We start from the raw sequence: 56,887 nt of genomic DNA on the forward strand, positions 1-56,887 counted from the left end.
TCGCCCACCTCGTCGACCCGTCACTGACCCGGCCGGTGCCGCCGGTGCCGGGATCGACCGTGATCCAGCCCGCACCGCCGACACCCGCCCCGACACCCGTCGCCCCGCAACCCTGGCCCGGACCACTGCATACCCCGCTGCCCGACCTCATCACCCTCGACGGAACACCCCTCCCCGCCCCGACCGACGGCAAAGTCCACAAGAACCCACCCAAACCCCCCAGAACGGCCTAAACCGGCGTCCGATCAACGGCGGATCCGGCCCGGTCCTGATTCGTCGAGTCGGGCTCAGCGCATTCTTCGGAACGTCGGCACGTCGCCGCTGAGGCTAGTGGGCGGGGGTGAATCTGGTAGCGCCGCGATCAGGGGGCGGCTCGTGGGTGGGGGGAGTCGTCGTCGCGTGACCTGCCTCAGACCGATCCGCGCTCACACCGGAGGCCGGTGTCATCGATGGTCGCCGATTTCGAACCAGAAGGTTGCGTTGTCGGAGTGGCCCCCGTCGAGACGCAGCTGCCAGCACCCGACCTCATCGAACGAGAAGCCGATTCCCCACTCGGCTCCGGGACGGCGGTACGTGCTGTCCCCGTGCAGCTCCGGCCCCCAGTCCAGCGGGCGCTCCCGCCCGTCAGGTGAGACGAGGTGACCCGCGATGAAGCCGACGCCCGTCATGCGGACCACCATCTTGATGGTCGTGCCGTCGCCGGGAAGAGACGTGGGGGATGCCGTGAAGAGCAGCCCGTATGCCGTGATGCCCGGCGACGTGGTTGCTTGGACCTCGCTTCCGACAATCGGAGACGGCGGTGAGCATCCGTCCGCGCCCAAGAGCCCGAACTCGGAAGAGGAGGTTTGCGGTGTAGGCTGCTCCGCTGCGGTGCACGCCGTCAGCGAGATCGCCGCGGCGGTGATCGCAGTCAATCGGATGCCGATGCCAGGGTTCATACCCACAGTGTGATCCTGCATCCCCACAGGTCACGGCCAGACGGCTTATCCGGCCCGTACCGCGCTCGCACCCACCGGAGAAACGGCTCCGCCGCGTCGACATCGGGGGTTGCGGGGATGGCCGGCCCGTCTCACCACATGGTGCGGGATCGACCGCGTCGTGGATGGCGTGACGATGCGTCTCAGTAGCCGTTGGAGACGCTCGTCGCGAACAGGGAGAAGAACACGATGCTGAAGATGATGCCGCACGCGATCGCCACCCAGCCGATGATCACCGCGGCGAGCGCGAGTCCGTGGCCGCCCTCGCCGGAGCGTTTGATCTGCGATAGCGCGATATAGCCGAAGACGAGACCGAGGATCGCTCCGAACCACACCGTGACGATCGCGACGATCGCGAACGTGTTCGTCCGTGGCGCTGCGGGAGAGCCGGGCTGAGGAACAGGCGCGGGAGGGTTCGTCATGCCCGCACCCTATCGCGCGCCTCCCACAGCATCCACTAGGCCCTCCAGACCAGGACGAACACCCGTCCGCATCCAGGCGGCATCCCGCCGCGGATGCCGACCGCGACCGTCGCGTGCGGGGTTGACGAGTCCCGCGCGTTCGGCGAAGTGGTGGCTTCGGTGCCACGCGAGCCAGCTCGACCTGACCGCGGCTTCACAAGTGAGGAGGATCCAGAGAGAGCGCACCGTGCATGCCACGCGTCGAGCCCGCGGAAACCCGACCGCCCTCACGCCCGCACTCGTTCACCGCGTCACATGCTCACCGCGACGTTGTCGACGAGCTCGAGGAGAGCCCCCACTCCGCAGGCCTTCGCCACGCTCAGGGCGACGACGCCCGCGAGGGTTCCTCCCATCGCTGCCCACCCAAGATCCGCCTACTCCGGCGCGTACTTGAAGGAGAGCTGGATCCGGGCCCGGAACACCAGCGTCCCGTCGTCGCTGACCACGACGTCCTGCTTCGTGACCTCAGCGACCCGGAGGTCGTGCAGCGATCCCGCAGCGGTGCCGATGGCTTCTCGGGCCGCGTCCTCCCAGGACGATGCGCTCGTTCCAATGACGTCGATCACTCGGTAGACGCTCATTCTTACCCCTCTTCTCGATGCCGTTCCATCCATAGTGACTGCGCTCGCGCTGGCAGGGAAGGGCTGCTCATTCGACCTGGGCGTACAGAAGGAATGGGAACGGAAGCCCGAGCGTGTTGTCCTCCGAAGTGGGGACAGACAGCAAGGCGCGGCTTCCGTACTCTTAAACGGACCGCTTCCGGGGGGACGCGGTCCCGCAGGGTTCCCCAGGCCCTGCCGATTGTCGGAGTGTTCCTCCGAAACGGGCCTCGCTCGAGTGTTCCCCAGACGCTCCGGCGGGGCCCGACACCTTCCCAGCTGAGAGGCGAGTCGACCAACTTACGCCCGGGCCACGGCGTTCGGGGCTGAGGAACGGCCCCTCGGCGAACGGTGCCTTGCTGCGGGCGGACCTCACGGGCTTGGCATGGACGCTACGGTTGCGGTGTGTCCACAAACTATCCACTGCCCGCCCACCCTGTTCCCGACAACCCGTCGGGGAAGCTGATTCTCGTGCGTCATGGGGAGACGGAGTGGTCGAAGAGTGGCCGGCACACTGGACTCACGGACGTTCCGCTCACGGCCCGAGGGGAGGATCTTGCCCGCGGCGCCGGCAGGTTGGTCGCCGGCTACGATTTCACGCTCGTCCTCACCTCGCCTCTGGAGCGTGCGCGCCGGACTGCCGAACTCGCGGGCCTTCATGCCGACGTCGACCCTCTCCTCGTCGAATGGGACTACGGCGGGTATGAGGGGCGCACGACGCGCGACATCCGCAGCGAGCTCGGCTACAACTGGAGCGCATTCACCCACGGCGTGATTGGTGGGCTGACGCCTGGTGAGACGGTGGAGGAGGTCGCCGGGCGCGCGTCCCGCGTGCTCACACGGGTGCTCCCTGCGATGGCCGGGGGAGATGTCGCCCTGGTCGCGCACGGCCACTTCCTGCGCATCCTGACCGCCGTGTACCTGCGAATGGCCCCTCGATTCGGGGCGCAGATCACCCTGGATGCCGGATCGGTCTCGGTGCTGAGCTTCTATCGCGAGCAGCCGGCCATCCTGTCTTGGAACTATGGACTCGAGCTGCCCTTGGTGCCCTCGGAGTCCTGAGAACTCCATCAGAGATGGCCCACCAGGCCCCCGACCGCGCCGATGACCGTGAGCGGCATGTACGAGTTCTGAGCTCCGGGATTTCACGGCGAGTTGGCGCCTGCCGCCCGCTTGAAGCGGGCCGCGAGATCGTGCAGCGCTGCCACGAGTTCGGGCGCATCGATCACCTCGAACTCGGCATCCAGCATCCCGAGGTGAAGTGCGAGCATCCGCGGATCGTCGGACCCGACGACGATCTCGCAGCGCTCAGGACCATGCCGGGTGATCGTAAGCGGCACCGGAATGCGCGTGCGTACGTGGTCGGCAGGGGCGTGCACGATCACCCGCGCCCGGAAGCGCCAGGTCGCCCGCCTGATGCCGGCGGAGACGTGTCCGGCGATGACCTCGTCCGGCGGCAGGGGCTTGGCCGCGAATCGGGGTCCGACCGGGACGCGCAGGCTCATGCGGTCGACGCGGAACGTGCGCCACGCATCGCGCTCAACGTCCCATGCGAAGAGGTACCAGCGACTCTCGCCGGCGACCAGCCGGTACGGCTCGACATCGCGGTGGGTGATCGATCCGCCGTGGGCCTCGTAGTCGAAGCGGATTCTCTCGGTGTTGCGCACGGCGGCGGCGATCGTCACGAGCATGTCGGGATCGACATCCGAATCCCGTCCCGGCAGGGCGATGGCCGCCACGCGGAACGACTCGAGACGCTCGCGCAGCCGTGAGGGGAGGATTCGCTGGATCTTGAGGAGTGCGCGCACGGATGCCTCGCCGAGCCCTTGCGCGGATGCCGACGCCGCCGACCGCAGCGCGATGGCGACCGCCACCGCCTCATCGTCGTCGAGCAGCATCGGGGGCATCGTGACGGATTCGCCGAGGCGATAGCCCCCAGTGACGCCAGGTGCCGCTTCCACGGGGTAGCCCAGGCGCCGGAGCCGATCGACGTCGTTGCGGATGGTGCGCGTCGTCACGTCGAGACGGGACGCGAGTTCGCCGCCCGTCCAGTCGCGACGCACTTGGAGAAGCGCCAGGAGGCGGAGGAGCCTCGCCGAGGTCTCGAGCACCAGTCCAGGATCTCACGAATTGCGGAAAGAACCGTTCCGCATGCCGCGTTACCGTGACGGAAGAGGTCGACGCAGCGGGCGCCGGCCGGCAGCGCCAGGAGCGACCATGAACGACATCCAGCCCTTCAGAATTGCGATCGAGGACTCCGAACTCGACGACCTGCGCTCCCGCATCGAGCGGACGCGCTGGGCGAACGAATCTCCCGCACCCGGCCGAGAACGCGGCATCCGGTCATCCGAGCTCCGCGCTCTCGCCGACCAGTGGACCGGCTCCTACGACTGGCGAGCCCACGAAGACCGGCTCAACGCCATACCGCAGTTCACGACGGAGATCGACGGGCAGCGCATTCACTTCTTCCACGCGCGATCGTCGCATCCGGATGCCACGGCGCTGCTCGTCACCCACGGGTACCCGAGCTCGAACATCGAGTTCACACGGCTCATCGAACTGCTCACCGAGCCGGAGTCGGGTCGTGCTTTCCACGTCGTCGCGCCGTCGCTGCCTGGATACGGATTCTCGACGCCGCTGAGCGGATCGGGTTGGGCGATGGGACGAACTGCCCGTTGCTGGATCGAGCTCATGCGCCGGCTCGGCTACGACCGTTACGGCGTGCACGGCGGGGATGTCGGAGCCGGCGTGTCAGGGATGGTGGCGGGCTTCGATGCCGACCACGTCGCCGGATGCCACGTCGTCACGGACCCGAGGACCGCAGCGAACACGGCCACGTTCCTTCCCGGTCTCGCCGACAACCTCGACCCCGACGACCCGGTGGACAAGCTCATCGTCGACCGCATGAAGGAGTTCCGCACCAGTGGCTCGGGGTACCTCGCGATCCAGAACACGCGACCGCAGACGATCGGCTATGGGCTCACCGACTCGCCGACCTTCCTCCTCGCGTGGATCGCCGAGAAGCTGCAGGACTGGACCGACATCCCGCCCGAGACGGAGCAGCTGCTGACGATGGTCTCGGTCGCGTGGTTCGGCGAGGCGGGCGCGTCAGCGGCCCACACGCTCTACGACCAGGCGCATTCGCAGGAGTGGGGAGCACCGTCGAGCGTTCCGCAAGGGATGTCGGTGTTCGGTGCCGACCCGACCGTGCGGCGGATCGTGCCGTTCCCCGAAGACGGGTGGTGGGCCGAGCACGAGCGCGGCCTGCACTTCCCCGCGATGGAATTGCCGGAGGTCTTGGCCGACGACCTGCGTGCCTTCTTCGGGTCGCTGTCCTGACCGTGGGGCGTTGTTCTTCGGATCCGGGGTTGATGTCGACGTCGGCAGGCGTGGGTTCTGTCCGTCGGTTCGACCCGCGAGTTCGTCGTGATTTTGGACGTCTCAGACCGAGCGGTTCTCGAGCGGGCGACCGCAACATGCCCGAAAACCTTGCGGGCCGATGTCGAGATCGCCCGTCCGGTTCCGTCCCCTATCTGAAGCGGTCAGAATGGGCCGCACGGAACCGGAGGCTGAGATGGCCAAGTATCTGATGCTCAAGCACTACCGCGGCGGACGTCCCGCGGTGAATTCTGTCGCGATGGATCAGCTCACGCCCGTTGAGTGGACCGCGCACGTCCAGTACATGGTGGACATGGAGAAGCGGCTCATCGCGTCGGGGGAGATGGTTTCATCAGAGGGGCTCTCGATGGACGGCGCGTGGGTCCGCTTCGATGGCGAGGGGCGCCCGCCCGTCGTCGACGGTCCCTTTGCAGAGACGAAGGACCTCATCGCCGGCTGGATGCTGGTCGAGGTCGACTCGTACGGACGCGCGTTGGAGATCGCCTCGGAGCTGTCGGCTGCGCCGTGGGCTGGCGGCACGCCCCTCGGGGAGTGGCTGGAGTTGCGTGAGGTGATGAGCACGCCGCCGGCCGACCTGGGTTGACGCAGGTGGATGCCACGGCCCTGCGCCGTGCGATCCCGGAGGTGGTCGGCATCCTCGTCCGGCGCGGCGCAGACTTCGCGTCGGCCGAGGATGCCGTTCAAGCCGCCCTGGTGCGCGCGCTCGAGCGATCGGACCTCGAGCTCGTGCGTGACATTCGTGCGTGGCTCGTCACCGTCGCGTGGCGCGTGTTCCTCGACCAGGTGCGCAGCGACGCGGCGCGAACCGCCCGCCAGGAGCGACACGCAGCAGAGCCCGAATCTGGTCCTGTGCCGCAGCGTGACGACACGCTCGCGCTCTACTTCCTGTGCACGCATCCGGTCCTCACATCGGCGTCGGCGATCGCACTCACGCTGCGTGCGGTCGCTGGTCTGACGACGCGCCAGATCGCGGATGCCTTCCTCGTGCCGGAGGCGACGATGGCGCAGCGCATCAGTCGTGCCAAGCAGCGGCTTGTCGGCATTCCGCTGGATCAGCCGGGGGACCTGTCGCGTGTCCTGCGCGTGCTCTACGTGGTGTTCAATGAGGGCTACTCGGGCGAGATCGACCTTGCCGCGGAGGCGATCCGCGTGACGCGGCAGCTCGCCGCGCTCACCGACGAGCCGGAGGCTCGCGGGCTCCTCGCCCTCATGCTGCTGAGCCACGCTCGGCGGCCCGCCCGCGTGATCGACGGACGACTCGTGCCGCTCGCCGAGCAGGACCGCACCCTGTGGGACGTGGATGCGATCACTGAAGGAGTCGAAATCCTGCAGGTGACGCTGGCGCGGGACCGACTGGGGCAGTATCAGGCGCAGGCCGCGATCGCGGCGCTGCACGCGGACCCGCCGACTGCCGCTGAGACCGACTGGGTGCAGATCGTGGAATGGTACGACGAGCTTCTCGCCCTCGGGGACTCGCCCATCATCCGACTCGGTCGCGCGGTCGCGATCGCGGAGGCCGACGGGCCGCGAGCAGGGCTCGCCGCCCTCCACTCCGTGAACGAAGACGTGCCCCGCTACTACGCCGCACTCGCATACCTGCATGAACGGGTGGGGGAGGTGGATGCGGCCGCAGTCGAGTATGCGGAGGCCGCACGCCGCGCGACCAGCACCCTCGAACAGCACTACCTGCTGCGCCAGGCCGAGCGCCTCCGCGCGAGTCAGGACCTCAGGTGAGCCCGAGAACCTGTCCCACTGGTCGCGCCACCGGGAACACTCGGCTCCGGGCCACCACTGGCGACTGTGCCAGCAGATTCGGCACCCTGCTAGCCTCCGAGAATCACCCTGCGTTGCAACGACTGCTGGAACCAGGCCTTGACCCTTCCATCACTTGTCGCAACCACGTCTGGCAAACTCAAACCGAAGGGAACCACGATGTTCAACGACAATGGATCGTTCCTGCTCGCACTGTTCGAGTTCTTCCTGTTCTTCGCCTGGTTCATGTGCCTGTTCTGGGTGTTCGGCGACATCTTCCGAAGCAGCGACCTGGGAGGGGGTGCGAAGACGATCTGGGTCATCTTCGTCATCCTCGTTCCGTGGCTGGGGATCCTGGTCTATCTGCTCGCCCGCGGGGGCGGAATGCAGAAGCGCCAGCTGGAACAGGCGAGGGCGATGCAAGCGGCACAGGCTGACTACATCCAGTCCGTCGCCCAGTCCTCTCCGGCGTCAGCGACCGATCAGATCGCCTCGGCCAAGTCGCTGTTGGACTCGGGTGCCATCACCCAGGCCGAGTTCGATGCTCTGAAGTCGAAGGCGCTCGCGTAACGCTCGTTTCGCAGTTGGAGCAGAGCACGCCGGTCACGCACCCTCATGCCGGCACGCCCGGCTGTCACAGGTGACACCCGGGACGTGCTCGCGTCTAGCACCTCATCCCCACCGGTGCCCCTGAGTCGCTGCGATGCGGGGGTTCCGCCGGGACGAGGTCGAGGGGCCCGAACGGGACCAGGGGCGGAAGTGGCGGGGCCGCTCATCGGGCCAACGATCGGTATGCCTGTGCTCACCACGCGAGTTGGTCGCGACGGCGAGCGAGATACGCCCGCTCCGCGGGGTTGCCGGCGAGTTGGATGGCTCTGTCGTACGCCGTCCGCGATTCGTCGCTTCGCCCGACCCGCCGCAGGAGGTCGGCCCGCGCCGCGTGGTAAGCGTGGTAACCATCGAGCGTCTCGTGGAGTCGCTCGATCTCGGCGAGCGACATGTCGGGGCCGTCCAGTTCGGCAACCGCGATCGCGCGGTTGAGTCGCACGATCGGGGAGGGATCGACCCCGATCAGGCGGTCGTAGAGAGCGACGATCTGGGACCAGTCGATGTCGCGTGCGGAAGGGGCATCGGTGTGCACCGCGTTGATCGCGGCCAGGAGCTGATATCGCCCTGGTGGCTCCCCGCCGGCGGCGACCGCGGCGATCCGTTCGCGGACCAGGGCGTGACCCTCGCTGATCAGGGTCTGGTCCCACGCGCCGCGGTCCTGCTCGTCCAGCGTCACCAGTTCACCGGCGTGGGAGACGCGCGCAGTGCGTCGTGCGTCGGAGAGGAGCATCAGGGCGAGGAGGCCGGTCACCTCGCCCTCATCGGGCAGGAGCGTGCGCAGGAGGCGGCCCAGGCGGATCGCCTCGTCGGTCAGGTCCGCGCGCAGCGGGTCGTCCCCGGCGGTGGCCAGATAGCCCTCGTTGAAGATGAGGTAGATCACAGCGAGCACACCGGCGAGCCGTTCCGGGATGTCGGTCGCCGACGGCATCCGGTAGGGAACGTGCGCTGCCTTGATCTTCGCCTTCGCGCGGGTGATCCGCCGCGCCATCGTGGTCTCCGGCACCAGGAAGGCATGCGCGATCTCTGCGACGGTGAGGCCGCCGAGCAGCCGCAATGTCAGCGCGACCCGAGCCTCGATGGCGAGGGCCGGATGGCAGCAGATGAAGACCAGCCGGAGCCGCTCGTCTTCGACCGGTCCGGTCGGCTCGACAGGAGTGTCGTCGGACAGCATCTGGGCCGCCTGGTGTTTGCCGTCACGATGGGATTCACGACGCAGCCGGTCGATCGCCTTGCGCGTCGCGGTCGTGGTGAGCCAGGCGCCGGGGTTGGGTGGTACGCCGTCGCGCGGCCACCGCTCCACCGCGGCGACGTATGCCTCGGCTGCTGCGTCCTCGGCGAGGTCGAGATCGCCGAAGCGCCGGGCGAGACCGGCCACCAGCCGTGCCCACTCCTCGTGGTGGGCGCGAGCGATCGCCTGCTCGGCGGTGGGTCCGGTCACGGCTACCGCAGAGCGTGGGTGGATGCCGCCGGCTGGACGGGACGCACCACGACCGTACCGAACTCGACGCCCTTCCCCGGCCCCAACAGGAACACCACGTATCGAGCCACGTCACTCGCTATCGGGCGACTGCCGTTCGATGATCTCCGCGAGACCTGAGGGGAACCGGTGCACCTCCTGGGGCCAGTCCAATGAGACGGCCAGTCGTCCCGCCCAGTACCGAGCGGCCTCATCGTCCGCCACGTCCACGACGGTGAACCCGCCGAGATGCTCCTTGGTCTCGACGAACGGCCCATCGGTGAAGACCGGCTTCCCGTCCTTGCTCACGACGCTGCACACCGCGGTCGAGGCATCGATCCCGCCTTCCGCGAAGAGGAAGACACCCGCCGCCTTCATGTCCTCGAGCAGGGCTTGCGAGGCCTCGCTCTTGCTGCGCAGTTCGTCGGGGGTGTGCGCAGGCACCCACTCATCGTTGAATGCGATCAGATATTTCGGCACTGTCGTCTCCTCTTGTCGGGACGAGGGCCATGTCGTGGCTCCTCGGTCACGGCGACCCGGACGGGGTCGCACACCTAATCCACGAACGGCGACGCTCGGATAAGACACTATCCCCGAGACATTCATGATGGCCGCGCCGACTCGGCGGAGGGTGAGAGGACTCCTCGAGGTGCGGCAGCAGGGGGAACTCGCCTCATCCGGAGGCTGCCGTGAGCTGAAAACTGAGCGGGCTGCCTTGCGCCTCTATGCAACCCCCGCAGACTGCAGAGCTCGATGTGCAGCGGTGAAAGCCTGACGACCGGCGGGTGTGCCGCAATAGACCGCCACATGGGTCAACAGGTCCTTGAGCTCATCGACGGTCACGCCGGTGGCAAGCGCCCCCTTCGTGTAAATCTCGACCTCTTCAAAACGGCCAAGGGCAGCCAGAATCCCGATGCTCAGTATCGACTTCGTCTTCTTATCAAGGGCTGCGCCATCCCAGGCGAGGCCCCACGCTAGTTCCGTCACGATGTGTTGGAACGTCATCATGAATTCGTCTGACCCAGCCAGATTGCTGTCGACGTATTCGTTTCCCAACACCTCGCGACGAATTTCAAGGCCCCTCGCGAACCGCTGGCTTTCCTGCATGTTGACCCCCTTGATAGCTCCGCTGTCGCCTCAGGGATGAGGCATCGAAAGCCGCCAGCTCAGTGAGGTCGATCAGTGTCCGATCCACCATGCCGCGAACTTGCGGGCGTGCACTAGTATCTTGCGGCTCCGGGCTGTCGCGCGGAATAGTGATCGAGGCGCCGGTCCATCGGCAATTGTTGATTGAGTCGCACAAGGAGCACCGCGATGCGCCTGACATCCTCCGACTTCGATGACCATGGAGTCATCGCAGCGCGACACGGTAAGAAGTTCGAGAATCTGAAGCCCCGGCTCTCGTGCAGCGGGGTTCCCGCCGCGGCCGGATCGCTCGCACTCTCCATGGTCGACACGCACCCCGTCGCACGGGGATACGTCCATTGGCTGATGGACGGCATCCCGCCGATGGACGGCGAGTTCGTAACGACGAGCGGGATCGCGGTCGGGCGCGAGTTGAAAACGTATGCGGGACCGTTTCCACCATCCGGCACGCACCTATATGAGTTCACGCTGTTCGCGCTTGACAGATCCGCACCTGAGGCGCCCCTCAACACGCCGTTGGCTGCGTTCGTGCAGATGATGACAGGCCACGTGCTGGCAACGGCGACCCTCACCGGCAGCTTTACGAAACCGAAGGCGTAACCGGGTTTCCGGCATCCTCGATCGCGCCGACGATCGTATGGGTCCGGCCGACAAGCCGATGATGAGGTGGAAGGGCGTGCGGACGGTGACAGAGTCGTTCGACCGCGCGTGACCGGCGAGCTGCGACCGGGGGATGCGGCGTACGTCGCCGAACTGTCGCCGACGGATGCCCTGGCGCGGATCTCCGAACTGGCCGCGAGCGGTCGCCGGGTCATCCTGGGACTTGCGGGGCCGCCGGGAGCCGGAAAGTCGACGATGGCCCGGTGGCTCGCCGAACACTCGTCGATCGCGATCCGGATCGTCCCGATGGACGGATTCCACCTCGCGAACGCAGAGCTCGAACGCCTCGGGACGCATTCGCGCAAGGGCGCGCCTGAGACGTTCGACGCCGCGGGCTACGCGGCTCTGCTGAGCCGCATCCGCGCTGAGGACGGGACCACGATCTACGCACCGACGTTCGACCGGTCCGTCGACGAGGCTGTGGCAGGCGCCATCCCCATCACGCCGGATGACCGCTTCATCGTCACGGAAGGCAACTACCTGCTGCGCCAGTCCGAGGGGTGGCGGCTGGTCCGGCCGGTTCTGGATGAGGCATGGTGGATCGACTGCTCCGGCGAAGAGCGTCGCAGTCGCCTTGTCGAGCGCCATGTTCGATTCGGTCGCGAACCGGCCGACGCTCGCCGGTTCGTTGCGGAGTCGGACGAGCTCAACGCCGCCCTGATCGCCGATGATCGAGCGCGCGCCGACCGCATGATCGCTCAGCCGCCCACCCCCGACACCTGACCGCACATTCGCCGGTTTTCCCGCCGAGATGGGTTGTCAGGTTCCGACGCACCACGAGAGATCCGATAGGCTTGGGTTCGGCAGAAGAGACTCATCAGGCAATAAATCCCTGATCAGGTCGAGGTTTCCGAGAACCGCATTTCTTGGAGGGCCACCAAGGACAAGGGTTCGATTCCCTCAGGTGGCTCCACGGTACGAGGCCCGCTTCCGGCGGGCCTCCATCGTCCGAGCCCGAGGTGATGATCGACATGGACGGAGCGCTCGACGCGGTCCTCGAGATCTTCTCGTGGGTCGGATTCGGGCTCGGCGTGCTCCTGGTCCTTCTCGCCCTCGTCCTGAGACTCGCGGACGGGACGTGGATGCCCGCCCGCGCTGTGATCGAGGTCGTCGAGGGCGGCCGTCTGGTGCGGTGGTTCGACGAGGACGGCGAGGTCAACGAAGCGCATCTCACGCACGAGCAGGATCAGGCGCTGGCGGGCAAGGGGATGGCGGACATCTTCTCGCGTCGCGGTCACCGCAATCGGATGCGTCTGACGCGCGGGTCGCCGTCGGTCCGGGCCGTGGGTCTGCTCGGTCTCGGTCTGATCGGCCTCGGAGTCGTCACGCTCGTCATATCGTGGGTGCTGCTGTTCGTCCGCGGCTGACGTCGCCTTCCTGCGCACCGCCCCCGTCACGCGAGAGCCAGCATGCCGCCGGCGATGAGCGCGAGAGTCAGGCCGATCCACTGCACAGCGGCGACCCGCTCCCGCAGCACCACCGCGGCGAGCAGGATCGTTCCCGCCGGATAGAGCGCGGTGAGCGCGGACACGATCGAGAGGTCGCCGCTGCGCAGCGCCACCAGCATGACCGCGTTGGCCCCGGCATCCACCACCCCGCAGGTGATCGCGAGCCACAGCGCGTTCAGCCGCGTCGACTGCGTCCAGGCGGCGTCATCAGGCAGGGCGGTGTGCTCGAGATCTGCGTGACCCGTGGGCGTGACTCCGAGGCCCGACCCGGCGGCGTCGAGCACGGATGCTGCGCGTCGACCGCGCCGCACCGCGGCGATCATGAGGACGGCGACGACGACCAGAGTGACGACGACGCTCGTCGAACGACTCATGACCAGTGGGACGACCCCGCTCTCGTCGGTCGTCTGGTCCATCACGATGAGGAACGCGCCGATCGCGACGCCCGCTCCGACGGCCATCGCCACACCCCGGATGCTGGGGCGGACGACCTTCTCACCGGGGATGAACCCGACGAGGATGACCGCGACCAAGGCCACGCCCAGCCCGACGTAGCCGACCGGCGCGAGCGTCTCGCCATTGAGCAGCAGCCCCCACAGCATCGGGGCGATGGCCGAGACCACGGCCGTGAGCGGCGAGAGGATGCTCATCGGTCCGATTGCGAGGCACGCGTACAGCAGGGCGATCGCGATCACGCCGAACGCACCGGCGAGGATCCCCCAGACGACATCCGGTGCGCTCCAGGTGCCGCCGAGGAAGGGAAGCGCCAGGCACAGCGCGACGAGGCCCGAAGCCGCAGACACCGCCGTTACGACGATCGAGCGCAGGCGTTTCGCCGCGAGACCCCCGAGGAAGTCCGCCGAGCCGTACACGAGTGCGCCCAGCAGGGCGAGGGATGCCGAGATCATCCGTTTCAGCTTAGGTGTCAACCTAGATCGCTAGATAAGCTAGCGATGTGAAGAGCGCTCACCACTCCCACCGCCAGCCGACCCGATGGCTGAGGATCGGGATTCCCGTCCTCCTGGTCCTCGTGTGGCTCGCCATCGGCTCCATCGGAGGCCCGTACTTCGGCAAGGTGGACGAGGTCTCGACGAACGACCGGTCGTCGTATCTGCCGGCGAGCGCCGACGCCACGCAGGTGACGAAACGGCTGCCCGACTTCTTCGGCGACGAGAGCATCCCGGCTGTCGTCGTCGTGACCGGAGATGGAGCGCTCACCGAAGGCGAGCTCGCCGACATCCAGGGGCTGTCCCACGACATCGCAGGCGTCGACGGTGTGCTGGATGGCGTCTCGCCCCCGATCGTGTCCGAAGACGGCGAGGCCGCGCAGATCTTCGTGCCGATCGGTTCATCCGGCGAGGTGAGCACGATCGTCGAGGACATCCGGACGCTCGTCGACGGGCTGCCGTCGAGTCTCGACGGCTGGGTGACCGGGCCAGCCGGTTTCACGGCGGACCTGGTCCAGGGCTTCCTCGGGATCGACGGCCTGCTGCTCGCTGTCGCGATGCTCGCCGTGTTCATCATCCTCGTGATCGTGTATCGGTCCCCGCTGCTGCCGGTTCTGGTGCTGATGACGTCCATGTTCGCGTTGTGCGGTGCGCTGCTGACCGTGTGGTGGCTGGCATACGCGGGCATCGTCGTCCTGAACGGCCAGGTACAGGGGATCCTCTTCATCCTCGTGATCGGGGCGGCCACCGACTACGCCCTGCTCTACGTGGCTCGCTTCCGAGAGGCGATCGCGCGAGGAGCCGGGCGCTGGGAGGCGACGACTCAGGCGTGGCGCGGCGCGTTCGAGCCCATCATCGCCTCGGGCGGCACGGTCATCGCAGGACTCCTGTGCCTCCTGCTCTCGGACCTCGCGACCAACCGCGCGCTCGGACCCATCGCCTCGATCGGCATCGCGTTCTCGGTGCTGTCGGCGCTCACGTTCCTGCCCGCGCTGCTCGCGCTGGTGGGCAGGGCCGCCTTCTGGCCGTTCATCCCGAAGGCGCCGCTCGCGACGATCCCCGACGACCCGGGCGCACCCGTGGCGGGGGTGTGGCCGCGGCAGGCGCGCTTCATCGCTCGGAATGCGCGCACGGTGTGGATCGTCTGCACCGTCGTGCTGCTGGTGGGCGCGGCCGGGATGCTGCAGCTCAAGGCCGACGGTGTGCCGTCGAGCGATCTCGTGCTCGGCGCATCCGAGGCGCGCGACGGCCAGGACGTGCTCGCCGAGCACTTCCCCCCGGGATCGGGGAGCCCGGTCTATGTGATCGTCCCCGAGTCGGACGTGGCCGACGCCATCGGGGTCATGACGGCGAGCGACGGCATCGAGTCGGTGGCTGCGGCATCCGGCGACTCACCGACGGGGCAGGCGACGGTGGACCTGCAGAACGGGGTCCCCGTCTACACGGCGGTCGGCCCTCCGGGCACGCCCGCCCCGTCGCCGACCGTCTCCGGGGGCGACGTCCTCCTGATCGGAACGCTGACGGATGCCGCGGACTCGGCTGCCGCGGAGCACACCGTGCGGCAGCTCCGCGCCGACCTGGATGACGCCCTGGGCGCCGGCACCGCCCTCGTCGGCGGCGAGACGGCGACGGACATCGACTCCAACGACACGTCGATCCGCGATCGCTCGGTGATCATCCCGGTGGTGCTCGCCGTCATCCTCGTGATCCTCATGCTGCTGCTGCGGTCGATCCTCGCGCCGGTGCTGTTGATCCTCACCGTCATCCTGTCGTTCGCGACCGCGCTCGGCGTGAGCGCCATCGTGTTCGACAGCGTCTTCGGGTTCCCGGGCGCCGATCCCGCCGTGCCGTTGTACGGTTTCGTGTTCCTGGTGGCACTCGGGGTCGACTACAACATCTTCCTGATGTCGCGGGTGCGCGAGGAGACTCTCGGGCACGGCACGCGGCGCGGCATCCTCCGTGGACTCGTCGCAACCGGCGGAGTGATCACGTCGGCGGGCCTCGTGCTGGCGGCCACGTTCGCAGCGCTCGGCGTCATCCCGATCCTGTTCCTGGCGCAGATCGCGTTCATCGTCGCCTTCGGCGTGCTGCTCGACACGTTCGTGGTGAGATCGCTGCTGGTGCCCGCGCTGACTTACGACATCGGCCCGCCGATCTGGTGGCCCTCGCGACTGTGGCGAAGGGATGCCGCTGAGCTGCGCACCCCCACCTCCGAGCCGGTCGAAGCCCCTGCCCGGGACATGACCCGCGCAGAGTACCGGCGTACGCTCGAATCATGAGCAAGGCACTGTTCATCGTCGACGTCCAGAACGATTTCACCGAGGGCGGGGCGCTCGCAGTCGACGGCGGCGACGCCGTCGCAGAGCGCATCACGCGCTACCTCGAAGGTCACGCCGGCGACTACGCGATCATCATCGCCTCGAGGGACTGGCACGACGGCGACAACGACAACGGCGGTCATTTCAGCTCAGAACCCGACTACGTCCACTCCTGGCCGCCGCACTGCGTGGCGGGCACCGAAGGCGCCGAATACGATCCCGGCCTCGATACCAGCGCGGTGACCCATCACGTCAAGAAGGGCCAGGGGAAGCCGGCCTACTCGGCGTTCGAAGGAACGACCGACGACGGGATGACGGTCGCCCAGCTGCTCGAAGAGCACGGAGTGATCGAAGCCGACGTCACGGGACTGACCACCGACTACTGTGTGCGCACCACGGCACTCGACGCCATCGATCACGGGCGGCACGTCCGGCTGTTCACCGATCTGGTCGCCGGTGTCGCAGAGGAGTCCAGCGAGGCCGCGCTCGCAGAGCTCGCCCACGCGGGCGCGGAGCTCACCGAGTCCGGAGCCCGAGAGACCGTCGACGAGTGACCCGGATCCTTCCCCTCGCCGCCCGTGACTTCGAGGACTGGCTGCCTCTCTGGCACGGCTATCTCGAGTTCTACGAGCACGAGCTCACCGCCGAGCAGACCATGCTCACCTTCGACCGGCTGACGGATCCGGGCTTTCCCGCCTGGGGGGCGCTCGCACGGGATGCCGAAGGCCGAGCCATCGGCTTCGTGAACTGGCTGACGCATCCGAGCACCTGGGCGGCGCAGCCCTATTGCTATCTCGAAGACCTGTTCGTCGCGCCGGACGTTCGCGGATCCGGTGCCGGGCGTGCTCTCATCGAGACGGTCACGACATGGGCGCGCGAGCGCGGATGCGCGGAGGTGTACTGGCTGACCGCCGAGAAGAACGCCACCGCCCGCGCACTCTACGACCGGGTCGCGGAGCGGACCGGCTTCATCCACTATGGGATCCCACTCGACGGCGACTGAGTCGTTGTGGGGAATCGTGGGGCGCCTCTAGGCTCCGACCATGGCGATTGACACCGTCGCGATGCCGCCGGCGCTGGAGGCGTATTACCGCGACGTCCTGACCATCGCCGAGGCGATGCTCGACGACTCCGACAGCTACGACGCGCTCGCCGATGCGCTCGAGGCGCCGACGCTCGACATCGAGGCGGTCGACTTTCAGATCACGGTTCCCAGCGGATCGATCGACGGCGTGAACGCGGCGCTCGGGATCGTCCGGCTCGCCGCCGACGCCGCCTACGTGGCGCTGGTCGCGCACGAGAATCGCGACCTGCTCAGCGTCGACGCGATCGAGCAGCTCTTCCTGAAGCAGCCGAACGGATTGAGCTTCTTCGACGCCGGCCAGGGGTCGTTCTGGGGCAAGATCCGCAGGCCCATCGAGGACGAGGAGCTGCGCGACCGGGCGGGTCCGTACATCGTCCTGGTGGGAGTGGCATTGGGGGTGATCGCCTCCCTCACCGGCGTGCCTGTGGTGCTCGCCGTTATCGTCGCAGCGATCCCCGGCATCGACGCCGTTTGGCAGCTGGGTGTGCGCGCCGGCGGGGAGCGTCGAGCTCGCCTCGCGTCCGTGGATCCATCGAAGGCCGAAGAGACGACGGTCGCCATCGTGGGCGACCGACCGATCACGGCACGGGCGCCGATCACGGGAGCCACACGTGACGTCGTCGGCTTTCTCGCCCGGCTGCGGTCGGCGACGGTCCTGGTACGCACGGCGGATGTCGAGCCTGCGGAAGGCGAAGAGGATGCCACGCTCGTGCTCGTGGCGAGCGACCGGCTGTCCTGGGCGGACGTCCGCGCGATCGCCGAGGAGTTCCTGGTCGAACTCGGCGACCCGATGATCGCGGTTGAGAGCGGGTAGAGCAGCTCGCGGGACGGCACGCGGCCGACAAGCGAGTGTGGCCGCCGCAGGTCGTCGCAGTGGTTCGGGCTGGGCCCGTGGTGCTCGAAGCTCTGCCTATAGGTGAGGGCTCGAGACGACACGCGGCCGACAAACCGAGTGTGGCCGCCGCAGGTCGTCGCAGGGTTCGGGCTGGGCCCCGTGGGGCTCGAAGCTCTGCTTATAGGGGAGTGCTCGAGACGACACGCGGCCGATAAAGCGAGTGGGACGCCCCTCTGGGGCGTCCCACTCGCTTTGTGGGCCCCGTGGGGCTCGAACCCACGACCCGCGGATTAAAAGTCCGATGCTCTACCGACTGAGCTAGAGGCCCTCGGCATCCAGCCTACTTGGCGCTCGCGTGACAGCCGACCCCGTCGAGCTGCCGTCAGCCTTTGCCGCTCTTGCCCTTGCCCTTGTCTTTATCCTTGCCGTTGCCGTTGCCGTTGCCGCCCCCGTTGTTGTCTCCGGGTCCGCTGTTCGGGTTGTTCCCCGCGTTGGAGGGCGCGACGCCGTCGCCTGCGGGGGTGGTGCTCCCGCCGGCGGGTGCGACGCTGGGCGTCGGAGCCACGCCGGGCGTCGGCGCGACGGATGGCTCGACCACCTGTTCCGGCAGGGACTGGGACGGCACCGGCTGAGGAGTCGTCCCAGCGGATGTCGAAGCCGACCAGATCCCCGCACCCACGACGGCGGCGACGAGCAGCGCTCCCAACACGATCGCCGCGAGCCACGCACGCCGCCGCCGTCGAGGGTCAGGCGGACCGTCGCCGACTCGAGACGGCGCGACAGCCTCGTCGCCGGTGGTGCCGACCAGAACATCAGCCGTTGCAACCGCCGGAAGGGGCGGCAGGACCGCGGTCCTCTCCGTGCCGTCGTGGCGTGGCTGAACGGCCGTGACCTCGGGGAGGCTGGCAGGCTGCGGAGCACGGGCGTCATCGACTGCGGCCAGCTGCGAAGCGGCCATGGCGACCTCGATGGCAGTCGGACGATCATCCGGTTGCATCGCCGTCATCCCGCAGAGGAGCTGCCGCCATCGTTCATCGAGCGAATCGGAGATGGGCGGAGGGCCCTGCAGTCGTGCGACGACCGCCCCGATCCCCTGCGCGTCGGCGAAGGGCCGCACTCCCGTCAGAGCTTCGATGAGCACGATGCCGAGCGAGTAGATGTCCGCGGGCGGCGCCGGCGCCGATCCGCGCGCCTGCTCGGGGGCGATATAAGCGACGGTGCCGACCATGAGCCCCGGTGTCGTGACGCGGGCCGAATCCAGAAGGTATGCGATGCCGAAGTCGGCGATCTTCGCTCGCCATCCCTGCCCGGGCACCGGAGACTCCCAGAGCAGAATGTTCGAGGGCTTGATGTCGCGGTGCACGATTCCCGCCAGGTGGGCGACGTGCAAGCCTTCGGCGATGTCGACGGCGAGGGATGCCGCGGCGGCGGGGTCGATCGGACCACGAGCGATCCGGTCCCGCAGGGTGATCCCCTCCACGTACTCCATGACGAGGTAGCTGCCTTCGTCGTGGGAGACACGTGCGTCGAACAGGGTCACGAGGCCGTGATGGTTGAGGGATGCGAGCAGCGCCGTCTCGGACTGCGCGCGTTCCGGGGTGGCGAGTCCGTCGAGCTGAGCGCGCAGGACTTTGATGGCGACGGTGCGACCGAGCAGCGTGTCCTCGGCGCGATAGACCCGCGCCGCGCCGCCCTCGCCGATGCGCTGCTCGAGTCGATAGCGACCATCGAGAAGCTCGCCGGTCGAGATCTCACCGACCTCGCCAAGCTGAGACATGATCCTCCCTGCCACTCGCCGATCAGGGCGAGACGATGCGCGTCGGGTGCGCATGGCCTGAGGATAGCCGCGCGCCTCAGAAGACACGGAGCCCTTGACGCGGCGGGGCCTTTCGTGGCAAACGAAACGGCCCCCGACGCCGCTTGCAAGGCATCGGCGGCCGCTCCGCCCCATGGCCCGACCTCTCCCCAGGCGATCGGGCCGACCCATCACTGAGCCGGGGGCATCAGCACCGTGTCGATGAGGTACACGGTCGCGTTCGCGGTCTGCACGCCGCCGCAGATCACCGCTGCGCCGTTGACCTTCAGGTCGTCCCCGCTGCCGGTCACCTCGAGGTCGGCGCCTTGCACGGTGGTGTGCATGCCGGGAAGACCGGCGGGTTCGATCTGTCCGGGAACCACGTGGTACGTGAGGATCGACGACAGGGTCGCACTGTCGGTCTTGAGAGAGTCGATCGTCGCGGCATCGATCTTCGCGAACGCGTCATCGACCGGGGCGAAGACGGTGAACTCGCTGCCGTTGAGAGTGTCGACGAGGTTCACATCGGGGTTGAGCTGTCCGCTGACGGCAGCCGTCAGAGTCGTGAGCATCGGGTTGTTGGATGCCGCGACCGCCACCGGATCCTGCGACATGCCCTCGATCGAACCCGCTCCATCGGGAACCGCCGCTGCGTAGCCGGCGCAGCCGGGTCCGACGAGGTTCGCCGCCGGATCCGCGGTCATCGCGGTGTCTGCAGTCGTTGCCGTCGGCATCGGCTCGCCGGAAGGAGAAGCGCTCCCGCCGCTCATCGAACAGGCCGAGAGTGCGAACGCTGCGGCGACCGCGAGCGAGAGCCCTGCGGTGATGTGCATCTTCTTGCTGAGCATGACTTCCTCCAGGTGCAAGCCCGGAGGACTCGCGTGGTCTTCGTCCACCGCCGGTCGACGGCTTACCGATGTTCTTCGCGCTTGTCCGCGGATCGGATTGGAGGGGATGCGCGCATCCGCGCAGCTGCCGACATCCGGTGTTCTCACAGGCGGCCGCGCAATCCGATGCGGACGCAGGAGCGAACAACCGCCGAACACTGGGGGAAGCATGTCGCTGATCATCATCGGACTGCTCGGCGGTCTCATCACCGGGATCTCGCCGTGCATCCTGCCGGTGCTGCCGGTCATCTTCCTCACCGGTGGGGCGCAGTCCGCCCGCTTCGACGGCGATCCGCTGCCGGCGTCGCGCTGGCGGCCGTACCTCGTGATCGCCGGGCTCATCACGAGCTTCACCCTGGTGACGCTCATCGGGTCGCTCGTGCTCGGCCTGCTCCACCTGCCGCAGGACATCATCCGCTGGGTCGGCATCGCCGTGCTCGTCGCCATCGGCATCGGCCTGCTGGTGCCGCGATTCGAGCAGCTGCTCGAGAAGCCGTTCCAGAAGCTCGCGCGGCGCAGCGAGGTGACGAACAAAGGAAGCGGATACGGTGTCGGGCTGGCGCTCGGCGCAGTCTTCGTGCCGTGCGCGGGCCCGGTGCTCGCGGCGATCATCGTCGCGGGATCGACAGGGCGCATCGGCCTTGACACCGTGCTGCTGACGCTGTCGTTCGCGGTCGGCGTCGCCATCCCGCTGCTGTTCTTCGCACTCGCCGGGCGGGGGCTCATCGAGCGCATCAAGGCGTTCCGCACCCACGAACGCGGTCTGCGGATCGCTGCGGGCGTCGCGATGCTCGTCCTCGCTGCGGGCCTGGTGTTCAACGTGCCGCAGATGCTGCAGCGACTCGTGCCCGACTACACCGCCGAGCTGCAGCGCAATCTCACAGACAACTCGGACGCGCAGCGCGCCCTGGATCTCGGCGGTCTCGTCAACGCTGAGAACAAGGATCTCGACCAGTGCACGAACGATGCGACGGACCTTCAGTCGTGCGGTACGGCGCCGAGCATCCGCGGCATCCAGCAGTGGCTCAACACGCCCGGAGGGCGGGCCGTCGACCTCGCCCGGCTCCGCGGCCACGTCGTGCTCATCGACTTCTGGGCGTACTCGTGCATCAACTGCCAGCGCAGCATCCCTCACGTGGTGGCGTGGGATGCCGCCTACCGCGCCGCCGGACTCGAGGTGGTCGGCATCCACTCACCGGAGTACGCGTTCGAGAAGGATGCCGCGAACGTCGCAGCCGGCGCCAAGGCCTTCGGCATCACTTACCCGGTGGCGCTAGACAACAGCCTCTCGACCTGGACGAACTACCGCAATCGCTACTGGCCGGCGCACTACCTGATCGACGCGGAGGGGACGGTGCGTCACATCGCGTTCGGCGAGGGGAACTATGCCGCGACCGAGAAGCTGATCCGCGAGCTGCTGGCCGACGCGGATCCCGCCGTCGCGCTGCCCGCCGAGACCGAGGTGCAGGACGCGACCCCCGCGTCGGGGTCGCGCACGCATGAGACCTTCCTCGGATCTTCGAAGGACGTGAACTTCGCGGGGCCGGATGCCTATCGCGCCGGAGAAGGCGACTTCTCCGTTCCCGCGGACCAGCCCGCCGACTCGTTCGCGCTCGCCGGGAAGTGGCGCGTCGAGACGCAGTACGCCGCGCCTGCGACTGCGGCGGGCGGCGGCATCCGGCTCGATTTCCACGCCGCTGAAGTGCGCATGGTGCTCGCCGGCAGCGGCACGGTGACGGTGCGACTCGACGACGGCGCGGCGAAGAAGATCTCGGTCGACGGGGTGCCACGCGCCTACTCGGTCGTCGAGGGCGCCGACGGATCGTCCGGGGTGCTCGACGTCTCGGTCTCGCCCGGGGTCGAGGTCTACTCCTTCACCTTCGGGTGAGGCTTGATGACCTGGGGAGCGGGGGTAGGGCATGCTGAAGTCATGGTCATCGACGGAGCAGACGTGCCGGAAGGCGCTCTCGAGCCGGTCGATCAGGTCGGTGTGCTGCTGCTGCTGGCCGCACAGGGCGACCAGCAGGCGTTCGCACGGCTCTACGACATGCTGGCGCCGCGCGTGTTCGGCCTCATCCTGCGCGTGCTCGTCGACCGGTCGCAGAGCGAGGAGGTTCTGCAGGAGGTGTTCCTCGAGGTCTGGCAATCCGCGGGCCGTTTCGCTCCGAACAGGGGGCAGGGCAGGTCGTGGATCCTCACGATCGCGCATCGTCGGGCCGTCGACCGCGTGCGATCGGCGCAGGCGAGCGCGGATCGCGACATCCGCGTGGGGCTGCGCGACCTCGACGTCGCGCATGACGGAGTGGCCGAACAGGTGGAACTGAAGATCGCGGGCGAGCGCGTCGCCGGGGCGCTGGCGACGCTTCCGGAGGCCCAGCGCGAAGCCCTGACCCTCGCCTACTACGGGGGTTACTCTCAGAGCGAGATCGCAGCCCTCGTCGGCGCCCCGCTCGGCACGATCAAGACGAGGATGCGGGACGGACTGTCCCGCCTGAGAGCGCAGATGGGGGTGACAGCATGAACGAGGACGAGTTCGCCGAGCTCGCGGCGGGGTATGCGCTCGATGCGCTGTCACCCGCGGACCTCGTGGCCTTCCAGAACGCGCGGGCGCAGCATCCCGAATGGGAGCGGCTGGTGGTGACGGATGCCGAGACCGCCGCGCTCCTCGCGGAGAGCATCACACCCGTCGCGCCACCCGCCGGCATTCGCGACGCACTGCTCGCGCGGATCGCCTCGGCCCCGCGGGGCGAGGCGGATGCAGAATCCGCGGACACCCGGCCGTCGGCCACGAAGGTCGTCGGAGCGTACGCCGCACCCCGCCTCGATGCGCCTCTGAGCGCCGAGCCTGCCGAGATTGCGGCCGCCGACCTGCCGGGGGCTGAGCTCGCCGGCGCTCCGCTCATGGAGCCCGCCGAGGCTCCGGCCGTGGAGCCTGCCGACACACCGGCCGTCGAGCCTGACGAATCCACCGTGGAGCCGGCCCGCGCGTCGCCGGCCGCGGGGGAGCCCGCGCCGGATACAGCGACGATTCAGGCGATCTCGCGGCGCAACTGGACGCGGGGGATGCTCGGGCTCGCGGCATCCCTCATCCTGCTCGTGGCGCTGGGCTTCGGCGCCGTCGCACTCGGGCAGATCATCAACCGTCCCGCGGCGGTGACCGCTCTCGAGCAGATCGAAGCCGCGCCCGATGCGCAGTCGGCGACAGCGCAGGTCAGCGACGGCGGCACAGCGACCGCGCACTGGTCGGAGTCGGTCGGCAAGGTCGTCCTCGTATCTCACGGGCTTCCATCGATCGATCGCAACCAGAGCTTCGAGATGTGGTTCGTGCGCGGCGGCAAGCCGGTGTCGGCGGGAACGTTCGACGACTCGACGAAGGCGACCGTTCTGCTCGACGGCAGCGTGCAGCCCGGGGATGTCATCGCCGTGACCGTCGAGCAGCAGGGCGGATCTCCGAGCGGCCAGCCGACAACCGATCCGATCGTGACCATCCCGACAGCATGACGCGCGGTCCGGGATCGCAGCGATGCGAGGCGGGTAGCCTGGAATCGTGAGCGACGAATCGAGGGAGTTCCACAAGCCGGTGCGGCGCCCCGCCGAGGTCTTCGATCGGCGGTTCTCGGCCGAAGACCCCGCAGAGGTGTCGCGCGTCGCCCACTCGACGGCCCATGCGCTGCTGGCGCGGGTGCGGGCGGATCCGAGCGGTGAGGTCGTCGAGCGGCTGGTCACCTTCACCGACGAGCACGGCATCGACGACATCGCCGAGCTGTGGTCGCGGTCGCCGTCTCGTTCGCTGCCTGGCGCGCTCTGGCGCCTGTATCTGCTGCAGCTGATGATCCACGACGATCCGCAGACGGCCGCGCTGCTGTACGAGCGGGGTCGTGCCGAACTGAGGTCGGCCGACGAAGTCGTGGCGGGTGCCCCGAGCCCCGCCGGCCCTGACGAACTCGTCGCCCTCGTCGACACGATCCTGCGAGGACTGTTCGAGGGGGACTTCGCCGTCGCGCTCGACCGTGCGGCGGCGTTCTGCCGAGTGCAGACCGCCGGCGCGAGTCACCTCGCCGACGACTACGAGCCCACCGAACCCGAGCGGGCATCGGCACTCACGACACGCGCGCTGCGCCTCGCGGACTACGCGAGCGACCTCTCCGCCTGCGCGGTGCTGTGGCGGCGCGAGGCCCTGAGCTGAGGCGTGCTGCGGGGCAGGCCGGGAGCGGCCTGCTGCGCCTCGGCATGAAAGTGCCGGGCCGCAGAACGCCCGCTGCTGGTGCCGGCTTCGCCGGGAGAGGCGCTCTGCACGGCGGCACAGAAGTGCCGGGCCGCAGAACGCCCGCTGCTGGTGCCGGCTTCGCCGGGAGAGGCGCTCTGCACGGCGGCACAGAAGTGCCGGGCCGCAGAACGCCCGCTGCTGGTGCCGGCTTCGCCGGGAGAGGCGCTCTGCACCTCGGCACAGAAGTGCCGGGCCGCAGAACGCCTCTCGGCGCAAGGCCGCTCGCGGCGGCAGAAGATGGAGCCCGGGGTTACTGCGGCCCGGCTGAACCAGTGTAACCGAGCGACACGGCCGATGATTCCCGACACCTTAGGCTCGATGCATGGCTTCGCGTTTCGCGCTCATGATCGACCCCGCGGCATCCGACGATCTCCGCACGGACTTCGCCGACAGCTTCACGGTCGTCGACCCGACGGCACCCGCGCTCAACGTCAGCGAACTCAGCACGCAGCGTGGCGACGGCATCTTCGAGTCGATCGGCGTCGTGGAGGGGCACGTGCAGGAGACCCGGGCCCACCTCGCCCGCCTCGCGCACTCCGCGCAGCTGTGCGACCTGCCGGCGCCGAACCTCGCGCAGTGGCGGCAGGCGATCGCGCTCGCGACGGCGCACACCGGCTCGGGCGAAGGGGTCATCAAGCTGATCCTCAGTCGCGGCGTGGAGCACGGTCCGGCCCCGACCGCGTGGCTGACCTCGGCTCCGGCGCCGGATTTCTCGGCGCCGCGGACTCGCGGCATCCGCGTCGTCACTCTGGATCGCGGCATCGACAGCGGCGCGCCGTCGCGCGCGCCGTGGCTGCTGCTGGGTGCGAAGACGCTGTCGTACGCCGTGAACATGGCGGCGATCCGCGAGGCCAAGCGACGAGGAGCGGATGACGCGATCTTCGTCTCGTCGGACGACGTCGTGCTCGAGGCTCCGACCGCATCGGTGATCCTGCGGTTCGGGGACCGGTTCGTCACACCGGCGCCGGCGTCCGGCATCCTGCACGGGACCACCCAGCTCAGCCTCTTCGAGCACCTCGCCGAACGCGGGTTCGCGACGGACTATGAGACGGTGTCCGCGAGCAGCTTGAGGCAAGCGGATGGCGCGTGGCTGGTGTCGAGCGTCCGACTCGCGGCGCCGATCACCGCGATCGACGGCGACGAGATGTCGCACGACGCCGAGTTCTCGGCATCCCTCAATCAGTACCTGCTGAGTCCGCGCGACTGAGCTCGACCCGGTCGCGACCCTATCCGAAACGGCCGGAGACGTAGTCCTCGGTGGCCTGCACGCTGGGCGTGGTGAAGATGTTGCGGGTGTCGTCGTACTCGATGAGCTTTCCGGGCTTGCCGGTGCCCGCGATGTTGAAGAACGCGGTGCGGTCCGACACGCGTGACGCCTGCTGCATGTTGTGGGTCACGATGACGATCGTGTAGTCCTGCTTGAGCTCTTCGATGAGCTCCTCGATCGCGTAGGTCGAGATCGGGTCCAGAGCCGAACACGGCTCGTCCATCAGCAGCACCTCGGGTGAGACAGCGATCGCGCGGGCGATGCACAGACGCTGCTGCTGGCCGCCGGAGAGTCCCGAGCCTGGCTTGTCGAGGCGATCCTTGACCTCGTTCCAGAGGTTGGCGCCCTTCAGCGACTTCTCGACCAGCGCATCCGCGTCGGAGCGCGAGATGCGGCTGTTGTTGAGCTTCACGCCGGCGAGCACGTTCTCCTTGATCGACATGGTCGGGAACGGGTTCGGCCGCTGGAACACCATGCCGACCTGGCGACGGACGAGGACGGGGTCGACGCCGGGGCCGTACAGGTTGTCGCCGTCGAGCAGCACTTCACCCTCGACGCGCGCGTTCGGGATGACCTCGTGCATGCGGTTGAGCGTGCGGAGGAAGGTGGACTTGCCGCACCCCGACGGGCCGATGAATGCCGTGACGCTGCGAGGCTCGATGGAGAGGGAGACTCCCTCGACGGCGAGGAAGTCGCCGTAGTACACGTGAAGGTCGTTGACTTCGATGCTCTTGGACAAAGGTCTGATTCTTTCGGGTGGGAGTGTCAGCGGCCGGTCTTCGGCGAGAAGATCCTCGCCACCAGTCGCGCGACAAGGTTGAGGATCATGACGATCAGGATGAGGGTCAGCGCGCCCGCCCACGCCCGGTCGAGATAGGCCTCCGCCGGGATTCCCTGGTTCGCATATTCGGTGTAGGTGAAGACGGGGAGTGTCTGCATGCGGCCGCTGAAGAGGTCGTAGTTCATGCTGTTCGTGAAGCCCGCGGTGATGAGCAGCGGCGCAGTCTCGCCGATCACGCGCGAGATCGAGAGCATGATGCCCGTCGTGATCCCGGCGAGCGAGGTCGGCAGCACGACCTTCACGATCGTGCGCCACTTCGGAACCCCGAGCGCGTACGACGCTTCGCGCAGTTCGTTCGGCACGAGTCGCAGCATCTCCTCGGTCGATCGGACGACGACCGGGATCATCAGCACCGCCAGCGCGATGGATCCCATGAACCCCATCCGGATGCCGGGACCGAAGAAGAGGGCGAAGAGCGCGTACGCGAAGAGACCGGCGACGATCGACGGGATGCCGGTCATGACGTCGACGAGGAACGTGATGCCCCGCGCCAGGCGCTTGCCCTCGCCGTACTCGACGAGGTACACGGCCGCCATCAGCCCGATCGGGATCGAGATGATCGCCGCAGCCCCGGTGATGAGCAGCGTGCCGATGATCGCGTGGAGCGCGCCGCCCCCTTCACCGACGACGTTGCGCATGGATGACGTGAAGAAGAGCGCGTCGAAGCGGTTGATGCCGTTGACGATCACGGTCCACGTGACCGAGACCAGCGGCACCATCGCGATCAGGAACGCCGCGGCGACCACGCCCGTCACGAGGCGGTCGACCGCCTTGCGGCGACTCTCGACGATGGCCGAGACGGTGAAGATCAGGACGAGATAGAGCAGACCGGAGGTGACGAGCCAGCCCGCGAAGTTGAGCCCGCCACCGGAGCCGAGCGCCATGATCACGAAGACGATGAGCATCACGGCGAGCGAGCCGCCGAGGATCCCCCATACCGCGGCAGTGGGCAGGTTTCCTGTGGTGAGCTTGGAGGGCGGCGGCGGCGGAGCGCTGCGCTGCTGCGGAGGGGTGACGGTGACGGTCATCAGTTGGCCCCCGAGAATTCCTTGCGACGATTGACGATCCACCGAGCGAGGAAGTTGACGCCGAAGGTCACGATGAACAGGATCAGGCCCGTCGCGATGAGGACGTTGATGTTCGTCCCGAACGCCTCGGGGAAGGTCAGGGCGATGTTCGCAGCGATGGTCGACGGGTTGGTCGAGGTGAACAGCTGGAAGGTGACGGTCCCCGTCGCCGAGAGCACCATGGCGACGGCCATCGTCTCGCCGAGGGCACGACCGAGACCCAGCATGGATGCCGAGACGATGCCGCTGCGCCCGAACGGGAGGACCGCCATCCGGATCATCTCCCAGCGTGTCGCCCCGAGCGCGAGCGCTGCCTCTTCATGAAGTGTCGGAGTCTGGAGGAAGATCTCTCGGCTGATCGCCGTGATGATGGGCACCACCATGACGGCGAGCACCATGGCGGCGGTGAAGATCGTGCGCCCGGTCGCCGACACCTCGCCTCCGAAGAGCGGGAACCATCCGAAGTTGGCATTGAGCCACGCGTAGACGGGCTGGACCGCGGGTGCCAGAACCAGGATCCCCCACAGCCCGAAGACGACCGAGGGGACGGCGGCCAGCAGGTCCACGATGTAGCCGAGGGTCTGCGCCAGTCGGCGCGGCGCGTAGTGGGAGATGAAGAGCGCGACCCCGAGCGAGAGCGGGACGGCCATCAGGAGCGCGAGGAGGGCCGCCCAGATCGTTCCGAACAGCAGCGGCCAGACGTAGTCCCAGAAGTTCGTGGTGAGAAGCGACGCGTCGGCCGAGGAGGCGCCCACGGCCGGAATCGACTGGATGATGAGGAAGATCGCGACGGCCGCGAGCGTCACGAGGATCATCGATCCCGCGGCCAGGGCGGTGCCCGAGAACCAGAGATCTCCGGGGCGCTGCTTCGCCGGGATCTTCGCCTCAGCTGTGGCGGCTGTCATTTCTGCCGTTCGTGTCCAGTGGATCGTTGATTCGGTGTATCGGCCCCGGACGCACCGCTGCGGTCGCGTCCGGGGCCGATCACATTGTCCTACTTGATCTGGTCGATCGCCGCCTGCGACTTGGACGCGAGGTCCGACGAGATCGGCGCGCTGCCCGCGGCGGTCGCCGCTGCCTTCTGCCCGGCCTCGCTGACCGCCGTTGTGAAGAAGCCCTTGACGAGAGCGGCCGCGGCAGCGTCCTTGTACTCCACGCAGCCGATGAGGTAGCTGACGAGCATGACGGGGTACGCGCCGGACTGCTCGGTGGTGCGGTTGATAGCGAATGCGAGGTCGGTCGGTGCACGGCCGGTCTCAACCGATGATGCGTCGAGCGCGATCGATGCACCGTCTGCGGACGGATCCACCCACTGGGTGCCCACCTGGACCGTCACGGCGCTCAGGTCGGCGGTCTGCGAGTGGTCTGCGTAGCCGATCGTGCCATTGCCGCCCTTGATCGCGTTGACGACACCCGAGGTGCCCTGCGCGGCCTCACCGCTCTTGAGCGGCCACTCTTCGACGGATCCGTATGTCCAAACCGAAGGTGCTGCCTGCGAGAGGTAGTCGGTGAAGTTCGCCGTCGTCCCCGACTTGTCGGAGCGGTGGACCGGAGTGATGGCGAGATCCGGGAGGGTGACTCCCGAGTTGGTCGCGGCGATTGCGGGATTGTTCCAGTTGGTGATCGTGCCGGCGAAGATCCCGGCGATCGTGGCGGCGTCGAGCTGGAGTTTGTCAACACCCTTCAGGTTGAACGCGATGGCGATCGGCGAGACGTAGGCCGGGATCTCGACAAGGTCGGAACCGGAGGCACACGCGTCGAACGGGCCCGCCGCGATCTCGTCGACCTTGAACGCGCGGTCGGAACCCGCGAATGACACGGCGCCCGACTGGAAGGACTGGCGGCCGGTGCCGGAGCCCTGTGGGTCGTAGTTGACGGTCACGTCCGGGTTGGCTGTCTGAAACTCTGCGGTCCAGGCCTGGATGGCGACCTGCTGCGAGGTGGCGCCGGAACCATCGAGCGTGCCCGACAGGGCAGGTCCGGCACTCTGGGAGGGGGTGCTGCCGCCGCCGCTCTCATTCGAGGCACAACCAGCAAGAGCAAGGGCAGCGATCGCGCCGATGGCGGCGACCTGTGCGATTCGGGTGAGCTTCACTGTGAATCCTTCATGGTTTTCAGGGGATCGAGCCCGGTGCAGGGCTCGCTCCGAAGGTAGGAGCCGACTCTTACCAGAGTGGGTTCCAGCGGTAAACGGAAGGTGAACTCCTCACGCGGGAGTAAGGCCCGTTCCTTGTGATTTCAATAGAGTGAGGCCATGGCAAAGGCGACGAAGGCCGAGCGCGCGGCGCTCGAGGCGATCGAAGAAGCTGCGCGTGCCGCGAAGCAGGCCAAGCGCGTCGCAAAGGAGCTTCCGAAGAAGTCGGGCGGCAAGATCCGCGATCTGGTGGATGACGCTCTCGACGCCTCGGAGGCGTCCAAGAAGGACATTCGCAACAAGCCGAAGAAGGTGGCCAAGCGTGCGCGGACGGCGACGGAGCGACTCTTCATCGCGACCGACAAGGCGCTCGAGCAGGCCGCGCGGAAGGCCGCGCTGCGCGCCGACGCGGAGCGCATGAAGACGGATGCCAAGCGCTCCGCGGCCGAGGCAGCCCGCTACGCGACCACAGCGAAAGAGCTGAAGAAAGCCGCGGCGAAGGCCGGGAAGGCCGCCGCGGGGGCCGAACGCGAGGCCGAGGAATCCCGAGCCGCTGTCACGGCGCGGCTCGCCGAAGGGGAGTCCCATCCGGAGATGCCGACGGATGCCGCCTCTCCGGCCGACGAAGCCGAGGCGCCTGCGACGCCCGCGGACACGTTGCCGGCGGACGAGCCCCCGCCCGTTGAGGAGCCCGCGCCCAAGCCTGCCCCCGAGCCCGAGCCCGAGCCCGCCCCCGCCGCCGCCGCCGCGGATACCGCGCCCGAGGCTGCACCGAGAACTCCCCGCCGACGCCCGAGCCGGACGGCTGCGCAAGTCGCGGCATCCGATCTCTCCGCGCTCACCGTGGTGCAGCTGCGCGAACGGGCGCGCGCGGCGGGCAAGACGGGCTATTCGCGCCTGTCGAAGGCCCAGCTCGTCGAACTCCTCGCCTGAGGTGTCCGCCGCGACCGTCCAGGGCGTCCTCGATCGCGAGGCGGCTGCGCCGCCGTCCCGCACGCTCGTCGACATCCTGCGCGAGTCTGCGGCCCGGCACCCTCAGGCGTCGGCGATCGACGACGGATCGGGCGCGCTGAGCTATCGCGAGCTGATGTCCCTCGTGGATCGCACGGCCGCGCGCCTGCACGACGCCGGCGTGCGACGCGGCGACCGGGTCGGCGTGCGCGTCGCATCGGGGTCGAAGGAGCTGTACGTGTCGATCCTCGGCATCCTCGCTGCGGGGGCGGCCTATGTGCCCGTCGACGCGGACGACCCCGACGAGCGTGCCCGGCTCGTGTTCGGCGAGGCCGCCGTGCGGGGGATCATCGGCGGACCGGGGGAGTATTCGCCGATCCGCCCGCCCGGCGACTCCGTCGCGCCGAGCGACGGCGTGCCCGCGCTGCTGTTCGACGGCGCTCCGTCGCATCCCAGCACGAGGGCGGTCATCGCCGCGCCGCCGCCGACCCCGGCCGACGACGCGTGGATCATCTTCACGTCCGGCTCGACCGGCGTGCCCAAGGGTGTCGCGGTGAGCCATCGGTCCGCCGCCGCCTTCGTGGATGCCGAAGCCCGGCTGTTCCTGCACGATGCGCCGCTCGGGCCGGGTGACCGGGTCCTCGCCGGGCTGTCGGTGGCGTTCGACGCTTCGTGCGAGGAGATGTGGCTCGCATGGCGGCACGGCGCGTGCCTCGTGCCAGCGCCGCGCTCGCTCGTCCGCTCCGGCGAGGATCTCGCGCGGTGGCTCGTGCGCCAGGCGATCTCGGCCGTCTCGACCGTGCCCACGCTGGCTGCGATGTGGCCGACCGATGCGATCGAGAACGTGCGGCTGCTGATCTTCGGCGGCGAGGCCTGTCCGCCGGAGCTGGCGGTTCGGCTCGCTGCCGACGGGCGCGAAGTCTGGAACACGTACGGGCCGACCGAGGCGACCGTGGTCGCCTGTGCCGCATTGCTGGGCGATGACGGCCCGGTGCGGATCGGCCTGCCGCTGGACGGCTGGTCGCTCGCCGTGGTCGACGCCGAGGGGCAGCCCGTCGCCGAGGGGGAGTCGGGCGAGCTCATCATCGGCGGCGTCGGCCTCGCGCGCTACCTTGATCCCGCCAAGGATGCCGAGAAGTACGCGCCCATGCCCACGCTCGGCTGGGACCGCGCGTACCGATCGGGCGACCTCGTCCGCTTCGACATCGAGGGACTCGTCTTCCAGGGCCGGGCCGACGACCAGGTCAAGGTCGGCGGGCGGCGCATCGAGCTCGGCGAGGTGGAGTCCGCCCTGCAGGATCTGCCAGGGGTCACGGCCGCGGCCGCGGCGGTGCGGACGACGGATGCCGGAGTGCCCGTGCTCGTCGGATACCTCGTCGCCTCGGAATCCGACGAGTTCGACCGCGGCGCGGCGCGGATGGAGCTCGCCCAGCGACTGCCGTCGGCGATCGTGCCGCTGCTCGCGCTGGTGGACGACCTGCCCGTGCGCACCTCCGGAAAGGTCGACCGCGACGCGCTGCCCTGGCCGCTTCCCGGAGTCGAAGCCCCCGCCGTGGACTTCACCGGCACCGAGGCGTGGCTCGCCGAGCAGTGGCAGTCGGTGCTCGGGATGCCGGTGCCCTCGCGTTCCGCGGACTTCTTCGACCTGGGCGGCGGATCGCTGGCCGCGGCACAGCTCGTCTCGCGGATCCGGACCCGCGTCCCCGAGTTCTCGGTGGCGGACATCTACGACGTGCCCAGGCTCGGGGCGATGGCGAAGGCCCTGGGTGTGATCGCGGACGACGATGACGCGGCCGGGTTCCGTCAACCCGAGCCGACACCTCGTTCCACGCAATGGGTGCAGACGCTCGTCGGCTTCCCCCTGTTCATCCTCACCGGCATCCGGTGGCTCCTCTATCTGCTCACCGCGAGTGCGCTGCTTCAGCTCGTTCCGGGCTTCGACGCGCTTCCGACAGCGCCCTGGTGGGTGATCATCGTTGGGCTGCTGGTATTCGCGACGCCATTCGGGCGCATGACCGTCTCCGTCGTCTTCGCGCGTGCGCTGCTGGCCGGCGTGAAGCCCGGCGACCATCCTCGCGGCGGCTCGACGCACGTGAGGCTCTGGCTCGCGGAGCAGATCGCCGATCAGGTCGACGCCGTAGGCCTGGCGGGCGCTCCCTGGGTGATCTACTACGCGCGGGCGCTGGGGGCGAAAGTGGGCAACGACGTCGATCTGCACGCCCTTCCGCCCATCACCGGGATGCTGGAGGTCGGCGACCGCGCCGCGATCGAGCCCGAAGTAGACCTGCGCGGCTACTGGATCGACGGCGACCTGCTGCGGCTCGGCGCGGTGCGCATCGGCGCCGACGCGACGATCGGCGCGCGCAGCACCCTCGCCCCGGGAGCCCGCATCGGACAGCGCGCCGAGATCGCTCCGGGATCGGCCGTGTTCGGGCGCGTACGCGCGGATCAGTCCTGGGCCGGCTCTCCTGCCGCGCGTGTCGGCGGAGTCGCCGAGGGCTGGCCAGCCGAGCCCGCACCTCACGCGCGGCGATGGCTCTGGGCCTACGCCGCCTCGTCGGCGCTGCTCGGTCTGCTGCCGATCGCGGCCTTCGCGGTCGGCGGCCTCGTGATCGGTCAGGGGATCCGCGGCGCCGACACTCTGCTCGCGGCGTTCGGCCTCTCGTTCGTGTGGCTCGTCCCGGCCACCCTGACGGTCGGCGTGGTGTTCGCGGCATCCGTCGTCCTGCTCGTGCGAGTGCTCTCCATCGGTCTCACGGAGGGCACGCATCCCGTCCGCAGCCGTGTGGGCTGGCAGGCCTGGACGATCGAGCGCCTGCTCGACTCGTCGCGTACGATGCTCTTCCCGCTGTACTCGAGCCTGTTCACGCCGGTCTGGCTGCGGATGCTGGGCGCCGAGGTGGGCCGGGATGTCGAGGCCTCGACCGTCCTGCTGATTCCGTCGCTGACCCGTATCGGAGACGGTGCATTCCTCGCCGACGACACGATGGTGGCGTCGTACGAGCTCCGGCGAGGCTGGCTGCGGATCGGTTCCGTGCGGATCGGCGAGCGGGCGTTCCTCGGCAACTCCGGCATGGCCGCAGCCGGTCACCGCGTGCCGCGCGGGAGTCTCGTGGCCGTGCTGTCGTCGGCGCCGGTGAAGGCGAAGCCCGGGTCGTCCTGGCTCGGCTCTCCCGCCGTGCGCCTGAGGCGGGTCTCGGCCGAAGGCGATGAGACGCGCACCTACCGGCCGTCGGCCGGGCTGCGGCTCGCACGGGCGCTGTGGGAGATTGGCCGCATCGTCCCGGTCTTCGTCACGTGCGGGATCGGCCTCATCGTGCTGTTCGGACTGGCCGGACTGCTCGACGCGATCGGTGCGGTGTGGACGGTGCTGCTGTCCGGTGCTGTCATGCTCGCGGCCGGCGCGCTCGCCGCCGCCGTGTCGACACTCGCGAAGTGGCTGATCGTCGGCCCGATCCACGCCGGAGAGCAGCCGCTGTGGTCGAGCTTCGTCTGGCGGACTGAAGTGTCGGACACGTTCACCGAGATGGTCGCCGCGCCCTGGTTCGCGCGCGCCGCCTCCGGCACGCCCGCCCTGGCCGTGTGGCTGCGCTCGCTCGGCGCGAAGATCGGGCGGGGGGTGTGGTGCGACAGCTACTGGCTGCCCGAACCTGACCTGGTGACCCTCGGCGACGGCGCCACCGTGAACCGCGGCTGCGTTGTGCAGACGCACCTCTTCCATGATCGAATCATGAGTATGGACACCGTCGAACTCGAGGCAGGAGCCACGCTGGGCCCGCACAGCGTCATCCTTCCCGCAGCGACCATCGCCGCCCACGCCACCGTCGGCCCGGCATCCCTCGTGATGCGCGGCGAGACGGTCCCCGTCGGCTCGCGCTGGAGCGGCAACCCGATCGGTCCCTGGCGGGCGGTCAAGATCCGCAGCTACCAGTCGACATCGTGATCGGCATCCACCACGACGAGTACGTCCCGCAGAGCGGCGACCCGAGGTTCGACGTCGAGGCGTACGAGCTGAACGTCGGCTATCGCGTCCGCACCAACCGGCTCGAAGGTCGTGCGGTCATCAACGCGATCGCCGTGGTCCGCACGTCCTCGATCGCGCTGGATCTGATCGGGCTGCGCGCGACGCGGGTCCGCGTGGACGGCGACCGCAGAACGTTGTTCCAGCAGGGTCCGCGAAAGCTCCGGCTGACCACCGCCCGCGCGCTCGAACCCGGCGAGCCGTTCTCCATCGAGGTCCTGTACTCCGGCGTACCGCGTCCGCGTCGATCGCGCTGGGGCACCATCGGGTGGGAGGAGCTCGAGGACGGCGCGTTGGTCGCCTCGCAGCCGATCGGCGCCCCGACGTGGTTCCCGTGCAACGACCGGCCTGACGACCGCGCGCGGTATCGAATCGCGGTGACCACCGAATCCGCCTACACGGTCGCCGCGACGGGCCGCCCGATCGACGTCTCACGCGGGGGTGCGAACTCCACGTGGCGTTTCGAGAGCAGCGTGCCGATGGCGACCCACCTTGCGGCGGTGCACGTCGGCCCGTACCGCGAGCTCGTGCTCGACGCGCCGCGGGGACCGAACGGCTCGATCGGGCGGGTGCTGCATCCGGTCGCATCGGCCGGGATCGCGCGCCGCGCATTCGGGGATGTGCCGAGGATGATCGCGGTGTTCGAGGAGGCGTTCGGGCCGTATCCGCAGGAGGACTGCACGATCGTGCTCACGCCCGACGACCTCGAGATCCCGCTCGAGGCGCAGGGGATGGCGGTGTTCGGTGCGAACCACACGGACGACGCGTCGAAGCGCCTGATCCCGCACGAGCTCGCCCATCAGTGGTTCGGGAACAGCGTCGGTGTCGCGCGGTGGCGGGACATCTGGCTGAACGAGGGCTTCGCGTGCTTCGCGGAGTGGCTGTGGTCCGAGCGATCGGGAGGTCCGACGATCGCGGCGCACGCAGAGGCCCATCACGCGCGTCTGAGGATGCTGCCACAGGATCTGGTGCTCTCGGACCCCGGACCCGCCCGCATGTTCGACGACCGCGTCTACAAGCGCGGCGCGCTGGTCCTCGAGGCGCTGCGGCGGACGGCGGGGGATGCCGCGTTCGCGGCGCTGCTGCGGGAGTGGGCCGCCACGCATCGGCACGGCGTCGTGACCACCGCCGACTTCCGCTCCTGCGTGGCCGTCACCACCGGCTCGACCCACGACGCGCTGCTCACGGCGTGGCTGGACCAGCCGCAGCTGCCAGCCCTTCCCCGGCGCTGACCGGTTCCATAGCGACGCTCACGATCGTCCCTGGAGGGCCGGGCACATCCCAGCCGTTGAAGACCCGCGGGGAGTCCTCGACAGTGGCGTTCCACGCCCCTTCGCCCTCTCGCAGCGAGACGGTCGCCGGCGCCACGCGCAGACCTCGACCATCCGCCTTGAGCACGGCCTCGACGCGCGTCCACTCGCGCAGCGACGACGACCGGCCCGGATGGATGATGCCGCGCATGGCCGCAGCGCTCCGGCGCGGATCGCTCACCGACTCGGCGTCGATGCCGACGGCTGCCGCGACCGCCTTGCCGGCGGTGCATACGATCGCGAATCCGCCCGCGTACGTGACGGAGGCGACGACGTCCGCTCCGACGATCCGCACCGGGCCGTGCGGCGCGCCGCACTGCGGGCACACGTTCGTGATCGAGGCGGCCGGAGCCCCGACCATGGCCCGCAGCAGCTGCCAGGCGATTCCGCGCCGCGCGGTGCCTGGCGGTATCGGCATCCACTGCACCGCGACCGCACTGGGCAGCACGACGTCACACTTTCGGCTCGTGCGTCTCGATCGCGACGATGCCCGACCCGGGATTGTCGACCGACATGTGCACGACCGAGAACGCGCCGGGCTCGAGGGCGGATGCGCTGCCGAGGTACGAGCCCCGAAGCGTTCCCGTCGCGAGGGCGAGTTCGCTCATGATCTCGGGAAGGACGGGTCCGTGACTGCACAGCACGGCCGGCTTGCGCGAGCGGACCCGTTCGCCGATGACCGTCCGTGCATCCGACTTGCCGTCCTCCCACAGGTCCTGACTGATGAGCGGCGAGGTGACGATCTTGCGGCCCAGTGAGGTCGCAAGGGGGGTCACGGTCTTGATGCAGCGGGTCGCCGGACTCGACACGACCTTGCGTGCGCCGAATGCGATCAGCGGACCGACGATGGCGTAGGCCTGTCTGCGACCTCGCTGCGAGAGCGGTCGCGCCGTGTCCTTGCCCTTCCACTCCTCACGTCCGAGCGCCTTCGCATGACGAAGCGCGATGATCGGGAAGGTGCGCAGCACGCCCTCGTCCACGAGGCGCACGAAGTTCTCGAGGATCTCGACATCGACGGGGTAGCTGAGTCGACCCTCCGCCTTCTTGACGGGCAGCCATTCCAGCGCTGCGATCTCGCGATTGGGCACGAACGCGGACGCGCGGATGGCGGAATCGGTCGCCTCGGCCGCCCAGTAGTGGACGATCTTCTGACCCTTGCTGGGCAGGTTGTAGCGCGACACGCCCACAGGCACGCCGAGCGCAACGCGGATGCCGGTCTCTTCGAAGATTTCGCGCACCGCGGTCTCGGCGAGCATCTCGCCGGGGTCGACCTTGCCCTTGGGCAGGGTCACGTCCCGGTATCGCGTGCGGTGGATCAGCAGCACCATGAGCTTCTCATCGACGACACGCCAGATGACGCCTCCGGCCGCATAGACAGCGGTCTCGGTCATCGCACCGCCCGTGCCCGGCGCCGACGCTGGACGTTGGCCATGGTGCGGTCCTGCAGGTCGATCAGCGGCTTGCCGTTCTCGCCGATGCTGTGTCGCGTCCACTCGCCCTCGGGCCCCAGCCACCACGAACTCGTGCCGTCGCTCATCGCCTGATCGAAGAAGTCCGCGAACTCCTTCAGGTGCCCGGGCGCCACCACGCGTTCGAGGGCCTCGACGCGCCGATCGAGGTTGCGGTGCATCATGTCGGCACTGCCGATGAAGACCTGCGGATCCCCGTCGTTCTCGAACATGAAGATGCGGGAGTGCTCGAGGTAGCGTCCCAGGATGCTGCGCACCCGGATGTTCTCGCTCACGCCCTCGACGCCGGGCTGCAGCGCACAGATCCCGCGGACCCACACTTCGACCGGCACGCCGGCCTGGCTGGCGCGGTAGAGCGCATCGATCATCTGCTCGTCCACCATCGAGTTGACCTTGATGCGGATGCGCGCCGGCCTGCCCGCGAGGGCATTGCGTCGCTCCTTGTCGATCAGGCGAAGCAGCCCCTTGCGAAGATGCAGCGGCGCCACCAGCATGCGCTTGAACTTCTTCTCGATCGCGTAGCCCGACAGCTCGTTGAAGAGCCGTGTCAGGTCGCGCCCGACCTGGTCGTCGACGGTGAAGAGGCCATAGTCCTCGTACATCCGGCTGGTCTTCGGGTTGTAGTTGCCGGTGCCGACGTGGCTGTAGTGCCGCAGGACGCCGTCCTCCTCGCGGATGACGAGTGCGAGCTTGCAGTGGGTCTTCAGTCCGACGAGTCCGTATACGACGTGCACGCCCGCCTTCTCGAGCTTGCGCGCCCACACGATGTTGGCAGCCTCGTCGAATCGCGCCTTCACCTCGACGAGGGCCAGCACCTGCTTGCCCGACTCGGCCGCGTCGATCAGCGCCTGCACGATCGGGCTGTCGCCGGAGGTGCGGTACAGCGTCTGCTTGATGGCGAGCACGTGCGGATCGCGGGCAGCCTGCTCGAGGAACCCCTGCACGCTGGTCGCGAACGACTCGTACGGGTGATGCACCAGCACGTCGCCCTTGCGGATCGCCGCGAAGAAGTCGGTGCGCCCGTTCTGCTCGGCCGGCTGGAACGCGACCGCCGTCGTCGGGACGTGCGCGGGGTAGTGCAGTTCGGGACGATCGATCTTCGCGAGGTCGAACAGGCCCCGCAGATCGAGCGGTCCCGGCAGGCGATAGACCTCCTGCGCCGTGATGTCGAGCTCGCTGATGAGCAGGTCGAGCGTCAGGCTGTCCATGTCGTCACCGACCTCGAGGCGGATCGGGGGGCCGAAGCGCCGGCGCAGCAGTTCGGCCTCGAGCGCCTGGATCAGATTCTCGGTCTCGTCCTCCTCGATCGCCACATCCTCGTTGCGGGTGAGGCGGAAGGTGTGGTGGTCGAGGATCTCCATGCCGGGGAAGAGGTCCTCGAGATGATTGGAGATGAGGTCCTCGAGCGGAAGGAATCTCGCCGTCTCGCCGTCGTGGGGGAGCTCCACGAAGCGGGGGAGCATCGGCGGCACCTTGAGGCGCGCGAACTCCTGACGGCCCGTCCGCGCGTTGCGGATGCGGATCGCGAGATTGAGCGAGAGGCCCGAGATGTACGGGAAGGGGTGGGCGGGGTCGACGGCCAGCGGCATCAGAACCGGGAAGACCTGCGCGTGGAAATAGTCGTACAGCTCGGCACGATGCGCGTCGTCGATGTCGTCCCACGAGACGAGCTCGATCCCCACTTCAGCGAGCGCCGGTCGCACCAGCGATCTCCACGCGTCCGCGTGCCGCAGCTGCAGCGAGTGCGCGTCGGCCGAGATGTCGGCGAGCACCTCCTGAGGCGCCCGGCCCACGTTCGTCGGCACCGCGAGCCCCGTGATGATGCGGCGCTTGAGGCCGGCGACGCGCACCATGAAGAACTCGTCGAGGTTGCTCGCGAAGATCGCCAGGAAGTTCGCCCGCTCGAGCACCGGCAGGGTCGGGTCTTCGGCGAGTTCGAGGACGCGCTGGTTGAATGCGAGCCAGCTCAGCTCGCGGTCGAGATAGCGGTTCTCGGGAAGCTGCGAGTCGAAGGCCTCCGAGAGGTCGAAGTCGTCGTCGTCCGCGTCGCCGAGGCCCGCGTCGAGCACCTCGTGTTCGATCATCCCCTCATCATTGCAGGGTGAGGTGTCGGGCGTGTGAACAACTGTTCTCGTCGTCGCGGGGTCAGGAGCCGGTGCGCTCGCGGGGTGCCGGGAGCTGGTCTTCCTCGTAGACGTTGAAGCGATATCCCACGTTGCGCACCGTGCCGATGAGCTGTTCCAGGTCGCCGAGCTTGGCCCGCAGGCGCCGCACGTGGACGTCCACCGTGCGGGTCCCCCCGAAGTAGTCGTAGCCCCACACCTCGCTCAGCAGCTGCTCGCGCGTGAAGACGCGGGAGGGATGCGTGGCGAAGAAGTGCAGGAGCTGGAACTCCTTGTAAGTCAGATCCAGCGGCTTTCCATGGACCTTCGCCGAGTACGACGACTCGTCTATCGAGATGCCGGACGTCTGGATCCGCGTCGAGACCTGCTCCGCCGTCTGCCTGCCGATGGCCAGCCGGATCCTCGCGTCGACCTCGGCGGGGCCCGCGGTGACCAGGATGACGTCGTCGACTCCCCAGTCCGTCGAGACGGCCGTGAGGCCGCCCTCGGTCACGACGAGCAGCAGCGGCGCGTCGAGGCCCGTGGTGTTGAGGATCTTGCACAGCGACTTCGCGCCGACGAGGTCCACGCGCGCGTCGACGAAGATGACATCGGCGCTCGGCGCATTCACCAGCGAGGCGGGTTCGGCCGGGATCTGACGCACACGGTGACTCAGGAGTTCGAGAGAGGGCAGGACAGGACCCGCCCCGTGCGTGGAGCTCAGAACCAGAAGCTGTGCCAAATGCGTCACCCTCTCGGCGTGTCAGTCGCCGTGAACCCCAGTGTAGAGCGTGAGCGCCGCCGCCTCTCGTGGCGGAGGCGTGAGACGCGCGGGATGCCCGTTCGCGGCATCCGTGCACTCCACGCGATCGTGCGCGACAATGGGGCCGTGGCCATTCCGGAACTCGCTCCCCGCCGTACGTTCGGCGGCGTCATCGCGGTGTGGGTGATCGCGGCCGTCGTAGGCGTCGCGATCGGGATCTTCGTCAGCGCCGAATCGCGTGCCGCATGGCTCGCAGTGGGATTGGGCGGATGCCTCATCCTGGCGTTCGCCATCCAGCTGTGGACGGGTCGATCGCAGGGCTTCACGCAGCGGGTCGCGGCGAGCATCCTCGGCGCACTGCTGGTGATGGGCGTCCTCAGCCTGGGATTCGGCCTGGCGTCGATCGTGACCGTGTAGCGCCGCCCGGCACGACTGGCCTGGCTACACTGGGGACATGGATCTCGTCGCGCTCGAACTCTTCTTCGTGGGCCTGTTGGGACTCGCCTCGCTCGCGATCGCCTTCGTCTCCGTCGTGGTGCTGAAGAACCTGTACCGCGGCCAGCGCTGACAGGTCGCGCCGTGTTCGACCTGCCGACCGACCTCCCCGCCGATCTCGCGCCGCTGTCGTGGCTCGTGGGCATCTGGGAGGGCACCGGCGTCATCGACTACGACGATCACGCCTTCACGGGCGAGTTCAGCCACCGGGTGAGCTTCAGCCACGACGGCGGCGACTACCTGAACTACTCCGCGAGCGCGTGGCTGCAGGGCGCGGCCGCAGCCGACGAGGCGCCTGCGACGCTGCTGGTGGCCGAGATGGGATACTGGCGCCTCGCGCGGCCCGCCACGGATGCCGACGCCGGACCCGGTCTGCTCCCGCCGGCCGCGGCGGCTGTGCCGCGCACGGCGGACGACGTCGAGGCGCTGCGCAACCCGGCCGGCGGCTTCGACATCGAGGTTTCCCTGGTGCACGCCGACGGGGTCAGCGAGCTGTACCTCGGACAGATCAAAGGCCCCCGCATCGACATCGCCACGGATGCCGTCGTCCGCCCGGCCGGTGCGAAGACGTACGCCGCCGCGTCTCGGATGTACGGTCTCGTGGACGGGCACCTGCTCTGGGCCTGGGACATGGCGGCGCTCGGCCGTGAGCTGGCAGCGCACGCATCGGCCCGCCTCGCGCGGGTCGAATGACGAAAGGCACGTGATGATGTCGGACCCGTTCGCAGGACTCCCGGGGGCCGTCGTCGACGAACGGGGCCTGCGCCATCTGGGCAACCCGCTCGGCGAGCAGCGCGCGCTGGCGTCGGGCGCGGCGGTCGCGCCCCTCGGCGACCGAACCGTGCTCGCAGTCACGGGCGAGGACCGGCTTTCGTGGCTCGACTCGCTCACCTCGCAGGCGCTGACCGCGCTCGCGCCCGGGGAGAGCACCGAGCTGCTCGTGCTCGACCCGCACGGACACGTCGAGCATGCGGCATCCGTCATCGACGACGGCGAGACCGCGTGGCTCATCGTCGACCGGGGTGATGCCGAGGGCCTGCTGTCGTGGCTGCGCAAGATGCGGTTCCGCCTGCGCGTGGATCCGCGCGACGCCGGCGACGAGTACGCGGTCATCGGCGGAACGTCGGCGGCGCTCGACGCGGTCGCCGCCGCGGCGCCCGCGGACGTGCCGCTCGTCTGGCACGACCCCTGGCCGGGCATCACGGCCGGCGGGTACGGCTATGCGGTGGTCGAGCAGCATCCCGGAGCGGACCGCGACTGGGCGGAGGCCATCGTCACGCATGCCGAGGCGCAGCGCGTCGCGGATGCCGCGGCGGCGGGAGAGGTCGCACTCGCCGGGCTGCTCGCGGCCGACGCCCTCCGCGTGGCCGCGTGGCGGCCGAGCTGGTCGGCCGAGGTCGATGAACGGGTGCTGCCTCACGAGCTCGACTGGATCCGCACCGCCGTGCACCTGAGCAAGGGCTGCTATCGCGGCCAGGAGACGGTCGCCAAGGTGCACAACCTCGGACACCCGCCGCGACGACTCGTCGCTCTGCAGCTCGACGGCAGCGACAGCGTGCTGCCGTCGCGCGGTGCCGCGGTGCGCGTGGGCGCCGACGTCGTCGGCGCCGTGACCTCGGCCATCCTGCACTTCGAGGAGGGTCCGATCGCGCTGGCCGTGGTGCGCCGCGGCGTGCCCGTCGACGCCGAGCTGACGGTCGAGACCGATGCGGGCACGATCTCTGCCGCACAGGAGGTCATCGTCCCCCCCGAGGCAGGGGCGACGGCGAACGTGCCGCGGCTGACGCGGCTCTCACGGCGCGCGCCCGCGAAGTGAGCGACGCCGCGTGAACGGCGGCCGCGACCCGTCACCCCCGACTTCGGCGCTGACCGCGACGATCCCCACAGGCTGGCGGGCGCGCCTCGATCCGCGCCGGGGATTCGCGCGCGTCGGGGATTCGGCCGTCCCGATCCTTCAGATCGTCGTCGCGGCGACGGGCGCGTATGTGTTCGCCGTGTACGTGCTGGGGCACCCGGCACCGCTTCTGGCGGCGACCGTCACGGTCTCGAGCCTCGGACTCGTCCGCGACGCGCGGCCGCGGCGCGTGCTCGAGACGGTGGTCGGGATGCTGGTGGGGATCCTCGTCGCCGAGCTGCTGCTGCTCGTGGCCGGCTCGGGCTGGTGGCAGCTGGCGCTCGCACTCGCTCTCACGCTGGGGGTTGCGCGGTTCCTGTCGGCGCAGCCCGGATTCGCGATCGCCGCCGCCATCCAGTCGCTCATCGTGATGGTGATCCCGGCGGGCGCCCCGTGGATCAGGCTCGTCGACGGCGTGGTCGGCGGTGTCGCCGCGCTGCTGGTCACGGCACTCATCCCGCGCAATCCGCGCGCCGCCGAGGTCCGCGATGGCGGAGCGCTCTTCGACGCGGTCGACAGCACTGCCGGGACGCTGTCGCAGGCGCTTCGCCGTGGCGACCGCCTGCGAGCCGCGCGCGGGCTCGAGAAGGCCCGGGCACTGCAGTCGCTCGTGGATGCCTGGCGCGAGTCGCTCGATTCGGGGCTCGCGATCGCGCGCATCTCGCCATTCCTTCGCCGGCAGCGCTTCGACCTCGAGCGCCACGAGCGGATCCGTCAGGCGATGGACCTCGCGACGCGCAACCTGCGGGTGGTCGCGCGGCGCGTGGTCTACCTCTGCGACGACGGACAGGCCCGCCCGGTGGCGGCGGAAGTGCTCGGCGAACTCCTGCGCGCGTGCGACCTGATCCGCGGATCGCTCACCGACATCTCGCTCGAGCCGATCGCCCAGGAGACGCTGCGCGCCGTGGCGGCGCGTCTGGATCCGGCGACGCTGCTGCCGGGGGCCGGGTTCGGCGACCAGAACCTGATCGCGGCGATGCGGCCCCTCGCCGTGGACCTGCTCGTCGCCACCGGCATGGAATCCGCCGAGGCGCGGGCGTGCGTGCCGCGGATCTGAGCCCCCGCGGTCGTCGAGCGAGGACGCGAAGCGACCGAGACGAAACGCGCTGAGCCGATCGTCACGTCTGTGGCGTTTCGTCTCGCGTTCGGTTCGCTCAAAGACCGGATGCCGGCGCCACGGCTTCCCACGGCACGGTGACCTCGCCGAGCCGCCAGCGGGAACGCTCGAGCAGCGGCCATCCGGCATCCCGCATCGTCGCCAGCGCCGCCTGCCATCGCTGCACCGGACCGAACGGCGACATGCCGGCCGCGCGCTCCCACTCCGTGTCGAGGGCGCGCAGGAACCCGTGCACCCGCTCGCCGGGGACGTTGCGGTGGATGAGCGTCTTCGGCAGTCGCTCGGCCGCGATCGCGGGATGCTCGAGCCCGGAGAGGCGCAGCGACACGGTGAGCGTTCGGGGCGTGGCATCCGAGCCGATCGCGACCCACGTGACGATGCGACCGAGCTCGTCGCAGGTCCCCTCGACCAGCAGGCCGTTCGGCGAGAGGCGACCGGCCATCCGGCGCCACGCCTCGGACACATCGCTCTCGTCGTACTGACGGAGGACGTTCATGGCACGGATCACGGCCGGGGGTCGGCCCTGCGGTGTCGCGATCTCGAAGCCGCCGAGGCCGAACGAGACGCGGGCGTCGGGGGCGAACGGGGTGCGACCTGCCCGCACCTCGGCGAGCTGGGCCTGTGCTCCGGAGACGCGTGCCGGGTCGATCTCGAGGCCCAGCACCTCGACATCGGGGCGGGCGCGGGCCAGGCGGGCGTGCAGCTCGAGGGCCGTGACGCCGCTCGCCCCGTACCCGAGATCCACCACGAGCGGGTCTGCTGCGCCACGGAGAGCAGGATGCCGGGCGATCCACCGATCGACGCGTCGCAGCCGGTTCGTGCCCGTGGTGCCGCGGGTCACCTGTCCGACGGGGGAGCGACCGGAGCGCATGAGCCCATGATGTCAGTGCTGGGTCGGGGCATGCGCTCCCGAGGTTCGACGTCACGTCTGAGGCAAAGGTGCTGGCTATCATGGGGCACATGACCGCGCCCTACACGCTGATCCTGCTCCGCCATGGCCAGAGCACCTGGAACGAGCTCAACCTCTTCACCGGATGGGTCGACGTCCGGCTCTCCGAGAAGGGCGAGGCGGAAGCCCGGCGCGGCGGCGAGCTGCTCGCCGAGGCGGACCTGCACCCCGACATCCTGTACACCTCCGTGCTGAGCCGCGCGATCCAGACCGCCGACATCGCACTGGATGCCGCCGACCGGCTGTGGATCCCTGTCAAGCGCTCGTGGCGCCTCAACGAGCGTCACTACGGTGCCCTGCAGGGCAAGGACAAGGCGCAGACGCTCGCCGAGTTCGGTCAGGACCAGTTCATGCTGTGGCGGCGCTCGTTCGACGTCCCGCCGCCGCTGCTCGACGACGACAGCGAATACAGCCAGGTCCACGACCCGCGGTACGCCGGCATCGACGGCGACATCCCGCGCACCGAGTCGCTCAAGCTCGTGATCGACCGCCTGCTGCCGTACTGGGAGAGCGACATCGCCGCCGATCTGCGCGCCGGCAAGACGGTGCTCGTCACGGCGCACGGCAACTCGCTTCGCGGACTCGTGAAGCACCTCGACGGGATCAGCGACGCCGACATCGCCGAGCTGAACATCCCCACCGGCATCCCGCTCGTCTATCGGCTCGACGAGGACCTCACACCGCTCGGCGCCGCCGAGTACCTCGATCCGGAGGCGGCCGCCGCGGGCGCGGCAGCCGTGGCCGCCCAGGGCAAGAGGTAGCTCAGCTCGGCCCCAGCATCCGCAGCTGCAGCATCGCGGCGAACCGGGCGTCGGAATCGTCGAGGTCCAGTCCGCTGATCTCCTGGACCCGCCGGAGCCGGTACCGGAACGTGTTGGCGTGCACGAACTGCGACGCGGACGCCGCAGCGACGTCGCCGAATGTCTCGAGCCAGGCGCGCAGCGTGGCCACGAGCTGAGCATCGTGGCGCTCGTCGTACGAGATCAGCCGCGCGATGGGCTCCATCGGCCCGTCCCCGCGGCTCGCGGACAGGTCGCGCAGCTCCAGCACGAGCGACTCGAGCTGCACATCGGCCGCGCGGGCGACACGCGCCGGCCCCCCGCTCTGCCGGAGCACCCGCAGGATGCGATCCACCGTCGCCCGCGACTGCGCGATCGCGCTGACCTCGGCGGCGGCGGGTCCGACCGCGACGACGGCCGGCATCCGCGTCCCGACGCGCTCGAGGAAGTCGTGCGCGATCGCGGCGCCGCGCTCTTCGGCCGTCTCGGCGTCGCCCACGGTGGGGAAGATGCCGTATGCGACGTCTCCGACCAAGGCCACGGCGGCGCCGGGGCGCACCGCGGCGAGGTGCACCGCCAGGGCGTCGGCGAAACGCTGCTGGTCTGCGATGAGCATCTGCTCCGCCCGTGTCGACGGCTCGGTCTGGGGATCGCGCACCAGCGCGGCTCCGACGACCGAGACGCGATGGCCGATGAGTCCGAGCCGGGCGAGCGCGTCGCGCGCGCCGACCCCGCCCTCGAGGGCCGTGCCGACGAGCTCGGTCGACAGCCGGCGCTGGACATCGGCGCCGGCGCGAACACGGAGCAGATGCAGGGCGACGAGCTTCGCGGCATCCCGCAGTCCTGCCGCCCGCTGCGGCGTGAGCGGGCCGTCCATCGCCGCCCACACCGAACCGAGCACCTCGTCGCCGGCCCGCACGCCGATGGCGATGCGCTGGGTCGTGATCCCCTCGGTCCCGAGGATCACGGGGTCGACGATGACCGGCCGGTCGTAGCGGTACAGGTCGCGGAAGATGCCGCGCTCGGTCAGGATCCGCGCGTAGCGCTCGGGCACCTGACGGCCGATGATCGTCTCGGCGCGCGACGCGTCCGCCTCCTCCTGCCGGCCGGAGAACGCCAGGACGCGTGAGGACCGGTCCTCGATGGTGACGGGGGCGTCGAGGAGCGCCGCGATGGCGTTCGCCACGGCGAACAGGTCCCCCGACGGCAGGCCGCCGATCGACTCGCGCTCCGCCTCGCCGATGTCGCCGTCGGCGAGCAGCGAGCGGACGAGCGCGGCGAGCTGCACCCAGGTCGCGCCTCGCGCGAGACCGACAAGGGCGACCCCGGATGCCTCGATCGCGGCGCGCGTCTGATCATCGAGGTCGACGGGGGCGCGCACGACCAGCGCGACGGCGCCGTGCTCCGAGAGGGTGCGGACGAGGGCGGCGACCTGGTCGGCTTCCACTCCCACCCCCAGCACGAACGCGCGGGGCGGGTAAACCGGCTCGTCGAGGGCGTCGTAGATGACGACGCCGCCGACGTCGGCGGTCGCATCGACATCGCCGTGCGCGAGGTCGAGCAGCGTGTGGCCGAGGTCGTCGAGGACCCGGCGCAGGCTCGCGCGGGGCCGCTGGGTCATGCTGGGGAGCCTAACCGCTCAGATCGTGACCTGCTCCACCCAGGTGGTGAGCGATTCGAGGATCGTCTCGTCGGGCTCGACGCCGAGCCCCGGTCCGGTGGGGACGTCGAGGTGGCCGTCGCGCATGACGAACGGCGCCGTGATGTCCTGATGGTAGAACCGGTCGCTCGCCGACACGTCGCCGGGGAGTGTGAAGCCCGGCAGCGAGGCGAGGGCGACGTTGGCCGCCCGGCCGATCCCGGACTCGACCATGCCTCCGCACCACACCGCGATCCCGTGCGCGACGGCGAGGTCGTGGATGCGGCGCGCCTCCAGATACCCTCCGACCCGGCCTGGCTTGATGTTGATCACCTGGGTCGCGCCGAGGCGGATCGCCGCGGCAGCGGTCTGCGCCGATGTGATCGACTCGTCCAGGCAGATCGGGGTGCGGACGATGCGTGCGAGGTCGGCATGCCCCAGGATGTCCTCCTCCTCGAGCGGCTGCTCGATCAGGAGCAGGTCGAAGTCGTCGAGCTTGGCGAGGTGACGGGCGTCGCGGAGCGTATAGGCCGTGTTCGCGTCGACCTGCAGCAGCACGTCGTCGCCGAACCGCTCGCGCACCGCGCGGACGGCGTCCACATCCCACCCCGGTTCGATCTTGAGCTTGATGCGGACGTAGCCTTCCGACAGGTAGCCGTCGACGGCGTCGAGCAATGCCGGGATGGAGTCCATGATCCCCACCGACACTCCGCACGGCACGCGGTCGTGCACCGAGCCGAGCTCCCGGGCGAACGAGCGCCCCTCGGTGCGCAGCTCGGCGTCCAGCACCGCCATCTCCAGAGCGCCCTTCGACATGCGGTGCCCCTTGAACGCCTTCAGCGCCTCGCCGACGCCCGGAGCGTCGGTCACCCCGGCGAGGGCGGGGATGAGGTGACGTCGCATGACATCGACGGCCGCGTCCACATACTCCGGCGAGTACAGCGGATCGCTGAGTACGACGCACTCGCCCCATCCGTCGGCGCCGTCGGTGATGGCGCGGACGAGAAGCACGTCGCGCTCGGTCTGGGTGCCGAACGACGTCCGGAAGGGCGAGACGAGAGGCATGGCCACCCGTCGCAGTTCGAACCCGTGCAGTCTCATCAGTGCTCCTCCGTCTTGACGATGTATCCGGTGACGCGGTCGAACCCGATGATCCGGCCGCCCCCGGCGAGGGCGGCGCCGAGCTCCGCCCTCACGCGCAGGCGCCATTCCCGGGCCTGGGCGGGGCTCTGGCGACGCAGCGATTCGATGTCGGCCGGGACCGCGACGTGCACGCACCCGGGCGTGCCGGCATCCACGGTGGCTGCGCGGCGGGTCACGGCTGCGGCGGTGACGTCGTCGTCCAGCAGCCGCCACCTGATGAGCAGGCGATCCGTTTCATCCTCGCCGTTGATGCCGTCGCCCATGATCCCGTAGAAATTCGTCAGGTACTCGACCGGCATGGCCGCGAGCTTGCGGATGTTGAAGTAGGCATTCCGCGCCACGAGCGGATCGAACGTCCACTCGATGATCGGGATGCCGCGGGCGAGGGCCCACGCGCGCTGATGCAGCTTCATGGCGTAGCCGATCGAGCGACCGGCGACGGCCGGAAGGATGCCGGCGATGTGGCTGTGCAGCGATCGCAGGTCCGGCGCCGCGTGGAAGCCGACCGTGACGCCGACGAGCAGTTCGCCGTCGAACGCCCCGGCGATGTATCCGCCCGACTTGCCGAAGGCGCGCAGCAGCTCGGGGGCGATGGGCGGGTTCTCGGGCCGTCCCCAGATCTGCGCCAGCAGCTCGCCGGCGGCGTGGTGCTCGTCGAGTCGCGTCAGCTCGCGAAGCGTCACGCCGGCGGCGGACGCGGCGGCGCTCGCGGCGGAGTCGGCCGATGCGAGCGGATCGGCGACGGCCGCGAGCTCGATCGACATCATGGCCGGTCCGCCTCGAGGATCCGCGAGATCAGCCCGGCGAGAAGCCGCGTGCGCGGCTCGAGCTCCGACACCACGACATGCTCGTGGTCGGCGTGCGCGCCGCCGCCGACCGCACCGAGTCCGTCGAGGGTCGGGATGCCCACGCCGGCCGTGAAGTTGCCGTCGCTGCCGCCGCCGACCTCCGCCGATGTGAGAGGGGCCATCCCGAGGTCCGCGGCGACCGCCTGCGCCGACGCGAAGAGCTCGGCGGATGCCGAACGCTCCAGCGGCGGCCGGTTCGGCCCGCCGCGGACCTCGAGAGCCGCCCCCTGCACATGGGACATCGATGAGCGGATGCCGGCATCCACCCGATCCTGTTCCGTCGTCGTCCACGCACGCGAGTCGACGAACACCACCGCGCTGGACGGCACGGTGTTGACGGTGGTGCCGGCGGACAGCACCGTCGGCGTGACGGTGGTGCCGGCATCCGGATCGCCCAATGCGGCGATCGCGAGCACCTGGTACGCCAGCTCGACCGCGGCATTGGCGCCGCGCTCGGGCTCGAGGCCGGCGTGCGCCGCTCGTCCGGCGATGTGCACCTCGTACGTGGACACGCCCTTGCGCGCGAGCTTCAGCGCGCCGCCGTCCGCGGAGGCCTCGAGGACGAGCGCGGCTCGCGCGGCGGCGGCCTCGGACTCGATGAGCGCGCGGGATGTCGCGGAGCCGACTTCCTCGTCGCCGGTGACGAGAAGCGTGATCCCTTCGTGCGAGGGGAGGGACGCGATCGCGTGGAGGGCCATCGCGAGACCGCATTTCATGTCGAAGCATCCCGGTCCTCGAACGATGCCGTCCTCCACCACGAACGGATGCGTGGCGAGCGAACCGAGCGGCCACACCGTGTCGTGGTGCGCGAGCACGAGCACCTTCGTCGGGCCGCCCAGCCGCCAGCGCAGGTGCGTCACGCCGTCGAGCACGATCCGCTCGGGATCGGAGCCGAGAAGCCCGGCTCCGATCCCTGCGACGACGTCGGCCGAGCGCGCGATCGCGGCGTGGTCCGACGAGGGGGACTCGCATTCGACGAGCCGCCGGATGTCGTCGAGCATCGCCGGACGCACCTCCGGGCCGCTCGTCACGATGGTCATGCGTCTACGCGCTTCGGTGTGGCGCGCGCACCGAAGTGGACGTACTCCTCACCGGTCGGCAGCGAGTAGAAGGTGACCGGCATCCAGGTCTCGGTACCCGGAGGGCGCAGCAGGTACCGGTCCTCGCTGACGGGGAGCAGAGGGTACTCCTCCACCGGTTCCGGCACGAGGGCGGCCAGGTGCCCCAGCACCTCCGTGCGGAGGCGAGGCCCGTGGTCGTCGACGAGGATCTCCATCCGCACCGACGCGCGCTCGTAGACGCCGACGTGCGCGTTGAGGTCGACGTCGGCGGGCTCGGCGGGGGCCTCGAGCGGGTGCTTCATCTCGACATCCGCCACCTCGGCGAAGATCTCGCGGTAGAGGTCCTCGTAGAAGTCGTGAGTGTTCCCGCCGTTGGTGAGGAGCGCCACCGCGAGACCGGTCCCGGGGTGGATGCGCATGAACGCCGCCTGCCCCAGCGTGTTGCCGTCGTGACCGTAGAGGCGCTCGCCGTTCCAGTCGAAGCGGATCCAGCCGAGGCCCCACGAGTCGCCCAGCGAGTCCTTGTCGGGCAGGTCCGCCTGGAAGGCCTGCATGTCCGCGACGGTCTCCTCGGCGAGAAGGCGCGTGCCGTCCTGGGTGACGCCGCCGGCCATGTGCAGACGCGCGAAGGCAAGCACGTCGGCGACGCGCGCGGTGATGAGACCGGCCGGACCGGCGGAGCGCTGCAGGCCCCACGCGGGCGTCACGATCTGCCCATCGGGGGTGTCGACGTGCCCGACGGCGGGGGCGAAGAGGATCGCCTCCTCGGGCAGCGTGACGGTGTGGGTGAGCCCGAGCGGGGTGAACAGCAGCTCGCGCATCGCGGTGTCCCACGTCATGCCCGTGACGACTTCGATGATGCGGCCGAGCACGCTGAATCCCGAGTTCGAGTACGACCACGTCGCGCCGATCGGGTGGTTCTGCGCGGCATCCACGAGCGATGCGACGTAGAGCTCGAGGTTGTCGTCGCCGCGGCCAGTGTCGGTGAACACGTCACCGTCGAGCCCGCTGGTGTGGGTCAGCAGGTGGCGGATCGTGATGCCCTGGGTCAGCTCGTCGTTGATGAGCTTCAGGTCGGGGAGCACGTCGATCGCGGGCGTGTCGAGGGTGAAGTGACCGTCCTCGATGAGTCGCAGGATCACCGTGGACGTCCAGACCTTCGAGATCGAGCCGATCTGGAAGATCGAGTCCTCGGTCACCGGGGCGCCGGTCTTGATGTTCTTGTTCAGCGTGCCGGTCGAGGCCGTGACGAGCTCGTCTTCGCGGCCCGGCGCGAAGCGCAGGATGCCGAGCTGAGCGCCGGGGACCTTGTGCCGCGTGGCGAGCGCGGTGAGGCGCCGCTGCCAGTGTGCGATGTCGATCGGAGCCGGACGCGCGCCCGCTGCGTCGCCCGCGAAGCGCTCCACCCACTCGACGACGCGGGAGCCGTAGTCGATGCGGTGGCTGGGCCTCCCCAGGAGCGGGAAGATGTGGCTGCCGCCGGGGTAGAGCACCATGCGCGTCTCGACGCCCCGCTCGCGCAGCGCGTAGTGCCACTGCTCGGCCTGGCCGACCGGGCACCGGACATCGTTCGCACCATGCAGGACGAGGGTCGGGGTCGTGACCTTGTCGACGTTCGTGTACGGCGACATGGCGGCGAGACGGTCCCGGTCGGCCGCGTGCCAGGGCATCGCGCCGAGCTCGATGTCGTTGATCAGGTGCGCGTCGTCGCTCGTGCCGCCGATGCTCGTCAGGTCCGAGACCACGCCGCCGGCGACCGCCGCGGCGAAGCGCTGGTCGTGCCCGGTCAGGTAGCACGTCATGAAGCCGCCGTAGCTGTAGCCGGTCAGCGCGAGGCGCTGCGGGTCGACGAGACCCTCCGCGACCAGCTGGTCGATCGGCTCGAGGAAGTCCTGCGCGTCGGCCGTGCCCCATGCGCCGAAGACGGCGGTGTAGAACGACTCGCCGTAGCCGTCGCTGCCGCGCGGATTCACGGTGAGCACGGTCCAGCCGCGGGAGGCGAGCTCCTGGTGGTAGAGGTGCATGTCGTCGGCTGCGCCGTTCCAGGCGTTGTGCGGACCGCCGTGGACGTCGACGAGCAGCGGGGTCGCGCCCGTGACCTCGGGGTCGCGCAGGAGCCAGCCCTGCACGGTGAGGCCGTCGCTGATCGTGAACTCGCGCGATGTCCGCACGTACGGCTCGGTGCCCTCCGGCGCCGAGCCGTTCGACGAGACCGTGGTCTCGGCGCCCGACTCCAGGTCGATCATGACGATCTCGCCGAACGAGGTCGGCGTCGACAGCGCGATCGCCGCGGACGAGCCGGCGACGGACAGTCCGCTCACGACGTTGCCGTCGCCGCCGTGCACGAGCCGGGGCTCGCCGCCGCCGAGCGCGACGGCGTACAGGTGGGTGCAGCCGCGGTCGCGGACGGCGAAGAGCACATCGCCGGATGCCGTGAACTGGGGGAGCGCGCCGGGATACGCCGGTGCGCCGGGCATGACGTTGCGATCGAGGGATGCCGCGAGCTGCCTGGTCGACCCCGTTGCGGCATCCACCGCGTAGAGGCCGGCGTGGCCGCTCGGCGCGCCCTCCCAGCCGACGACGACGAGCGTCTCGCCGTCGGGCGCGAACGACACCGTCCCGGCGAAGCCGTCGACGAATGCGACGAGGTGGGGCCGCGCCTTGACGTCGGCCGCATCGATCACGTGCAGGGGCGACCGCGGGTCGAGATCCTGCGTGACCGGCATGGCGGTGAAGCCCAGCTTCTTCGAGTCGGGGCTCCACGATGCGCTGCCGACGTGGGCGTCGGCATCCGTCACCTGGCGCACGTCGCCGGATGCGAGGTCGAGGACGTGCAGCTGCATCCGGACGCCCCGGACGAAGCCCATGCCGTCGGCCTGGTAGCCCAGGGCGTCCGCGACGATGGGGCTCGACGCGCGGCGCTCGCGGTCGGCATCGGCTTCACCGACCGCTGCGTCGCCGTCGACGGGGGCGATGAACGCGATGCGGGTGGCGTCGGGGCTCCACAGCGGGGCGCCTGCCGAGATCGGGAGGCTCGTCCGCTTCGTCGCGTCGCCGCCGGACAGCGGCAGCGTCCACAGCTGGCCGTCGCGCTGGAAGGCGAGGGTCTCGCCGTCCGATGAGATGGCCGGCGTGCTGTCGGCGGTCCCCTGGGTCAGGCGCCGCGCGGCGCCCGCGGCATCCGTCAGCCAGATGGATTCGGTGGGCTTGTCGGCGTCGAGGTCGTTTCCGCGCACCACATAGGCGATGCGCGAGGCGTCCGGTGAGATGGCGGGCTGGCCGGCGATGGTCAGTGCGGGCAGATCGTCGGTGCGAAGTCTGCGGGTCACGGTTGCTCCTTTTGAGTGCGGGGTGGGGTGGATGCTGTCAGGGGTCATCGGGTCATCGGGTCTTGTGCGCGTGCGGGAGGGCCGTCAGGAGCGCTCGGGTGTAGTCGTGGCGCGGATCGCCGAGGACCTCCTCGGCCGGTCCCTCTTCGACGATCCGGCCGCGGTACATGACCGCGATCCGCTTCGCGACGTAGCGGACGACGGCCAGGTTGTGCGAGATGAAGAGCATCGAGAGCCCGAGTTCGGGCTGCAGCTCGCGCACGAGGTTGAGCACCGAGCCCTGGATCGAGACATCCAGTGCCGAGGTGATCTCGTCGGCGATCAGCACCTGAGGGCGGCCGGCGAGGGCTCGGGCGAGCGCGACGCGCTGGCGCTGCCCGCCCGACATCCGAGCCGGATACTCCTTCGCTCGGGATGCGTCCAGGTGCACGAGCTCGAGGAGCCGCGCGACCTCGTCCCGTCGTTCGGAGCGCTTCATCCGCGGGGGCAGCAGCTCCGCGACGCTGGCTCCGATCGTCATGCGGGGGTCCAGTGACGAGTACGGGTCCTGGAAGACCATCTGCAGCGGCCGTGGCCGGATCTGCGGCACGGGCCGCTCGTCGAGCAGGACCCGGCCCGAGCTGATCGGTGCGAGGCCGACGGCCGCGCGTGCGAGGGTCGACTTGCCCGAACCCGACTCGCCCACGAGACCGAGGATCTCGCCGTCCGGGACCGTCAGGCTCACTCCGTCGACGGCCGTCATCGCCGTGCGGCCCGAGCCGTAGCGCACCGTGACGTCATCGAATCGCAGCTCGCTCATGCGATCACCTCCTCGATGTCGACGACGTCCTCGATGTCGATCACGCCGCGGATGGTGGGGATGCCGAGCTGCAGCGGCTCTCCGGCGTGCCAGCAGGCGACCCGCCGGCCGGTGACGTCGGCGACGAGGTCGGGGTCGACGGCACGGCAGTGGTCGTCGGCGAGCGGGCAGCGAGCGGCGTACGCGCACCCGGCCGGCAGCTGCGACGGATCCGCCGCCCGGCCGGGGACGGTTGCGAGCGGCTCGGAGACGTCGGTGTCCATGTCCGGCACGGCGGCCAGCAGCGCGCGCGTGTAGGGGTGGCGTGCCGCGGTCGCGAGGTCGGCGGACGGCAGGTCCTCGACGATCCGCCCCGCGTACATCACCAGCACGCGGTCGCAGATCTCGGCCACGACCGAGACGTCGTGGCTGATGAGCAGGAGTGCGATGCCGTCCCGGCGACGGATCGACTGGAGCAGGTCCAGCACCTGCTTCTGCACCGTGACGTCGAGCGCCGTCGTCGGCTCGTCGGCGATGATGAGCGCGGGCGTCGACATGAGCCCCATGCCGATCATGGCGCGCTGCCGCATGCCGCCGGAGAACTCGTGCGGGTACTGGCTCGCTCGATGGGCGGGATCGGTCAGCCGCACGGCGCCGAGCCGGTCGACGGCCTTCGCCAGGGCATCGCGGCGCGAGAGGTGCTGGTGCTCGGTCGCGACCTCGGCGAGCTGCCTGCCCATGCGCTTGGTGGGGTTGAAGCTCGTCATCGGGTCCTGGAACACCATCGCCATCGAGGTGCCGAGCAGGCGCCGCAGCCGCTCCGGCTCGATGTGCAGCAGGTCCTGGTCGAGGAAGCGGAGCCGGTCGGCGGAGACCTGCCCCGGCTCCTGCACGAGCTGCGCGATCGACAGCGCCGTCACGGACTTGCCCGAGCCGGACTCGCCGACGATTCCGACCGCTTCGCCGCGGCTGATCGAAAAGCTCACTCCCCGCACCGGCAGCACGGGGCTCACGGCGCCGGGGAAGGTGGTGCGGAGGTTGACGACCTCGAGGACGACATCCGCCCCCGACGGCACGGCCGACGGCGCCGGGATCGGGGCCGGGCGGGTCTTCTTCAGCCGCGGCGCGACTCCCGACGACTCGATGCCGAGGGCGCGCGCCGCCGCCTCGCCTACCAGGTTGAAGGCGAGCCCGGCGATGACTACGGCGATGCCTGGTGCGATGGCGGCGAGGGGATTGATGTAGATGCGGGGGAGGCCCTCCATCATCAGGCGCCCCCAGTCGTACTCCGGCGGCTGCACGCCGATGCCGATGAACGACAGGCCCGCGAACGCCAGCAGGGCGCCGCCGGCGCCGATCGTCGCGTTGATGATCAGGGGTTCGCCGATGTTCGGCAGGATGTGGCGGGTGAGGATGGGCAGCCGTCCCACCCCGCCGATGCGGGCCGCCGCGACGTAATCGCGCTCGGTGACGCCGGCGACGAGGGTCTGACACAGCCGCGCGAAGGCGGGCGCGCCGGCGAAGCCGATGGCGAGCACCGCTCCGACCCATCCGGCGCCGAAGATGATCGCGAAGAACAGGGCGAGCAGCAGGCCCGGGAACGCCACCGCGATGCCGACGAACCAGGTGACCGCACGGCCGGGACGCCCGAGGAGGTACGGCGCCATGCCGAGGATCATCCCGACGATGACACTCACGATCGTCGCCGCCAGCGCGAGCACGAGCGAGAGCCGGGTCGCCACGAGCACGCGCATCAGGAGGTCGCGCCCGAGGTGGTCGGTGCCGATGGGATGGGCGGCCGACGGGGGTGCGAGCAGATTGTCGGTGTCGACGACATCCGCCCGCGTCCCCCAGATGATCGGAGCGAAGATCGCGGTCAGCACCACGAGCGCCATGAGCGTGACGGCGGCGATACCGAGAGGCGTGCGGAGAACCCGGCGGAACGCGCTCATCAGGCGTCCGCCACGGTGGTGCGGGGATCGAGCACGGCGAGGATCCAGTCGACGATCGTGTTGATGATGAGCACGAGCGCCCCGTACACGAGAACGGTCGCCTGGGCGAGCGGATAGTCCTTCATCTGGATGGCGCTCACGATGGTGCTGCCCAGACCCGGCCAGGCGAAGACGCTCTCGACGAACACCGTGCCGATCACCAGTGAGCTGAGGATGAGCCCGGCGAGCGTGAGCGTCGCCGTGACGGCGTTCGGAAGCGCGTGGCTGAAGTAGATGCGCCAGCGGGGCAGCCGCTTCGCCCGGGCGGTCCGCACGTAGTCGGCGTCGAGGACGGTGAG

52 protein-coding genes, 1 tRNA gene and 1 pseudogene (1 of these 54 cut by a window edge) are annotated in these 56,887 nt (G+C 69.4%); 26 read left to right on the plus strand and 28 right to left on the minus strand.

Annotation, left to right across the window (positions count from 1 at the left end; all coding sequences use genetic code 11):
• Nucleotides 1–233, plus strand: a pseudogene (locus ABD212_RS15555) (hypothetical protein); the annotation flags it as partial.
• A 210-nt stretch (nt 234–443) separates the two neighbouring features.
• Here ABD212_RS15555 and ABD212_RS15560 read toward each other — a convergent pair.
• The 3 genes from ABD212_RS15560 to ABD212_RS15570 all read right to left on the minus strand — a co-directional run bounded on the left by ABD212_RS15560 (nt 444) and on the right by ABD212_RS15570 (nt 2,019).
• Nucleotides 444–944, minus strand: coding sequence for a hypothetical protein (locus ABD212_RS15560; RefSeq protein ID WP_344096305.1), 501 nt, complete (start codon nt 942–944; stop codon nt 444–446).
• A 176-nt stretch (nt 945–1,120) separates the two neighbouring features.
• On the minus strand, nt 1,121–1,399 hold the full coding sequence (locus tag ABD212_RS15565; RefSeq protein ID WP_344096307.1) for a DUF4190 domain-containing protein: 279 nt from the start codon (nt 1,397–1,399) through the stop codon (nt 1,121–1,123).
• 413 nt (nt 1,400–1,812) lie between these two features.
• Nucleotides 1,813–2,019, minus strand: a complete 207-nt coding sequence (locus tag ABD212_RS15570; protein WP_344096309.1) for a dodecin family protein — start codon at nt 2,017–2,019, stop codon at nt 1,813–1,815.
• A 423-nt stretch (nt 2,020–2,442) separates the two neighbouring features.
• Between ABD212_RS15570 and ABD212_RS15575 the strand changes: the two genes are divergently transcribed.
• Nucleotides 2,443–3,099 (plus strand): histidine phosphatase family protein, encoded by a 657-nt coding sequence (locus ABD212_RS15575; RefSeq protein ID WP_344096311.1) that lies wholly within the window; start codon nt 2,443–2,445, stop codon nt 3,097–3,099.
• An 83-nt stretch (nt 3,100–3,182) separates the two neighbouring features.
• Here the strand turns inward: ABD212_RS15575 and ABD212_RS15580 are convergent, their stop codons facing one another.
• Nucleotides 3,183–4,148, minus strand: a complete 966-nt coding sequence (locus ABD212_RS15580) for a helix-turn-helix transcriptional regulator (RefSeq protein WP_344096313.1) — start codon at nt 4,146–4,148, stop codon at nt 3,183–3,185.
• Between the two features lie 106 nt (nt 4,149–4,254).
• Between ABD212_RS15580 and ABD212_RS15585 the strand changes: the two genes are divergently transcribed.
• From ABD212_RS15585 to ABD212_RS15600, 4 genes are all read left to right on the plus strand, one after another.
• Nucleotides 4,255–5,376, plus strand: coding sequence for an epoxide hydrolase family protein (locus ABD212_RS15585; protein ID WP_344096315.1), 1,122 nt, complete (start codon nt 4,255–4,257; stop codon nt 5,374–5,376).
• Nucleotides 5,377–5,611: 235 nt separating this feature from the next.
• Nucleotides 5,612–6,019, plus strand: coding sequence for a YciI family protein (locus ABD212_RS15590; RefSeq protein WP_344096317.1), 408 nt, complete (start codon nt 5,612–5,614; stop codon nt 6,017–6,019).
• A 5-nt stretch (nt 6,020–6,024) separates the two neighbouring features.
• The gene (locus ABD212_RS15595; protein ID WP_344096319.1) at nt 6,025–7,170 is read left to right on the plus strand and encodes an RNA polymerase sigma factor; all 1,146 of its coding nucleotides are present in this window, start codon (nt 6,025–6,027) and stop codon (nt 7,168–7,170) included.
• Nucleotides 7,171–7,368: 198 nt separating this feature from the next.
• On the plus strand, nt 7,369–7,758 hold the full coding sequence (locus tag ABD212_RS15600; RefSeq protein ID WP_344096321.1) for an SHOCT domain-containing protein: 390 nt from the start codon (nt 7,369–7,371) through the stop codon (nt 7,756–7,758).
• A gap of 232 nt (nt 7,759–7,990) precedes the next feature.
• On the opposite strand, the gene ABD212_RS15605 is transcribed toward ABD212_RS15600, so the two are convergent.
• From ABD212_RS15605 to ABD212_RS15615, 3 genes are all read right to left on the minus strand, one after another.
• Nucleotides 7,991–9,235 (minus strand): RNA polymerase sigma factor, encoded by a 1,245-nt coding sequence (locus ABD212_RS15605; RefSeq protein WP_344096323.1) that lies wholly within the window; start codon nt 9,233–9,235, stop codon nt 7,991–7,993.
• Nucleotides 9,236–9,346: 111 nt separating this feature from the next.
• Nucleotides 9,347–9,733 carry a YciI family protein gene (locus ABD212_RS15610; protein WP_344096325.1) on the minus strand — a complete coding sequence of 129 codons (387 nt, stop codon included), beginning with the start codon at nt 9,731–9,733 and terminating at the stop codon, nt 9,347–9,349.
• 243 nt (nt 9,734–9,976) lie between these two features.
• Complete coding sequence (locus tag ABD212_RS15615) at nt 9,977–10,360, minus strand: carboxymuconolactone decarboxylase family protein (protein ID WP_344096327.1); 384 nt, start codon at nt 10,358–10,360, stop codon at nt 9,977–9,979.
• A gap of 207 nt (nt 10,361–10,567) precedes the next feature.
• Between ABD212_RS15615 and ABD212_RS15620 the strand changes: the two genes are divergently transcribed.
• The 3 genes from ABD212_RS15620 (at nt 10,568) to ABD212_RS15630 (ending at nt 12,426) form a co-directional block, all read left to right on the plus strand.
• Nucleotides 10,568–10,999: a YbhB/YbcL family Raf kinase inhibitor-like protein gene (locus tag ABD212_RS15620; protein ID WP_344096329.1), complete on the plus strand. Its 432-nt coding sequence runs from the start codon at nt 10,568–10,570 to the stop codon at nt 10,997–10,999.
• A gap of 108 nt (nt 11,000–11,107) precedes the next feature.
• Nucleotides 11,108–11,782, plus strand: a complete 675-nt coding sequence (locus ABD212_RS15625; protein ID WP_344096331.1) for a nucleoside/nucleotide kinase family protein — start codon at nt 11,108–11,110, stop codon at nt 11,780–11,782.
• 239 nt (nt 11,783–12,021) lie between these two features.
• Complete coding sequence (locus ABD212_RS15630; RefSeq protein WP_344096333.1) at nt 12,022–12,426, plus strand: hypothetical protein; 405 nt, start codon at nt 12,022–12,024, stop codon at nt 12,424–12,426.
• Nucleotides 12,427–12,452: 26 nt separating this feature from the next.
• Here the strand turns inward: ABD212_RS15630 and ABD212_RS15635 are convergent, their stop codons facing one another.
• Entirely contained in the window at nt 12,453–13,415 is a 963-nt protein-coding gene (locus ABD212_RS15635) for an EamA family transporter (protein WP_344096335.1), read from the minus strand.
• 47 nt (nt 13,416–13,462) lie between these two features.
• Between ABD212_RS15635 and ABD212_RS15640 the strand changes: the two genes are divergently transcribed.
• The 4 genes from ABD212_RS15640 to ABD212_RS15655 are packed head-to-tail and all read left to right on the plus strand — an operon-like array spanning nt 13,463 to nt 17,670.
• Nucleotides 13,463–15,733, plus strand: a complete 2,271-nt coding sequence (locus ABD212_RS15640; protein ID WP_344096337.1) for an MMPL family transporter — start codon at nt 13,463–13,465, stop codon at nt 15,731–15,733.
• Entirely contained in the window at nt 15,730–16,326 is a 597-nt protein-coding gene (locus ABD212_RS15645) for an isochorismatase family protein (protein WP_344096339.1), read from the plus strand. Before ABD212_RS15640 ends, ABD212_RS15645 begins: the two co-directional genes overlap by 4 nt.
• On the plus strand, nt 16,323–16,775 hold the full coding sequence (locus ABD212_RS15650) for a GNAT family N-acetyltransferase (protein ID WP_344096341.1): 453 nt from the start codon (nt 16,323–16,325) through the stop codon (nt 16,773–16,775). Before ABD212_RS15645 ends, ABD212_RS15650 begins: the two co-directional genes overlap by 4 nt.
• A gap of 40 nt (nt 16,776–16,815) precedes the next feature.
• On the plus strand, nt 16,816–17,670 hold the full coding sequence (locus tag ABD212_RS15655; protein WP_344096344.1) for a hypothetical protein: 855 nt from the start codon (nt 16,816–16,818) through the stop codon (nt 17,668–17,670).
• A gap of 276 nt (nt 17,671–17,946) precedes the next feature.
• Here ABD212_RS15655 and ABD212_RS15660 read toward each other — a convergent pair.
• From ABD212_RS15660 to ABD212_RS15670, 3 genes are all read right to left on the minus strand, one after another.
• Nucleotides 17,947–18,019, minus strand: a tRNA-Lys gene (locus ABD212_RS15660).
• A gap of 54 nt (nt 18,020–18,073) precedes the next feature.
• On the minus strand, nt 18,074–19,468 hold the full coding sequence (locus ABD212_RS15665; protein WP_344096346.1) for a serine/threonine-protein kinase: 1,395 nt from the start codon (nt 19,466–19,468) through the stop codon (nt 18,074–18,076).
• A 209-nt stretch (nt 19,469–19,677) separates the two neighbouring features.
• Complete coding sequence (locus ABD212_RS15670; RefSeq protein ID WP_344096348.1) at nt 19,678–20,334, minus strand: fasciclin domain-containing protein; 657 nt, start codon at nt 20,332–20,334, stop codon at nt 19,678–19,680.
• A 208-nt stretch (nt 20,335–20,542) separates the two neighbouring features.
• Between ABD212_RS15670 and ABD212_RS15675 the strand changes: the two genes are divergently transcribed.
• From ABD212_RS15675 to ABD212_RS15695, 5 genes are all read left to right on the plus strand, one after another.
• On the plus strand, nt 20,543–22,261 hold the full coding sequence (locus ABD212_RS15675; protein ID WP_344096350.1) for a cytochrome c biogenesis protein CcdA: 1,719 nt from the start codon (nt 20,543–20,545) through the stop codon (nt 22,259–22,261).
• Between the two features lie 42 nt (nt 22,262–22,303).
• A complete protein-coding gene (gene sigK / locus ABD212_RS15680) occupies nt 22,304–22,894 on the plus strand; it encodes an ECF RNA polymerase sigma factor SigK (protein ID WP_344096352.1) in 591 nt (196 codons plus the stop codon).
• Nucleotides 22,891–23,874 carry an anti-sigma factor gene (locus ABD212_RS15685; protein WP_344096356.1) on the plus strand — a complete coding sequence of 328 codons (984 nt, stop codon included), beginning with the start codon at nt 22,891–22,893 and terminating at the stop codon, nt 23,872–23,874. The genes sigK and ABD212_RS15685 overlap by 4 nt, the downstream gene beginning before the upstream one ends.
• A gap of 46 nt (nt 23,875–23,920) precedes the next feature.
• Nucleotides 23,921–24,559: a DNA-directed RNA polymerase subunit beta gene (locus ABD212_RS15690; RefSeq protein ID WP_344096359.1), complete on the plus strand. Its 639-nt coding sequence runs from the start codon at nt 23,921–23,923 to the stop codon at nt 24,557–24,559.
• 403 nt (nt 24,560–24,962) lie between these two features.
• On the plus strand, nt 24,963–25,847 hold the full coding sequence (locus tag ABD212_RS15695) for an aminodeoxychorismate lyase (RefSeq protein WP_344096361.1): 885 nt from the start codon (nt 24,963–24,965) through the stop codon (nt 25,845–25,847).
• Between the two features lie 19 nt (nt 25,848–25,866).
• On the opposite strand, the gene pstB is transcribed toward ABD212_RS15695, so the two are convergent.
• The 4 genes from pstB to pstS all read right to left on the minus strand — a co-directional run bounded on the left by pstB (nt 25,867) and on the right by pstS (nt 29,910).
• On the minus strand, nt 25,867–26,646 hold the full coding sequence (gene pstB, locus ABD212_RS15700; protein WP_344096365.1) for a phosphate ABC transporter ATP-binding protein PstB: 780 nt from the start codon (nt 26,644–26,646) through the stop codon (nt 25,867–25,869).
• 26 nt (nt 26,647–26,672) lie between these two features.
• Nucleotides 26,673–27,776: a phosphate ABC transporter permease PstA gene (gene pstA / locus ABD212_RS15705; protein WP_344096367.1), complete on the minus strand. Its 1,104-nt coding sequence runs from the start codon at nt 27,774–27,776 to the stop codon at nt 26,673–26,675.
• A complete protein-coding gene (gene pstC / locus ABD212_RS15710; RefSeq protein WP_344096370.1) occupies nt 27,776–28,720 on the minus strand; it encodes a phosphate ABC transporter permease subunit PstC in 945 nt (314 codons plus the stop codon). The genes pstA and pstC overlap by 1 nt, the downstream gene beginning before the upstream one ends.
• A gap of 89 nt (nt 28,721–28,809) precedes the next feature.
• Nucleotides 28,810–29,910 (minus strand): phosphate ABC transporter substrate-binding protein PstS, encoded by a 1,101-nt coding sequence (gene pstS, locus ABD212_RS15715; protein ID WP_344096372.1) that lies wholly within the window; start codon nt 29,908–29,910, stop codon nt 28,810–28,812.
• A gap of 159 nt (nt 29,911–30,069) precedes the next feature.
• Between pstS and ABD212_RS15720 the strand changes: the two genes are divergently transcribed.
• The 3 genes from ABD212_RS15720 to ABD212_RS15730 are packed head-to-tail and all read left to right on the plus strand — an operon-like array spanning nt 30,070 to nt 36,153.
• Entirely contained in the window at nt 30,070–30,882 is an 813-nt protein-coding gene (locus ABD212_RS15720; protein WP_344096374.1) for a hypothetical protein, read from the plus strand.
• 1 nt (nt 30,883) lies between these two features.
• The gene (locus ABD212_RS15725) at nt 30,884–34,843 is read left to right on the plus strand and encodes a Pls/PosA family non-ribosomal peptide synthetase (protein ID WP_344096377.1); all 3,960 of its coding nucleotides are present in this window, start codon (nt 30,884–30,886) and stop codon (nt 34,841–34,843) included.
• Nucleotides 34,840–36,153, plus strand: coding sequence for a M1 family metallopeptidase (locus ABD212_RS15730; protein ID WP_344096380.1), 1,314 nt, complete (start codon nt 34,840–34,842; stop codon nt 36,151–36,153). The genes ABD212_RS15725 and ABD212_RS15730 overlap by 4 nt, the downstream gene beginning before the upstream one ends.
• On the opposite strand, the gene ABD212_RS15735 is transcribed toward ABD212_RS15730, so the two are convergent.
• The 4 genes from ABD212_RS15735 to ABD212_RS15750 all read right to left on the minus strand — a co-directional run bounded on the left by ABD212_RS15735 (nt 36,104) and on the right by ABD212_RS15750 (nt 40,544).
• Nucleotides 36,104–36,679, minus strand: coding sequence for a 4'-phosphopantetheinyl transferase family protein (locus ABD212_RS15735; protein WP_344096382.1), 576 nt, complete (start codon nt 36,677–36,679; stop codon nt 36,104–36,106). The two genes, ABD212_RS15730 and ABD212_RS15735, sit on opposite strands and share 50 nt — an antisense overlap.
• A 4-nt stretch (nt 36,680–36,683) precedes the next feature.
• A complete protein-coding gene (locus ABD212_RS15740) occupies nt 36,684–37,622 on the minus strand; it encodes an NUDIX hydrolase (protein WP_344096385.1) in 939 nt (312 codons plus the stop codon).
• Nucleotides 37,619–39,784 (minus strand): RNA degradosome polyphosphate kinase, encoded by a 2,166-nt coding sequence (locus ABD212_RS15745; RefSeq protein WP_344096387.1) that lies wholly within the window; start codon nt 39,782–39,784, stop codon nt 37,619–37,621. The genes ABD212_RS15740 and ABD212_RS15745 overlap by 4 nt, the downstream gene beginning before the upstream one ends.
• A gap of 61 nt (nt 39,785–39,845) precedes the next feature.
• On the minus strand, nt 39,846–40,544 hold the full coding sequence (locus ABD212_RS15750) for a winged helix-turn-helix domain-containing protein (RefSeq protein WP_344096389.1): 699 nt from the start codon (nt 40,542–40,544) through the stop codon (nt 39,846–39,848).
• 93 nt (nt 40,545–40,637) lie between these two features.
• On the opposite strand from ABD212_RS15750, the gene ABD212_RS15755 reads away from it, so the two are divergent.
• From ABD212_RS15755 to ABD212_RS15770, 4 genes are all read left to right on the plus strand, one after another.
• The gene (locus ABD212_RS15755) at nt 40,638–40,982 is read left to right on the plus strand and encodes a hypothetical protein (protein WP_344096391.1); all 345 of its coding nucleotides are present in this window, start codon (nt 40,638–40,640) and stop codon (nt 40,980–40,982) included.
• 162 nt (nt 40,983–41,144) lie between these two features.
• Complete coding sequence (locus ABD212_RS15760; RefSeq protein ID WP_344096394.1) at nt 41,145–41,753, plus strand: nitrobindin family protein; 609 nt, start codon at nt 41,145–41,147, stop codon at nt 41,751–41,753.
• Between the two features lie 16 nt (nt 41,754–41,769).
• Nucleotides 41,770–42,876 carry a CAF17-like 4Fe-4S cluster assembly/insertion protein YgfZ gene (gene ygfZ / locus ABD212_RS15765; RefSeq protein ID WP_344096396.1) on the plus strand — a complete coding sequence of 369 codons (1,107 nt, stop codon included), beginning with the start codon at nt 41,770–41,772 and terminating at the stop codon, nt 42,874–42,876.
• 10 nt (nt 42,877–42,886) lie between these two features.
• Nucleotides 42,887–44,011, plus strand: a complete 1,125-nt coding sequence (locus tag ABD212_RS15770) for an FUSC family protein (RefSeq protein WP_344096398.1) — start codon at nt 42,887–42,889, stop codon at nt 44,009–44,011.
• Between the two features lie 97 nt (nt 44,012–44,108).
• Here the strand turns inward: ABD212_RS15770 and ABD212_RS15775 are convergent, their stop codons facing one another.
• A complete protein-coding gene (locus tag ABD212_RS15775; RefSeq protein ID WP_344096401.1) occupies nt 44,109–44,942 on the minus strand; it encodes a class I SAM-dependent methyltransferase in 834 nt (277 codons plus the stop codon).
• Between the two features lie 89 nt (nt 44,943–45,031).
• On the opposite strand from ABD212_RS15775, the gene ABD212_RS15780 reads away from it, so the two are divergent.
• A complete protein-coding gene (locus ABD212_RS15780; RefSeq protein WP_344096403.1) occupies nt 45,032–45,781 on the plus strand; it encodes a phosphoglyceromutase in 750 nt (249 codons plus the stop codon).
• Nucleotide 45,782: 1 nt separating this feature from the next.
• Here ABD212_RS15780 and ABD212_RS15785 read toward each other — a convergent pair whose 3' ends face one another.
• The 8 genes in view from ABD212_RS15785 to ABD212_RS15820 are tightly spaced (at most 52 nt apart) and all read right to left on the minus strand, a layout consistent with a single transcriptional unit that may run on beyond the window.
• On the minus strand, nt 45,783–47,420 hold the full coding sequence (locus tag ABD212_RS15785) for a PucR family transcriptional regulator (protein ID WP_344096405.1): 1,638 nt from the start codon (nt 47,418–47,420) through the stop codon (nt 45,783–45,785).
• An 18-nt stretch (nt 47,421–47,438) separates the two neighbouring features.
• Complete coding sequence (gene menC, locus ABD212_RS15790) at nt 47,439–48,539, minus strand: o-succinylbenzoate synthase (protein WP_344096407.1); 1,101 nt, start codon at nt 48,537–48,539, stop codon at nt 47,439–47,441.
• Entirely contained in the window at nt 48,539–49,348 is an 810-nt protein-coding gene (locus tag ABD212_RS15795) for a GNAT family N-acetyltransferase (protein WP_344096409.1), read from the minus strand. Before ABD212_RS15795 ends, menC begins: the two co-directional genes overlap by 1 nt.
• Nucleotides 49,345–50,469: a M20 family metallopeptidase gene (locus tag ABD212_RS15800; RefSeq protein ID WP_344096411.1), complete on the minus strand. Its 1,125-nt coding sequence runs from the start codon at nt 50,467–50,469 to the stop codon at nt 49,345–49,347. The genes ABD212_RS15795 and ABD212_RS15800 overlap by 4 nt, the downstream gene beginning before the upstream one ends.
• The gene (locus ABD212_RS15805) at nt 50,466–53,819 is read right to left on the minus strand and encodes a serine hydrolase (protein WP_344096414.1); all 3,354 of its coding nucleotides are present in this window, start codon (nt 53,817–53,819) and stop codon (nt 50,466–50,468) included. The genes ABD212_RS15800 and ABD212_RS15805 overlap by 4 nt, the downstream gene beginning before the upstream one ends.
• Nucleotides 53,820–53,871: 52 nt before the next feature.
• Nucleotides 53,872–54,618 (minus strand): ABC transporter ATP-binding protein, encoded by a 747-nt coding sequence (locus ABD212_RS15810; protein ID WP_344096417.1) that lies wholly within the window; start codon nt 54,616–54,618, stop codon nt 53,872–53,874.
• Nucleotides 54,615–56,549 carry a dipeptide/oligopeptide/nickel ABC transporter permease/ATP-binding protein gene (locus ABD212_RS15815; protein ID WP_344096419.1) on the minus strand — a complete coding sequence of 645 codons (1,935 nt, stop codon included), beginning with the start codon at nt 56,547–56,549 and terminating at the stop codon, nt 54,615–54,617. The genes ABD212_RS15810 and ABD212_RS15815 overlap by 4 nt, the downstream gene beginning before the upstream one ends.
• Nucleotides 56,549–56,887: the 3' end of an ABC transporter permease gene (locus ABD212_RS15820; RefSeq protein WP_344096421.1), read on the minus strand. Its footprint extends 657 nt past the window's final position; 339 of the gene's 996 nt are visible here — the last part of the coding sequence; its start codon lies beyond the right edge, outside the window; its stop codon occupies nt 56,549–56,551. The genes ABD212_RS15815 and ABD212_RS15820 overlap by 1 nt, the downstream gene beginning before the upstream one ends.

Origin of the sequence: Microbacterium deminutum, from assembly GCF_039530205.1 — a bacterium.
Taxonomy (GTDB): Bacteria; Actinomycetota; Actinomycetes; order Actinomycetales; family Microbacteriaceae; genus Microbacterium; species Microbacterium deminutum.

Excerpts from the sequence above, each read along its gene's own strand:
- sigK (WP_344096352.1), top strand. The coding sequence starts at position 22,304 with ATGGTCATCGACGGAGCAGACGTGCCGGAAGGCGCTCTCGAGCCGGTC.
- ABD212_RS15745 (WP_344096387.1), bottom strand. The coding sequence starts at position 39,784 with ATGATCGAACACGAGGTGCTCGACGCGGGCCTCGGCGACGCGGACGAC.
- pstC (WP_344096370.1), bottom strand. The coding sequence starts at position 28,720 with ATGACAGCCGCCACAGCTGAGGCGAAGATCCCGGCGAAGCAGCGCCCC.
- ABD212_RS15740 (WP_344096385.1), bottom strand. The coding sequence starts at position 37,622 with ATGACCGAGACCGCTGTCTATGCGGCCGGAGGCGTCATCTGGCGTGTC.
- ygfZ (WP_344096396.1), top strand. The coding sequence starts at position 41,770 with ATGTCGGACCCGTTCGCAGGACTCCCGGGGGCCGTCGTCGACGAACGG.
- ABD212_RS15785 (WP_344096405.1), bottom strand. The coding sequence starts at position 47,420 with ATGACCCAGCGGCCCCGCGCGAGCCTGCGCCGGGTCCTCGACGACCTC.
- ABD212_RS15720 (WP_344096374.1), top strand. The coding sequence starts at position 30,070 with ATGGCAAAGGCGACGAAGGCCGAGCGCGCGGCGCTCGAGGCGATCGAA.
- ABD212_RS15780 (WP_344096403.1), top strand. The coding sequence starts at position 45,032 with ATGACCGCGCCCTACACGCTGATCCTGCTCCGCCATGGCCAGAGCACC.
- ABD212_RS15755 (WP_344096391.1), top strand. The coding sequence starts at position 40,638 with ATGCCCGTTCGCGGCATCCGTGCACTCCACGCGATCGTGCGCGACAAT.
- menC (WP_344096407.1), bottom strand. The coding sequence starts at position 48,539 with ATGAGACTGCACGGGTTCGAACTGCGACGGGTGGCCATGCCTCTCGTC.
- ABD212_RS15685 (WP_344096356.1), top strand. The coding sequence starts at position 22,891 with ATGAACGAGGACGAGTTCGCCGAGCTCGCGGCGGGGTATGCGCTCGAT.
- ABD212_RS15815 (WP_344096419.1), bottom strand. The coding sequence starts at position 56,549 with ATGAGCGCGTTCCGCCGGGTTCTCCGCACGCCTCTCGGTATCGCCGCC.
- ABD212_RS15570 (WP_344096309.1), bottom strand. The coding sequence starts at position 2,019 with ATGAGCGTCTACCGAGTGATCGACGTCATTGGAACGAGCGCATCGTCC.
- ABD212_RS15800 (WP_344096411.1), bottom strand. The coding sequence starts at position 50,469 with ATGACCATCGTGACGAGCGGCCCGGAGGTGCGTCCGGCGATGCTCGAC.
- ABD212_RS15635 (WP_344096335.1), bottom strand. The coding sequence starts at position 13,415 with ATGATCTCGGCATCCCTCGCCCTGCTGGGCGCACTCGTGTACGGCTCG.
- ABD212_RS15810 (WP_344096417.1), bottom strand. The coding sequence starts at position 54,618 with ATGAGCGAGCTGCGATTCGATGACGTCACGGTGCGCTACGGCTCGGGC.
- ABD212_RS15600 (WP_344096321.1), top strand. The coding sequence starts at position 7,369 with ATGTTCAACGACAATGGATCGTTCCTGCTCGCACTGTTCGAGTTCTTC.
- ABD212_RS15585 (WP_344096315.1), top strand. The coding sequence starts at position 4,255 with ATGAACGACATCCAGCCCTTCAGAATTGCGATCGAGGACTCCGAACTC.
- ABD212_RS15675 (WP_344096350.1), top strand. The coding sequence starts at position 20,543 with ATGTCGCTGATCATCATCGGACTGCTCGGCGGTCTCATCACCGGGATC.
- ABD212_RS15695 (WP_344096361.1), top strand. The coding sequence starts at position 24,963 with ATGGCTTCGCGTTTCGCGCTCATGATCGACCCCGCGGCATCCGACGAT.
- ABD212_RS15645 (WP_344096339.1), top strand. The coding sequence starts at position 15,730 with ATGAGCAAGGCACTGTTCATCGTCGACGTCCAGAACGATTTCACCGAG.
- ABD212_RS15665 (WP_344096346.1), bottom strand. The coding sequence starts at position 19,468 with ATGTCTCAGCTTGGCGAGGTCGGTGAGATCTCGACCGGCGAGCTTCTC.
- ABD212_RS15590 (WP_344096317.1), top strand. The coding sequence starts at position 5,612 with ATGGCCAAGTATCTGATGCTCAAGCACTACCGCGGCGGACGTCCCGCG.
- ABD212_RS15620 (WP_344096329.1), top strand. The coding sequence starts at position 10,568 with ATGCGCCTGACATCCTCCGACTTCGATGACCATGGAGTCATCGCAGCG.
- ABD212_RS15670 (WP_344096348.1), bottom strand. The coding sequence starts at position 20,334 with ATGCTCAGCAAGAAGATGCACATCACCGCAGGGCTCTCGCTCGCGGTC.
- ABD212_RS15795 (WP_344096409.1), bottom strand. The coding sequence starts at position 49,348 with ATGATGTCGATCGAGCTCGCGGCCGTCGCCGATCCGCTCGCATCGGCC.
- ABD212_RS15655 (WP_344096344.1), top strand. The coding sequence starts at position 16,816 with ATGGCGATTGACACCGTCGCGATGCCGCCGGCGCTGGAGGCGTATTAC.
- ABD212_RS15775 (WP_344096401.1), bottom strand. The coding sequence starts at position 44,942 with ATGCGCTCCGGTCGCTCCCCCGTCGGACAGGTGACCCGCGGCACCACG.
- ABD212_RS15630 (WP_344096333.1), top strand. The coding sequence starts at position 12,022 with ATGATCGACATGGACGGAGCGCTCGACGCGGTCCTCGAGATCTTCTCG.
- ABD212_RS15565 (WP_344096307.1), bottom strand. The coding sequence starts at position 1,399 with ATGACGAACCCTCCCGCGCCTGTTCCTCAGCCCGGCTCTCCCGCAGCG.
- pstA (WP_344096367.1), bottom strand. The coding sequence starts at position 27,776 with ATGACCGTCACCGTCACCCCTCCGCAGCAGCGCAGCGCTCCGCCGCCG.
- ABD212_RS15615 (WP_344096327.1), bottom strand. The coding sequence starts at position 10,360 with ATGCAGGAAAGCCAGCGGTTCGCGAGGGGCCTTGAAATTCGTCGCGAG.